This window comes from Pseudomonas kilonensis, assembly GCF_001269885.1.
GTDB lineage: Bacteria > Pseudomonadota > Gammaproteobacteria > Pseudomonadales > Pseudomonadaceae > Aquipseudomonas > Aquipseudomonas kilonensis.
Map to the genome: position 1 here is coordinate 1 of NZ_LHVH01000022.1, position 57,671 is coordinate 57,671.

The 57,671-nt window shown below is 61.4% G+C and carries 48 protein-coding genes and 3 tRNA genes (1 of these 51 running past the window's edge); 39 read left to right on the forward strand and 12 right to left on the reverse strand.

Features of this window, described 5'->3' with window-relative positions; all coding sequences use genetic code 11:
* Positions 1–1,211 precede the first annotated feature (1,211 nt).
* From AD662_RS30160 to nudC, 20 genes are all read left to right on the forward strand, one after another.
* Positions 1,212–1,814: a transposase gene (locus AD662_RS30160; RefSeq protein ID WP_014338096.1), complete on the forward strand. Its 603-nt coding sequence runs from the start codon at positions 1,212–1,214 to the stop codon at positions 1,812–1,814.
* A 26-nt stretch (positions 1,815–1,840) separates the two neighbouring features.
* Entirely contained in the window at positions 1,841–3,445 is a 1,605-nt protein-coding gene (locus AD662_RS14395; RefSeq protein WP_053188198.1) for a ShlB/FhaC/HecB family hemolysin secretion/activation protein, read from the forward strand.
* 17 nt (positions 3,446–3,462) lie between these two features.
* Positions 3,463–5,262 (forward strand): DUF2341 domain-containing protein, encoded by a 1,800-nt coding sequence (locus AD662_RS14400; protein ID WP_053188201.1) that lies wholly within the window; start codon positions 3,463–3,465, stop codon positions 5,260–5,262.
* A 10-nt stretch (positions 5,263–5,272) separates the two neighbouring features.
* A complete protein-coding gene (locus tag AD662_RS14405) occupies positions 5,273–5,698 on the forward strand; it encodes an ExbD/TolR family protein (protein WP_003201710.1) in 426 nt (141 codons plus the stop codon).
* A 2-nt stretch (positions 5,699–5,700) separates the two neighbouring features.
* On the forward strand, positions 5,701–6,408 hold the full coding sequence (locus AD662_RS14410) for an energy transducer TonB family protein (protein WP_053188203.1): 708 nt from the start codon (positions 5,701–5,703) through the stop codon (positions 6,406–6,408).
* A 39-nt stretch (positions 6,409–6,447) separates the two neighbouring features.
* Entirely contained in the window at positions 6,448–8,139 is a 1,692-nt protein-coding gene (locus tag AD662_RS14415) for a putative porin (RefSeq protein ID WP_053188206.1), read from the forward strand.
* 15 nt (positions 8,140–8,154) lie between these two features.
* Positions 8,155–8,802, forward strand: a complete 648-nt coding sequence (locus AD662_RS14420) for a hypothetical protein (RefSeq protein WP_018602031.1) — start codon at positions 8,155–8,157, stop codon at positions 8,800–8,802.
* Between the two features lie 23 nt (positions 8,803–8,825).
* Positions 8,826–9,302, forward strand: coding sequence for a YbjN domain-containing protein (locus AD662_RS14425; protein ID WP_018602030.1), 477 nt, complete (start codon positions 8,826–8,828; stop codon positions 9,300–9,302).
* Entirely contained in the window at positions 9,299–10,243 is a 945-nt protein-coding gene (locus AD662_RS14430; RefSeq protein WP_053188209.1) for a peptidylprolyl isomerase, read from the forward strand. Before AD662_RS14425 ends, AD662_RS14430 begins: the two co-directional genes overlap by 4 nt.
* 224 nt (positions 10,244–10,467) lie before the next feature.
* Positions 10,468–11,448: a LysR family transcriptional regulator gene (locus tag AD662_RS14435; RefSeq protein ID WP_018602026.1), complete on the forward strand. Its 981-nt coding sequence runs from the start codon at positions 10,468–10,470 to the stop codon at positions 11,446–11,448.
* Between the two features lie 179 nt (positions 11,449–11,627).
* The gene (locus tag AD662_RS14440; RefSeq protein ID WP_024619910.1) at positions 11,628–12,125 is read left to right on the forward strand and encodes a GNAT family N-acetyltransferase; all 498 of its coding nucleotides are present in this window, start codon (positions 11,628–11,630) and stop codon (positions 12,123–12,125) included.
* A 99-nt stretch (positions 12,126–12,224) separates the two neighbouring features.
* Entirely contained in the window at positions 12,225–12,719 is a 495-nt protein-coding gene (locus tag AD662_RS14445; protein WP_024619911.1) for a hypothetical protein, read from the forward strand.
* A gap of 89 nt (positions 12,720–12,808) precedes the next feature.
* Positions 12,809–13,480 (forward strand): DUF3313 domain-containing protein, encoded by a 672-nt coding sequence (locus AD662_RS14450; RefSeq protein ID WP_053188212.1) that lies wholly within the window; start codon positions 12,809–12,811, stop codon positions 13,478–13,480.
* A 269-nt stretch (positions 13,481–13,749) separates the two neighbouring features.
* On the forward strand, positions 13,750–14,250 hold the full coding sequence (gene tpx / locus AD662_RS14455) for a thiol peroxidase (protein ID WP_024618841.1): 501 nt from the start codon (positions 13,750–13,752) through the stop codon (positions 14,248–14,250).
* A gap of 190 nt (positions 14,251–14,440) precedes the next feature.
* A complete protein-coding gene (locus tag AD662_RS14460) occupies positions 14,441–15,757 on the forward strand; it encodes an MdtA/MuxA family multidrug efflux RND transporter periplasmic adaptor subunit (RefSeq protein ID WP_053188215.1) in 1,317 nt (438 codons plus the stop codon).
* Entirely contained in the window at positions 15,754–18,849 is a 3,096-nt protein-coding gene (locus AD662_RS14465) for an MdtB/MuxB family multidrug efflux RND transporter permease subunit (protein WP_053179656.1), read from the forward strand. The genes AD662_RS14460 and AD662_RS14465 overlap by 4 nt, the downstream gene beginning before the upstream one ends.
* Before the next feature lie 211 nt (positions 18,850–19,060).
* Entirely contained in the window at positions 19,061–22,165 is a 3,105-nt protein-coding gene (locus AD662_RS14470) for an efflux RND transporter permease subunit (RefSeq protein WP_053188218.1), read from the forward strand.
* A complete protein-coding gene (locus AD662_RS14475) occupies positions 22,162–23,643 on the forward strand; it encodes an efflux transporter outer membrane subunit (RefSeq protein WP_053188221.1) in 1,482 nt (493 codons plus the stop codon). The genes AD662_RS14470 and AD662_RS14475 overlap by 4 nt, the downstream gene beginning before the upstream one ends.
* A gap of 240 nt (positions 23,644–23,883) precedes the next feature.
* Positions 23,884–24,696, forward strand: coding sequence for a crotonase/enoyl-CoA hydratase family protein (locus AD662_RS14480; protein WP_018602007.1), 813 nt, complete (start codon positions 23,884–23,886; stop codon positions 24,694–24,696).
* 6 nt (positions 24,697–24,702) lie between these two features.
* A complete protein-coding gene (gene nudC, locus AD662_RS14485) occupies positions 24,703–25,533 on the forward strand; it encodes an NAD(+) diphosphatase (RefSeq protein ID WP_018602005.1) in 831 nt (276 codons plus the stop codon).
* On the opposite strand, the gene AD662_RS14490 is transcribed toward nudC, so the two are convergent.
* The gene (locus AD662_RS14490) at positions 25,501–26,280 is read right to left on the reverse strand and encodes a TSUP family transporter (protein WP_018602003.1); all 780 of its coding nucleotides are present in this window, start codon (positions 26,278–26,280) and stop codon (positions 25,501–25,503) included. The genes nudC and AD662_RS14490 overlap by 33 nt on opposite strands.
* 392 nt (positions 26,281–26,672) lie before the next feature.
* Here AD662_RS14490 and AD662_RS14495 point away from each other — a divergent pair.
* The 3 genes from AD662_RS14495 to AD662_RS14505 all read left to right on the forward strand — a co-directional run bounded on the left by AD662_RS14495 (position 26,673) and on the right by AD662_RS14505 (position 27,724).
* Positions 26,673–26,746: transfer RNA gene (locus tag AD662_RS14495), tRNA-Cys, on the forward strand.
* Between the two features lie 194 nt (positions 26,747–26,940).
* Positions 26,941–27,027, forward strand: a tRNA-Leu gene (locus tag AD662_RS14500).
* Positions 27,028–27,274: 247 nt separating this feature from the next.
* The gene (locus AD662_RS14505) at positions 27,275–27,724 is read left to right on the forward strand and encodes a hypothetical protein (protein ID WP_211264967.1); all 450 of its coding nucleotides are present in this window, start codon (positions 27,275–27,277) and stop codon (positions 27,722–27,724) included.
* Positions 27,725–27,825: 101 nt separating this feature from the next.
* Here AD662_RS14505 and AD662_RS14510 read toward each other — a convergent pair whose 3' ends face one another.
* On the reverse strand, positions 27,826–28,188 hold the full coding sequence (locus AD662_RS14510; protein ID WP_018601999.1) for an NUDIX hydrolase: 363 nt from the start codon (positions 28,186–28,188) through the stop codon (positions 27,826–27,828).
* A 285-nt stretch (positions 28,189–28,473) separates the two neighbouring features.
* Here AD662_RS14510 and AD662_RS14515 point away from each other — a divergent pair, with 285 nt between their 5' ends.
* Positions 28,474–28,659, forward strand: coding sequence for a hypothetical protein (locus tag AD662_RS14515; RefSeq protein ID WP_053188225.1), 186 nt, complete (start codon positions 28,474–28,476; stop codon positions 28,657–28,659).
* A gap of 197 nt (positions 28,660–28,856) precedes the next feature.
* Here AD662_RS14515 and AD662_RS14520 read toward each other — a convergent pair whose 3' ends face one another.
* Both AD662_RS14520 and AD662_RS14525 read right to left on the reverse strand, forming a co-directional pair.
* Positions 28,857–29,087 carry a hypothetical protein gene (locus AD662_RS14520; RefSeq protein ID WP_018601995.1) on the reverse strand — a complete coding sequence of 77 codons (231 nt, stop codon included), beginning with the start codon at positions 29,085–29,087 and terminating at the stop codon, positions 28,857–28,859.
* A gap of 152 nt (positions 29,088–29,239) precedes the next feature.
* Positions 29,240–29,494, reverse strand: coding sequence for a DUF6555 family protein (locus tag AD662_RS14525; RefSeq protein ID WP_018601993.1), 255 nt, complete (start codon positions 29,492–29,494; stop codon positions 29,240–29,242).
* A 220-nt stretch (positions 29,495–29,714) separates the two neighbouring features.
* Between AD662_RS14525 and AD662_RS14530 the strand changes: the two genes are divergently transcribed.
* Positions 29,715–30,614 carry a polysaccharide deacetylase family protein gene (locus AD662_RS14530; RefSeq protein WP_053179663.1) on the forward strand — a complete coding sequence of 300 codons (900 nt, stop codon included), beginning with the start codon at positions 29,715–29,717 and terminating at the stop codon, positions 30,612–30,614.
* 103 nt (positions 30,615–30,717) lie between these two features.
* Positions 30,718–30,909 carry a DUF2188 domain-containing protein gene (locus tag AD662_RS29800; protein ID WP_074849700.1) on the forward strand — a complete coding sequence of 64 codons (192 nt, stop codon included), beginning with the start codon at positions 30,718–30,720 and terminating at the stop codon, positions 30,907–30,909.
* A 151-nt stretch (positions 30,910–31,060) separates the two neighbouring features.
* On the opposite strand, the gene AD662_RS14535 is transcribed toward AD662_RS29800, so the two are convergent.
* The 3 genes from AD662_RS14535 to AD662_RS14545 all read right to left on the reverse strand — a co-directional run bounded on the left by AD662_RS14535 (position 31,061) and on the right by AD662_RS14545 (position 34,188).
* Positions 31,061–32,857 carry a DAHL domain-containing protein gene (locus AD662_RS14535; RefSeq protein ID WP_053188228.1) on the reverse strand — a complete coding sequence of 599 codons (1,797 nt, stop codon included), beginning with the start codon at positions 32,855–32,857 and terminating at the stop codon, positions 31,061–31,063.
* Between the two features lie 264 nt (positions 32,858–33,121).
* Positions 33,122–33,976 carry an SPFH domain-containing protein gene (locus AD662_RS14540; protein WP_018601987.1) on the reverse strand — a complete coding sequence of 285 codons (855 nt, stop codon included), beginning with the start codon at positions 33,974–33,976 and terminating at the stop codon, positions 33,122–33,124.
* A gap of 124 nt (positions 33,977–34,100) precedes the next feature.
* A tRNA-Ser gene (locus tag AD662_RS14545) sits at positions 34,101–34,188 on the reverse strand.
* Positions 34,189–34,312: 124 nt separating this feature from the next.
* Here AD662_RS14545 and AD662_RS14550 point away from each other — a divergent pair.
* On the forward strand, positions 34,313–34,984 hold the full coding sequence (locus AD662_RS14550) for a Bax inhibitor-1/YccA family protein (protein ID WP_053188233.1): 672 nt from the start codon (positions 34,313–34,315) through the stop codon (positions 34,982–34,984).
* Between the two features lie 492 nt (positions 34,985–35,476).
* On the opposite strand, the gene AD662_RS29315 is transcribed toward AD662_RS14550, so the two are convergent.
* The 3 genes from AD662_RS29315 to AD662_RS14565 form a co-directional block, all read right to left on the reverse strand.
* Entirely contained in the window at positions 35,477–35,677 is a 201-nt protein-coding gene (locus AD662_RS29315) for a nucleoid-structuring protein H-NS (protein WP_156334907.1), read from the reverse strand.
* A gap of 175 nt (positions 35,678–35,852) precedes the next feature.
* On the reverse strand, positions 35,853–36,131 hold the full coding sequence (locus AD662_RS14560; RefSeq protein WP_003201764.1) for a DUF1652 domain-containing protein: 279 nt from the start codon (positions 36,129–36,131) through the stop codon (positions 35,853–35,855).
* A 191-nt stretch (positions 36,132–36,322) separates the two neighbouring features.
* Complete coding sequence (locus AD662_RS14565) at positions 36,323–37,786, reverse strand: MFS transporter (protein WP_053188239.1); 1,464 nt, start codon at positions 37,784–37,786, stop codon at positions 36,323–36,325.
* Positions 37,787–37,918: 132 nt separating this feature from the next.
* Here AD662_RS14565 and AD662_RS14570 point away from each other — a divergent pair, with 132 nt between their 5' ends.
* From AD662_RS14570 to AD662_RS14600, 7 genes are all read left to right on the forward strand, one after another.
* Complete coding sequence (locus AD662_RS14570) at positions 37,919–38,824, forward strand: LysR family transcriptional regulator (RefSeq protein WP_053188242.1); 906 nt, start codon at positions 37,919–37,921, stop codon at positions 38,822–38,824.
* Positions 38,825–39,156: 332 nt separating this feature from the next.
* Positions 39,157–40,614 (forward strand): serralysin family metalloprotease, encoded by a 1,458-nt coding sequence (locus AD662_RS14575; protein WP_053188245.1) that lies wholly within the window; start codon positions 39,157–39,159, stop codon positions 40,612–40,614.
* A gap of 123 nt (positions 40,615–40,737) precedes the next feature.
* The gene (locus AD662_RS14580) at positions 40,738–41,175 is read left to right on the forward strand and encodes an AprI/Inh family metalloprotease inhibitor (protein WP_408003939.1); all 438 of its coding nucleotides are present in this window, start codon (positions 40,738–40,740) and stop codon (positions 41,173–41,175) included.
* 136 nt (positions 41,176–41,311) lie between these two features.
* Positions 41,312–43,111, forward strand: coding sequence for a type I secretion system permease/ATPase (locus AD662_RS14585; protein WP_053188248.1), 1,800 nt, complete (start codon positions 41,312–41,314; stop codon positions 43,109–43,111).
* Positions 43,108–44,442: an HlyD family type I secretion periplasmic adaptor subunit gene (locus AD662_RS14590; protein ID WP_033062424.1), complete on the forward strand. Its 1,335-nt coding sequence runs from the start codon at positions 43,108–43,110 to the stop codon at positions 44,440–44,442. Before AD662_RS14585 ends, AD662_RS14590 begins: the two co-directional genes overlap by 4 nt.
* Before the next feature lie 14 nt (positions 44,443–44,456).
* A complete protein-coding gene (locus tag AD662_RS14595) occupies positions 44,457–45,806 on the forward strand; it encodes a TolC family outer membrane protein (protein ID WP_053188632.1) in 1,350 nt (449 codons plus the stop codon).
* Between the two features lie 55 nt (positions 45,807–45,861).
* Positions 45,862–47,715 (forward strand): polyurethane esterase, encoded by a 1,854-nt coding sequence (locus AD662_RS14600; protein ID WP_053188251.1) that lies wholly within the window; start codon positions 45,862–45,864, stop codon positions 47,713–47,715.
* Between the two features lie 263 nt (positions 47,716–47,978).
* On the opposite strand, the gene AD662_RS14605 is transcribed toward AD662_RS14600, so the two are convergent.
* Positions 47,979–48,203, reverse strand: a complete 225-nt coding sequence (locus tag AD662_RS14605) for a YgdI/YgdR family lipoprotein (protein WP_014338391.1) — start codon at positions 48,201–48,203, stop codon at positions 47,979–47,981.
* 222 nt (positions 48,204–48,425) lie between these two features.
* Between AD662_RS14605 and AD662_RS14610 the strand changes: the two genes are divergently transcribed.
* The 4 genes from AD662_RS14610 (at position 48,426) to AD662_RS14625 (ending at position 55,346) form a co-directional block, all read left to right on the forward strand.
* Positions 48,426–50,204 carry a VRR-NUC domain-containing protein gene (locus AD662_RS14610; RefSeq protein ID WP_053188254.1) on the forward strand — a complete coding sequence of 593 codons (1,779 nt, stop codon included), beginning with the start codon at positions 48,426–48,428 and terminating at the stop codon, positions 50,202–50,204.
* Positions 50,201–52,543 carry an ATP-dependent DNA helicase gene (locus AD662_RS14615; RefSeq protein WP_053188255.1) on the forward strand — a complete coding sequence of 781 codons (2,343 nt, stop codon included), beginning with the start codon at positions 50,201–50,203 and terminating at the stop codon, positions 52,541–52,543. Before AD662_RS14610 ends, AD662_RS14615 begins: the two co-directional genes overlap by 4 nt.
* Positions 52,544–52,685: 142 nt before the next feature.
* Entirely contained in the window at positions 52,686–54,614 is a 1,929-nt protein-coding gene (locus AD662_RS14620; protein ID WP_053188258.1) for a hybrid sensor histidine kinase/response regulator, read from the forward strand.
* 195 nt (positions 54,615–54,809) lie between these two features.
* Entirely contained in the window at positions 54,810–55,346 is a 537-nt protein-coding gene (locus AD662_RS14625; protein ID WP_014338386.1) for a hypothetical protein, read from the forward strand.
* 12 nt (positions 55,347–55,358) lie between these two features.
* Here AD662_RS14625 and AD662_RS14630 read toward each other — a convergent pair whose 3' ends face one another.
* Positions 55,359–56,696, reverse strand: a complete 1,338-nt coding sequence (locus AD662_RS14630; RefSeq protein ID WP_053188262.1) for a cation:proton antiporter — start codon at positions 56,694–56,696, stop codon at positions 55,359–55,361.
* Between the two features lie 402 nt (positions 56,697–57,098).
* Here AD662_RS14630 and AD662_RS14635 point away from each other — a divergent pair, with 402 nt between their 5' ends.
* A protein-coding gene (locus AD662_RS14635; protein WP_053188265.1) for an iron-containing redox enzyme family protein crosses the window boundary here: on the forward strand, positions 57,099–57,671 show its beginning. Its footprint extends 813 nt past the window's final position; the window shows 573 of its 1,386 coding nt (coding positions 1–573); its start codon is at positions 57,099–57,101; its stop codon lies off the right edge, out of view.

Sequence of the window (57,671 nt, forward strand, 5' to 3'; positions counted from 1 at the left end):
AGTGAACACCCGAGAACTCTGTGGTAGCAAGGCTTGCCCGCGATGGCGGCAGCCCATCCAACATCGATGCAAACTGACCCACCGCTTTCGCGAGCAAGCCCGCTCCCACAGGGTATTGGTGGCGAACATGGAGTTGGTGAACACCCGAGAACTCTGTGGGAGCAAGGCTTGCCCGCGATGGCGGCAGCCCATCCGACATCGATGCAAACTGACCCACCGCCTTCGCGAGCAAGCTCGCTCCCACAGGGTATTGGTGGCGAACATGGAGTTGGTGAACACCCGAGAACTCTGTGGGAGCAAGGCTTGCCCGCGATGGCGGCAGCCCATCCGACATCGATGCAAGCTGACCCACCGTCTTCGCGAGCAAGCTCGCTCCCACAGGGTATTGGTGGCGAACATGGAGTTGGTGAACACCCGAGAACTCTGTGGGAGCAAGGCTTGCCCGCGATGGCGGCAGCCCATCCAACATCGATGCAAACTGACCCACCGCTTTCGCGAGCAAGCCCGCTCCCACAGGGTATTGGTGGCGAACATGGAGTTAGTGAACACCCGAGAACTCTGTGGTAGCAAGGCTTGCCCGCGATGGCGGCAGCCCATCCAACATCGATGCAAACTGACCCACCGCTTTCGCGAGCAAGCCCGCTCCCACAGGGTATTGGTGGCGAACATGGAGTTGGTGAACACCCGAGAACTCTGTGGGAGCAAGGCTTGCCCGCGATGGCGGCAGCCCATCCGACATCGATGCAAGCTGACCCACCGCTTTCGCGAGCAAGCTCGCTCCCACAGGGTATTGGTGGCGAACATGGAGTTGGTGAACACCCGAGAACTCTGTGGGAGCAAGGCTTGCCCGCGATGGCGGCAGCCCATCCAACATCGATGCAAACTGACCCACCGCTTTCGCGAGCAGGCTCGCTCCCACAGGGTATTGGTGGCGAACATGGAGTTGGTGAACACCCGAGAACTCTGTGGGAGCAAGGCTTGCCCGCGATGGCGGCAGCACATTCAACATCAATGGAAGCTGACACAGCGCCATCACGAGCAAGCCCGCTCCCACAAAACCTCACTCCCTCCATACCCTCCAAATGAAGCTTTCATGACAAAAGTTCGGTAGCACATCGCCATTCCCGTCATGCCTGTGTGACGTGTTCAAGGGGGCCTGCAAGGTCGTTTTGGAGCCGGGGCGCGAAGCCGGGAGTGAGGCGATGGGGACTATGGAACGTTATTCGAAAGTGGGCATGCAGGAGCTTGACCAGCGGCTGTCGAAGATCGTCGAGGCGGCGCGCAAGCAGCCGGTCTCGGTGTATCGCTACGGCGCGCCGTGGGTCTGGATCGTTTCCCAGGATGACTGGCAGGGCGCGCTCAAGGAAGTGTCCAGCTACATTCCGCAAGGCCATTCACTGGTCTTGCTGCGTCCGCAGATCGACGACCTGCTGGATGACCATCGCGATGTGCTGCAGGGCCTCAACGCCGGTGCCCAGATGCTGATCGCACCGCAAACCGCCATGCATATCCTCCTGCTGCAACTGCTCTATTCGGTGCCCAGCGAGCAGCAACTCTACGAACAACTCAACTACAACTTGCTGTTCCGCTGGTTCGTCGGCCTGGACCTGAATCAGAAGGTCTGGAGCTTCAACGTCCTGAGCAAAGACCTCGCCACACTGCTGGGCGACGCGCGGGCAGTGCGGCTCATCCAGAAAATCATCGGTGAAGTGTTCTGTGGCGCCTTGCTGCAAATGCCGGAGTTCTCCTTGAATTTCGCGCTGCTGCACACCTGGCTGGCCCGGCACGCCACGACATCGACCGCAAGCAATTGAGCCGTATTTTGAATTCAGGGGGTGGTGTGGAGCATTTCTTCAAATCGCGGCCGGCGCTGTGGGGCTGGTTGCTGCTGGCGGTCGGGGGACCGTCGGCATTTGCCGCTGAAGGAGGGCAGGAAGCCGCAGCGGCGCCAGCGCGCCTGGTGGACGTGAACGAGTATTTCGTGCGGGGCAACACCGTACTCGATGCCCGGGCCATCGAGGAAGCGGTGTACCCGTTCCTCGGCCCGCAAAAGGCCTTGAGCGACATCGAAGGCGCCCGGGAGGCCTTGCAGAAGGCCTATCAGGCGCGCGGTTATCAATCGGTGTTCGTTGAGTTGCCGGAGCAGAAAGTCGAAGAGGGCATCGTCTACCTGCAAGTCAGCGAGACCAAGATCGGCCGGGTGCGGGTGGTGGGGGCCAAGCATTATTCGCCCGTTGAAATCCGTGATGACGTGCCGGCGCTCAAGGAAGGCGAGGTGCCCGATTTCACCCAGGTCCAGACAGAGCTGGCGCTGCTGAACAAAACCCCGGGGCGCCAGGTCATGCCGCTGGTGCGCGAAGGCCAGCGCCCCGGGACGATGGACGTGGATTTGCAGGTCGAAGACCAGGACCCCTGGCAAGCCAGCCTGGGGTTGAACAACGACTACAGTGCCGACACCGAAAAGCTGCGCACGGTCGCGAGCCTGGGCTACAACAATCTTTGGCAACTGGGCCACAGCGTTTCGCTGACCTTCTTCACTGCGCCCCAGGACACCGAAAACGCCAAGGTCTGGTCGGGTTCCTACACCGCGCCGCTGAGCGAACGCTGGAGTGTGCAGTTCTCGGGCTACCAATCCGACAGCAACGTGGCGACGGTTGGCGGCAGCAACGTGTTGGGCAAAGGCCATTCCTACGGGGTGTCGGCGATCTACAGCCTGCCGTCCAGCGGGGCGTGGGCCAACAGCTTTTCGGTCGGGGTGGATTTCAAGGATTTCGAGGAGGAGCTCAACCTCGGTGGCGCCAGCGACAAGGCACCGCTCAAGTACGCGCCGTTCACTTTCGCCTACAACGGCTTTCGCTACACCGAAACCAGCCAGTTGGGCCTCGGCCTGAGCCTGGTAGCGGGTACCCGCAGCCTGCTGGGCTATGGCAGCTCCGACGAAGAGTTCGACTACAAGCGCTATCGTGCCAGCCCCAGTTTCGCGGTGCTCAAGGGCGACGGCAATTACACCTTCACCTTCGCCAATGATTGGCAGACCGCCTCCAAGGCCGCCTTCCAACTCGCCTCCGGGCCACTGGTTTCCAACGAACAATTCTCCGCCGGTGGCGCCACCTCGGTGCGTGGCTACCTGGCCGCCGAGCGCACCGGTGATGACGGCTACCTGCTGTCCCAGGAGCTACGCACCCCGTCCCTGGCCACGTTCCTCGGCAGCTATGTCCAGGAGTGGCGCTTCTATGCCTTCGCCGAAGGCGCGCAGTTGTACCTGCGCGACGAACTGCCCGATCAGGAAGCCGACTACAGCCTCGCCAGCGTAGGCCTCGGCACTCGCGCGAGCCTGAGCAAATGGCTGTCCGGCAGCCTCGACTGGGGCTATCCGCTGCTCGAAGGGCCGAACACCTCGAAACAGGAATCGCGCCTGCACTTCAACCTGCAAGCGACGTTTTGAACCCAGGAGTCATGTCCATGCAACGCTTATTGTTATCCCTGTTTATCTGCCTGGGGCTGGTGCTTCCGGCGACCGCCAACGCCTGGTGGCAGGACGACTGGCACTACCGCAAACAGATTTCGGTGGACACCACGCCCCAGGGCGCTGCCATCGCCCAGGCCTTGGGCCGTACCGCGCTGCTGGTGCGCCTGCACACCGGCAATTTCACCTTCGACGGCGTCAAGGACGATGGCTCGGACCTGCGTTTCGTCAGTGCCGACGACAAGACCGTGCTCAATCACCAGATCGAAAGCTTCGACCCGCTGATGGGCATGGCGCTGATCTGGGTCGATGTGCCGAGCGTGGAGGGCGGTCAGCGTCAGGACGTGTGGATGTATTACGGCAACCAGAAGGCGCCGGCCACGGGCAGCGGCCAGCTGACCTTCGACCCGGACTACACCGCGCTGTACCACTTTGACGGCGCCACTGGCGTACCGCTCCGGGATACCACGGCCTACGGCAACAATGCCCAGGGCGCGGCCGGTGTCAGCATCGACGGCGTGATCGGGCGGGCCTTGCAGTTCAACGGCCAGCCGCTGCTGTTGCCCGCCAGCCCTTCGTTGCAACACAGTGCCGGCGCGGCGTTCACCTTCAGTACCTGGCTGCGTCAGGACCAGGCCAGTGGCGAACAGATCATCCTGGCCCGTCGCGAAGCCGCCACCAGCCTGTTGATTGGCGTGAACCAGGGTGTGCCGTTCGTAGCGATCAATGATCAGCGTGCGGTCTCGACCCAGCCGCTGAACCCTGGCCAGTGGCAGCACCTGGCGTTGACCGCCTCGGGCGACCGGGTCGTGCTGTACGTCAATGGACGTGAAACCGCGAGCCTGGCGGTGGCGATGCCAGCGTTCAATTCGCCGATAGCCCTGGGGGCCGACGTTTCCGCAGGTGCCTTCGCGCCATTTGGCGGGGCCATGGACGAAGCGCGCCTGTCCAAGGTCGCCCGCCCGGCGCCGTTGCTGTTGGCCGACGCCAATGCCCAGGGCGCCGAGTCGAAACTGGTGGCCTACGGGGTCGATGAAGAGCAGTCCGGCTTCGGTTTCGGCAGCCTGGGCTTCCTGCTCAAGGCCGTGCCGATGGACGCTTGGGTGATCATCGGGGTACTGGTGCTGATGATGTTCCAGTCGTGGGTCATCATGATCCGCAAGAACCGCATGGTCAGCCGTCTCAGCGCGGCCAACGAAGCCTTCCGCGAACAGTTCGCCAGGATCGGCACGCGCCTGGAAATGTTCGCCGACGACCAGGACCTCGCCCAGCGCCTGCAACACTCGTCGCTGTGGCGCCTGTACCTGGTGGCCGTCAAGGAAATCCGCACCCGCCGCGAGCAGGGCGCCGACACTTCGTCGGTGTCGGCGGCCACCATCGAAGCGATCCGCTGTTCCATGGACGGCGTGCGCACCCGGGAAAACCAGCAGCTCAGCTCGAAGCTTTCGACCCTGTCCAACGCCATCGCCGGCGGCCCGTACATCGGCCTGCTCGGCACCGTGCTGGGGATCATGGTGGTGTTCCTCGGCACGGCCATGGCCGGTGACGTCAACATCAACGCCATTGCCCCGGGCATGGCCGCGGCCTTGCTCGCCACTGCCATGGGCCTGTTCGTCGCGATCCCTGCGCTGTTTGGCTACAACCGGCTGATCACCCGCAACAAGGAAGTCAGCGCCGACATGCGCGTCTTCGTCGATGAGTTCATCACACGCCTGGCGGAGATGCACGGCGAAGGTCAGTCCGGTGAAGCGGCGCATCGCCGTAATCATCACGTCCAATCGACCGTACCGGCCTGAGGGAGTCGCCATGGCTAGCGTAAACGCTTCACACGATGACGACGATGATGCCGCAGTCGACAGCATCAACATCACGCCGCTGGTGGATGTGCTCATGGTGGTGCTGGTGATGTTCATCCTCACGGCCACGGCCCAGGTGTCGGGTATCCAGATCAACCTGCCCAAGGCCAGTGCCTCGGTGTCGCTGTCCGAAGCCAAGACCAAGGCGATCTCGGTGAACGACGGCGGGCAGGTCTTCCTCGATGCCTATCCGGTGACCCTGGCCGAGTTGGAAGAGCGCCTGCGTATCGAAAAGGCCCAGAGCCCGGACTTCCCGGTGATCGTGCGCGGCGACGCGACGGTGCAGTACCAGAAAGTCATTGAAGTGCTGGATCTGTTGCGGCGCCTGGAACTGTCCCAGGTCGGTCTGGTGACCGGCAAACCGAGCCAGGGCTGACCATGACCGCCAGACTTCCCATCAACCCGCCCCCGGTGAAGAGCTCGCCGTTGCGCCTGCTCAAGTGGGCCGCCGGCCTATTGTTGGGCGCTGTGGCGGCCTGGCTGCTGTGGCAGTGGGCCAACGACATGAGTGGTGTGCGCCGCGAAGCACCCAAGGTGCCGACCATTATCCCGCTGCCACCGCCGCCGCCGCCACCGCCGCCGGAAAAACCCAAGGAGCCGGAACCCCAGGTCGAGGAGAAGGTGGTCGAGCCAGAACCGACCCCGGAGCCCGAAGAGGTCAAGCCCGAGGAAGAGGCGCCGCCGTCGCCGGTCGATGACCTGGCGAACCCGATGCAGATGGACGGCGACGCCCAGTCCGGCAACGACGCTTTCAACATCGGTGCCGGCAAGGGCGGCGGCATGGCCGGGGCAGGGGGCGGGCGCCTCGGCAATGGCACCTACAGCCAGTTCCTGGCGTTCACCTTCCAGCGTTTACTGCGGGAAAACCCCGACCTGCGCAGCCTGGCGTTCTCGCTGCAGGCCGATGTCTGGCTCAGTGCCGTGGGCGAAATCACCCGTGTCGAGCTGGTCAAGTCCAGCGGTAACCCGCAAGTGGACGAGCAAGTGATGTCCGCCCTGCGTGCCGCGCCCCATTTGAGTGAACGGCCACCGGCCTCCCTGACTTTACCCGTGCGCCTGTCCTTGCAGGGACGGCGGCCGGGTTAACCGACTATTTGAAAGTTTGCCAACAGGAGTTGTGTGCAGATGATTTCCAATGTGAATCGATTGTCGTGGGCGATCGGCCTGGTGGTCTTGAGCCTGGCTGGACACGCGGCGGCCGCCTCGGCGCCGTCGGAAAACGCCACGATCAATCTGATCCGCCTGCTGGTGCAGCAGGGCGTGTTGAAGCAAGACCAGGCCGATGGCTTGATCGCCCAGGCCGAACGGGAAGCCGTGCAGGCCCGCCAGGCGGCCACGGCGGTTGCCGCAGCGCCGGCCGGTGCGCCGGGGGACGTGCGGGTGCAATACGTGCCGAACATCGTGCGTGAGCAGATCCGCGACCAGGTCAAGGCAGAAGTCATGGCCACCGCCAAACAGGAAAACTGGGCCCAGCCCAATACCTTCCCGGACTGGGTCTCGCGCATCAGCTTTGACGGCGACATTCGCCTGCGGGATGAGTCGCGCTATTACTCGGGCACCAACAGCAACGAAATCGTCGACTTCGCCCGGCTCAATGACAAGGGGCCCTACGACGTCAACCCCAACAGCAGCTCCAGCCTGCCGCCGTTGCTCAACACCCGCGAAGACCGCGAGAACCTGTTCCGCCTGCGCGCCCGCCTGGGCATGAAGGCCGTGATTGCCCCGCAATGGACTGCCGGCATCCGCATCGGCACCGGCTCGGACAACAACCCGGTGTCCACCACCCAGACCCTCGGTGGTGGTTTTGGCAAGAAAGACATCTGGCTCGACCAGGGCTACCTGACCTGGAAACCCTCGGACGAATTGACCCTGACCGGCGGGCGTTTCGCCAACCCGTTTTTCTCCACCGACCTGTTGTATTCCGGTGACCTGAACTTCGACGGTGTGGCGGCGAACTTCAACCACAAGCTCAATCAGGATTGGGGTGTGTTCGGTACTGTTGGCGCGTTCCCGGTGGAGTACACCAACGACACCAGCACCAGCAATGGCAGCGACAAGGAGGAGAGCGACAACAAGTGGTTGTACGGTGCGCAACTGGGGGCCAACTGGGTCATCAACGACAGCAACCGGATCAAGGGGGCCATGGCCTATTACCGCTTCGACGACATCGAAGGCCAGCGCTCTTCGCCGTGCCAGCCTTGGGCCGGTGATCCAGGCTGCGACAGCGACGGCTCACGCGTGGCGTTCATGCAAAAGGGCAACACCGTGTTCCTGCTGCGCGACATCACGCCCAATCCCCTCAACCCGTCCACCACGCCACAACCGCAATACGTCGGCCTGGCCTCGGAATTCAACCTGCTGGACCTGAATCTGGCCTGGGACACCGACCTGCCCGAAGACCTGAAACTGCGCAGCCAGGCCCACTACGTCCACAACCTGGGCTACGACGAAGGCGAGATGCGCAAGCGCTCGGCAGGGCAGTTCGCCAATAACCTGGATGAAAACGGCGAGGTGGAAAGCGGCGCCAACGCCTGGATGCTCCAGTTCACCCTCGGCAACTCGCTGGAGCTCAAGCGCGGGGGCGATTGGAACTTGTTCGCCGGCTACAAGTACATCCAGCCGGACGCCTTGCCGGACGGCTTCAACGATTCGTCATTCCACTTGGGCGGTACCAATGCCAAGGGTTATTTCCTGGGCGGCAACTATGGCCTGGCGAGCAACGTCTTCGCCACCGGTCGCTGGTTGAGTTCCGAAGCGGTCTACGGCGCGCCGTACGACATCGATGTCTTGCAGCTTGAAATCAACACGCGCTTCTAAGCGCAGGGAGGCCTCATGAAAAGGCGAGCCAAATACCCATGCCCGGCCGCGTTATTGGTGCTGGGCCTGCTACTCAGTGGCGTGGCTCACGGCGAAGGCCTGGAAGAACGCCTGCGGGCGCAACTGCGCAGCACCACCGCCCAGTTGCAGGCCCTGCAAAGCGAGCAGGCCCAGGCCAGCGCCGCTCGTCAGGCTGCCGAGAGCCAGGCCAAAGAAGCCCAGGCGCAGATCAAGCAATTGACCGCACAACTGACCAAGGCCCAGGCCCAGGCCGAACAACTGGCCGGGCATCAGCAAAGCCTGCAAAGCCAGGCCCAGGCCCAGGTGGCGGCGAGCAACGAGCAGATCGGCAAGTTCAAGAAAGCCTATGAAGAACTGCTGGTCCTGGCCCGCGGCAAAGAGGCCGAGCGCGCTCGCCTGGAGGCGCAATTGACCGAGCGTGACACACAAGTGCAGCAATGTTCGGTCAAGAATCAGCAAATGTACGAAGTCGCCAAGACGCTGCTGCATGCCTACGAAACCATTGATGTGACCGACATCATGAAGATCCGCCAGCCGTTCGCGGCCAAGGCCCGGGTGCGTTTCGAAGAGCTGGCCCAGGGGTTTGGCGACGATCTCTACAAGAACCGTTTCGATGCACCCCAGGCCTCGATCACTCACTGAATTAGCGCAAGGAAGAACTGACCATGACCTCAATGATTGAATACGTCTGTGCAAAATCCCTGACCGAGTTGTTGCAGGCCGCTGGCTATCGGGTCAACGAGACGGAGCAGAACGGCATCGTGCAATTGCTCAGCGCCAGCCAGGGCATCGGCTATGCGGTGCGCTTCGGCAATCCTGCGCCAACACCGGGCGACTACCTGGACTTCACCTTCAGTTGTGCTTTGCGGGTACAGGGCGAGTTGCCGGCCGGGTTGGCGCAATTGTGGAACGCCTCGCGACGCTTTGCCCGGTTGTCGGTGCAAGGCGAGTTCCTGGTGATGGAAATGGACGTGGTGGTGGCAGGCGTGAGCACCGATCATTTGCGCAGCAACCTGGAGCTGTGGGATCGCTTGTTGCAGGAGTTCATTGTCTACCTGCGTGAATACAGCCAGAACGCGGCGCGGATGCAAACCCAGGCCGAGCCCGTCGAGGCCGAGCTGGAAGAGGCCAGTGCATCGTGAAAAAGCCGACCTTCGTCATCAGCGCCGCGGCGTTGGGCCTGCTCGCCGTGGCGCTGGTGCTTGGCCTGCGCCCGGGGAGCGGTCCGGTCGCCGCGGTGCAGACCGTCAACGTGGTTGCGGCCGATTCGTCGAGCCTGGCGCGGTTGGGCAACCAGCAAGTCAGCCCCGATGAACTCAAGGCGTTGCTTGCCGCACTGGCCCCCGAGGCTCGCCAGCAAATGCGTGGCAATCGAGCTGCGCTGGAAGGCTGGATCCGGGCCCGCCTGGCGGAAAAAGCCGTGTTGGAGCAGGCCGATGCCCAGGGTTGGCGGCAGCGGCCGGAGGTCGAGCGCCAGACGCGAGCGGCGGCTGAGCAGATTGTGTTTCGCGACTACTTGCAGTCGGTCAGCCAGGTGCCGGCCGGGTATCCCAGTGAAGAAGAGCTGAAGCAGGCTTACGACGCCGGGAAAGCCAACTGGACGGCGCCGGCATTGTACCGCGTCAGCCAGATTTTCCTGGCCGCCACCGAACCGCAAACGGTGGACGCGGTGCGCCGGCAAGCGTTGGAACTGAGTAAAAAGGCCCAGGCGTCGCCCGCCGAATTTGCCGCCCTGGCCAGCCGCTTTTCCCAGGACCGTGTCAGCGCCGAGCGCGGTGGCGACAGTGGTTTCCAGCCGTTGCAGCAACTGGTCCCGCCGGTGCGAGAGGCGGTGGCGCGCTTGAAGGTCGGGGCGGTGTCGGAGCCGGTGCAGAGCCCGGCGGGGTTCCATGTCATCAAGCTCACCGAACAACAGCCGGCCCGGGAAGCGACCCTGGATGACGTGCGCGAACGCCTGACCCAGGCCCTGCGCGCCCAGCGCCAGGAACAGATCGCCAAGGCCTACCTGGACGGCATGCTCGACACCGCCACGTTGAGCATCGATGGCGCGCAGTTGAGCAAGGTGCTGGAGGAGGGGCTCTAGCGAGGTCCACACCTTGTGGCGAGGGAGCTTGCTCCCGCTGGGCTCTGTAGGAGCTGGCGAAGCCTGCGATCTTTTGATCTTTCGCTCCGGACTGAATTGGCAATGAAAAGATCGCAGCCTCGCTCCGCTCGTCAGCTCCTACAGACCAGCGGGAGCAAGCTCCCTCGCCACAGGGTGCTGTGTTGTTTGCCCCATGTATTTGTACAACCGACAGGGAGTCACCCATGACCTTCACCGAGCCCGCAGGACGCCAGGCTGTCACCGCATACCGCACGCCGTTGCGTGTCCCCGATCCGTGGCTGACATTGGCCGGCGGTATTGAACCGCAGGTGACGCAGTGTTTCCTGGTCAGTGCCCGTTGCGGCTGCTTCATGCAAGCGGCCCGTAGCCTCAACGTCAAGGCAACCTGGCTGCGCAAGCAGTTGGCGCAGCTGGAGACGCGGTTGCAACGCTCGCTGTTCAGCTTCCAGGGCAGCGCCTTGACCCTCACTCGCGAAGGTCGGCAGTTGCAGGCGCGATTGATCACTCTGGCCCACGAAAGCGCGCCGCCGCTGAACGATCAACCCTTGATTCGCCTGGCCGTGGCCGAGTCGATTCTGCATGACATCCTGGGACGCGACCTGATCGCGTTGCTGCGGCGCAACGCCAGCGTGCGGCTGCAGATCATTACCCTGGACAGTGAACTGGCGCTGCAAGCCGTCAGCGCCGACCTGGTGCTGTGGTTGAGTGATGCCCACGCGTCAGTGCCAGGGCCGAGCTTTGCCACGTTGCCAGCGGATCGGCTGGCGCGGTTGGACTATGTGCCGCACATTGCCAAACGCTATTCACGACCGGTCACACGCCCGGACTGCCTGGACGACTTGAACGACTACATGCTGGTGCAATGGCAGGCGGACCGACACGTGGACGGTTTCGCGCCGTGGAACGCCCTGATAGAGCAACGCCGGGCCGGCGTGGTGCAGGTGCAATCCTATGAACTGATGCTGGAAATGATTCGCTGCAGCGCCTGCATCGGCCTGTTGCCGCAGTACATGAGCCGCTTTGACCGAGGCTTGGTGGCATTGCCGCAAGTATTCGGCCTGTCGATGCAGCGTTCCTTGTGGATGGCCGTCAATGCCCAGGCCGAAGGCTCACCAGAGGTGCAGATGCTTCGTGAGCTGATCCACCACACACTGGATGAGCGCCGGGATTGGTTCCAGGCATAACCCAAAATAGGAAGTAGGCCCTCTGTGGGAGCGAGCTTGCTCGCGATAGCGGTCGTCCACTCAACATCGATGCCGGTTGAAAGGGCCTCATCGCGAGCAAGCTCGCTCCCACAGGTTCCCCATAGCGCCTGGCGCGGCTTATAGTGATCGGCCTTGTCACGTCTCCAGGGAGGAGCCGCATGCCCGAATCATCGATCACCCTCGTTCGCTTCGCTGAAGCCCACATCGCCGGTGTCACCGCGCTCTACAACGACCCGGCGGTGACCCGCCAGGTGTTGCAAATGCCTTTCCAGTCCAGCGAAATCTGGCGCAAGCGCCTGGCGATGGATGACGAGCGTTCATTGAAGCTGGTGGCGCTGCACGAGGGTGAAGTCATCGGCAACCTGGGGCTGGAGCAGTTTTCGCGCGTGCGTCGTGCCCATTGCGGCAGTCTCGGCATGGGTGTGGCTGTCGCCTGGCAGGGTAAGGGTGTGGGTTCGATGCTGCTGGCCGCCGCGCTGGAGGTCGCGGACAACTGGATGAACCTGCGGCGGGTCGAGTTGACGGTGTACGCCGACAATGAAGCGGCCATCGGCCTATACCGCAAGTTTGGCTTCGAAACCGAAGGCCTGATGCGCGACTATGCCGTGCGCGACGGACGCTGGGTGGACACCCTGGCTATGGCGCGGTTGCGCTGAAGGACCCCGCGCGCAGGCAAAGAGGGCTTTTACGTACGCCAACGTCTTGAACCTGTCATCATCGCGCTTCGCAGTACTCCCTTAATCGAGGACCGGCCCATGGACGATGTACAGCAATTGGGCGAGATGCTTCGTCACTACGCCGACAGCGAAGCGCATAAAAAACAACTGCACCAGGCCCAGTCGGCGGTTTGGGCAGAGCAGATCAAGGCGTTGTACGGGCAAATCGAGCAATGGCTGGCGCCTGTCATGGCGCTCGGCCTGTTGGAACTGAGCCGTGAGACGTATGTGGCGCACGGGCCGAGCGCCCCTGTCGAGACGTCCGGTTTCAAGACTGAAAAACTGACCTTGACCATTACCGGGAAACCGGTGGAGTTCGTGCCGGAGGTGATGGGCGCGGGCGGGCTGATTTCTTTGTCGATCATGGGCCTTGCCGCGACCCGTCACGGCAGCATTTCCCTGGTTTGCCAACCGCCATCGACGCAATGGCAATGGCGCCGGACCAACGGGTTGAAGGACCCCGACACGTTTGCTTTCGATGCCAACTTTCTCGCACAACAGCTGCAGAGCCTGATACCGCGCGAGCGCGGCTGAATCAGGCATTCTCAGAGCAGGCAAAAACCTGTCCATTGGCTATACCTGTAGTTCCGGCCCCGCCTCGTGTGGCTTACAGGAGTGACAGCATGAAGTTTTCGTCGATGATCGGCACTGTTTGCATTGCCTCGCTCGCCTTGGCGGGGTGTTCCAGCAAAGTCATCCAGCCGGATGAGTACTCCGGGTTCCTGGGGGATTACAGCCGGCTCAAGGAAGAGAAATCGCCGTCGGGGGCCGAGGTCATGCGTTGGGTCGATCCGAAGATCGACCCGGGCAAGTACACCAGTCTTTATATCGAGCCGACGCAGCTTTATCCCAAGCCACAGCCGACCGTGAAGATCCCCCAGGGCACACTGTCGGGCATTACCGCTTATTACGATCAGGCCCTCAAGCGGGAAGCGGGAAAATCCTTGCCCCTGGCGACAGCTCCTGGGCCGGGTGTCTTGGTGATGCGGGCGGCCATCACGGCTGTCAGCAGCAAGACCGAAGGCTTGAAACCGTATGAGGTGATCCCGATTGCGCTGGTGGCGGCCGCTGTCAGCACCGCCAGCGGTATTCGCGACCAGGAAACCACCCTGGGCACCGAAGCGGTTTTTCTCGACGGTGGCAACAACGCGGTGGTCGCCCAGGTGGTGCGCAAAGGCACGGGCAAGCCGTTGTCCAACGAGTCCCAGGTCATGAAACCCGATGATGTCAAAGGGGTCATCGATGGCTGGGCGTCGGATTTGCATCAGTCGTTTCTGAAATTCAAGGCTAAATAGCCACGAATACCCCTATGGGAACTGCGTAGGAGCATGTAGGAACATGTAGGAACATGTAGGAGCTATGTAGGAGCTGTCGAGTGCAACGAGGCTGCGATCTTTCCAAATACACTTGAAATCTCAAGCGAAAGATCAAAAGATCGCAGGCTTCGCCAGCTCCTACACAGGATGGCGACACCATGTCTTTTTATGTCCAGCGGTAGGTCGCGCAAGCATTTCGTGGTTAACTCCGGCCTCACCATTTTCAAACTGTCAGAAGGAATCCGTTCATGGCTCAAGTCACCCTCAAAGGCAACCCGGTCCAAGTCAACGGCCAGTTGCCACAAGCCGGTTCCAAGGCGCCAGCCTTTTCCCTGGTTGCCGGCAATCTGTCGGACGTTTCCCTGAAGGACTTCGCCGGCAAGCGCAAAGTGCTGAACATTTTCCCAAGTGTCGACACGCCGACCTGCGCCACCTCCGTGCGCACGTTCAATGCCCAGGCCAACGAGCTGAACAACACCGTGGTGCTGTGCATCTCCGCCGACCTGCCGTTTGCCCAGGCGCGTTTCTGTGGCGCCGAAGGCCTGGAAAACGTCCAGAACCTGTCGACCCTGCGCGGTGCCGAATTCATCCAGGACTACGGCGTGGCAATTGCTGATGGCCCGCTGAAAGGCCTCACCGCCCGTGCCGTGGTGGTGCTGGACGAAAACGACACCGTGCTGCACAGCGAGCTGGTCAAGGAAATCGCTGAAGAGCCGAACTACGACGCGGCCCTGGCCGTTCTGAAATAAGTGGAATGAAATAAGGTATTTATTACAATTGTTAACGGCCTGGCTTGTCCAGGCCGTTTTCTTTTGTGCTTCAAGGCTTTAGCCGACTATGTGCCAGGTAAGCCCAACGTAAATTGCCGGTAAAGGCGCTTTGCTAAACACCCGCCAGTGCTTATCGTTCAGCCTCCCGTAAAAGAAGTCCACGCGCCCAATGGTTGATCACTCCATGCAATCCTCTGTTTCCCGCAATTCCCGTCGCTGGCTGTTTGGCCTGTTCATCGTATTGGTTGTCGCGGCGCTGGCCTGGAAGTTCTGGCCCAGTGGCTCGACCCAAAAGCCTGGGGAAGGGGATAAAACCGCGGCGGGGCACATGGGGCGTTCGGGTGGCATGCGGCCAGGGTTCGGTGGGGCGACGGGGCCGATCCCGGTTCGGGTGGCGCCGGTGGTGACCGGGGATTTTCCGCTGTACTTCAAGGCGCTCGGCACGGTCACGGCCCTCAATACCATCAACGTGCGTAGCCGCGTGGGTGGCGAGCTGGTCAAGATCGCTTTCGAAGAGGGGCAAATGGTCAAGGCCGGGGACTTGCTGGCCGAGATCGACCCACGCCCGTACCAGAACGCCTTGCTCCAGGCCGAAGGCACGCTGTTGCAGAACCAGGCCCAGTTGAAAAATGCCCAGGTAGACTTCGAGCGGTATCGCGGCCTGTACGCCGAAGACAGTATTGCCAAGCAGACCCTCGACACCGCCGCGGCGCTGGTAGGCCAATACCAGGGCACGGTCAAGACCAACCAGGCGGCAGTCAACGACGCCAAGCTCAACCTCGAATTCACCAGGATCCGCGCGCCCATCTCCGGGCGAGTCGGCCTGCGGCAGCTGGACACCGGCAACCTGGTGGCGGCCAACGACACCACGGCCCTGGCGGTCATCACCCAGACCCAACCCATCAGCGTCGTGTTCACCTTGCCGGAGAACAACCTCGATACGGTGCTCGCCCGTTACCGCAGCGGGGCGAAACTGCCGGTCGAAGCCTGGGACCGGGGCGACGTGAAGCGCCAGGCCAGCGGCGTGTTGCAAAGCCTGGACAACCAGATCGATATCACCACCGGCACCCTGAAGTTCAAGGCCCGCTACGAGAACCGTGACCAGTCGCTGTTCCCCAACCAGTTCGTCAATGTCCACCTGCTGGCCGACACCCTCAAGGGTGTGGTCCTGGCGCCGACGGCGGCCATCCAGTTCGGCACCAATGGCACCTTCGTCTACGCCTTGGAGGGCGACAAGAAGGTCACCATCAAGATGCTGAAGATCGGCGCCAGCGACGGCGCGAACACCGTGGTCACCGAAGGCCTGGCCGCCGGTGACCGGGTGGTGCTCGAAGGCACCGATCGCTTGAAGGAAGGCAGCGAAGTGGAAGTGGTCAGCGACAGCCAGGAAGTGCCCACCACGCCGACCGAGCACCTGCAGGGCAAGTCCGCAGCGGCGCCCACTGAGCCGGCCGCGGCCGACCAGGCGAAAAAGGGCGGCGCATGAATTTCTCGCGACTGTTCATCCTTCGCCCGGTCGCCACGACACTGAGCATGCTGGCGATCATTCTGGCCGGCCTGATCGCCTATCGGCTGCTGCCGGTGTCAGCACTGCCCCAAGTCGATTACCCGACCATCCGCGTGATGACCCTGTACCCGGGCGCCAGTCCCGATGTGATGACCAGTGCGGTGACCGCGCCCCTGGAGCGGCAGTTCGGACAGATGCCGGGCCTGACGCAAATGGCCTCCACCAGTTCCGGCGGTGCGTCGGTGATTACCCTGCGCTTCAACCTCGATATCAACATGGACGTCGCCGAGCAGCAGGTGCAGGCTGCGATCAACGCCGCCACCAACCTGCTGCCCAACGACCTGCCGGCGCCGCCGGTGTACAACAAGGTCAACCCGGCCGACACCCCGGTGCTGACCCTGGCCATTACCTCCAAGACCATGCTGCTGCCCAAGCTCAACGACTTGGTCGACACCCGCATGGCGCAGAAAATCGCCCAGATCAGCGGCGTCGGCATGGTCACCATCGCCGGCGGCCAGCGCCAGGCTGTGCGGATCAAGGTCAATCCCGAGGCCCTGGCGGCCAACGGCCTGAACCTGGCTGATGTGCGCACGCTGATCGGCGCTTCCAACGTCAACCAGCCCAAGGGCAACTTCGACGGCCCGACCCGGGTCTCGATGCTCGACGCCAACGACCAACTGACCTCGCCCAAGGACTACGGCGAGCTGATCCTGGCCTACGCCAATGGCGCGCCGTTGCGGCTCAAGGACGTGGCACAGATCGTCGACGGCGCCGAAAACGAACGGCTTGCCGCCTGGGCCAACGAAAACCAGGCCGTGCTGCTGAACATCCAGCGCCAGCCGGGGGCCAATGTCATCGAGGTGGTGGATCGGATCAAGGCCCTGCTGCCGAGCATCACCGACAACCTGCCGGCCGGCCTGGATGTCACCGTGCTGACCGACCGCACCCAGACCATCCGCGCGTCGGTCACCGATGTGCAGCATGAATTGCTGATCGCCATTGCGCTGGTGGTCATGGTGACGTTCCTGTTCCTGCGTCGCGTCAGTGCCACGATCATCCCGTCGGTGGCCGTGCCGTTGTCGCTGATCGGCACCTTCGGCGTGATGTACCTGGCCGGTTTTTCCATCAATAACCTGACCCTGATGGCCTTGACGATTGCCACCGGTTTCGTGGTGGACGATGCCATCGTCATGCTGGAGAACATCGCCCGTTACATCGAGGAGGGCGACAGCCCGTTGCAGGCCGCGCTCAAGGGTGCGAAGCAGATCGGCTTTACGCTGATCTCCCTGACGCTGTCGCTGATCGCCGTGCTGATTCCGCTGCTGTTCATGGCCGACGTCGTGGGGCGGTTGTTTCGCGAGTTCGCCATCACCCTGGCGGTGGCGATCCTGATTTCCCTGGTGGTGTCCCTGACCCTGACGCCGATGATGTGCGCCCGCTTGCTCAAGCGCGAGCCCAAGGAAGCAGAGCAAGGCCGTTTCTACCGCGCCAGCGGCGCCTGGATCGACTGGTTGATCGCCGCCTACGGACGCAAGTTGCAGTGGGTGCTCAAGCATCAGCCACTGACCCTGTTGGTGGCGGTGGCCAGCCTGGTGCTGACGGTGGTGCTGTACCTGGCCGTGCCCAAGGGGTTCTTTCCGGTGCAGGACACCGGCGTGATCCAGGGCATTTCCGAGGCGCCGCAATCGATCTCCTTTGCCGCCATGAGCGAGCGCCAGCAGCAACTGGCGAAAGTGATTCTCGCCGACCCGGCGGTGCAGAGCCTGTCGTCCTACATCGGCGTGGACGGCGACAACGCCACGCTCAACAGCGGGCGCCTGCTGATCAACCTCAAGCCCCACAGCGAGCGGGACGACAGCGCCACCCAGATCATTGCCCGCTTGCAGCCGCAGTTGGATCGGCTGGTGGGCATTCGCCTGTTCATGCAGCCGGTGCAGGACCTGACCATTGAAGACCGGGTCAGCCGCACCCAGTACCAGTTCAGCCTGTCATCGCCGGATGCCGAGTTGCTCAGCCTGTGGAGCGGGCGCCTGGTCGAGGCCCTGGCCCAACAGGCGGAGCTGACCGATGTGGCCAGCGACCTGCAGGACAAGGGCCTGCAGGTCTACCTGGTGATCGACCGCGACGCGGCCTCACGCCTGGGCGTCTCGGTGTCGAACATCACCGACGCGCTCTATGACGCCTTCGGCCAGCGGCAGATTTCCACCATTTACACCCAGGCCAGCCAGTACCGCGTGGTATTGCAGGCCCAGGCCGGGGAACGGATCGGGCCCCAGGCGCTGGACCAGATTCACGTCAAGACCACCGACGGTGGGCAGGTGCGGCTGTCGAGCCTGGCCCGGGTCGAAGAACGCCAGGCGCAACTGGCGATTGCCCACATTGGCCAGTTCCCGGCGGTGATGATGTCGTTCAACCTGGCGCCGGGCGTGGCCTTGGGGCATGCGGTGGACGTGATCGAAAAGGTCCAGCGGGACATCGGCATGCCGGTGGGCGTGCAGACCGAGTTCCAGGGCGCGGCCCAGGCTTTCCAGGCGTCGCTGTCGAGTACCTTGCTGCTGATCCTGGCAGCGGTGGTGACCATGTACATCGTGCTGGGCGTGCTGTACGAAAGCTACATCCACCCGATCACCATTCTTTCCACCTTGCCCTCGGCGGCCATCGGTGCCTTGCTGGCCTTGATCCTCAGTGGCAATGACCTGGGCATGATCGCGATCATCGGCATCATTCTGCTGATCGGCATCGTCAAGAAGAACGCGATCATGATGATCGACTTCGCCCTCGACGCCGAGCGCAACCAGGGCATGGACCCGCAGACAGCGATCTACCAGGCTGCATTGCTGCGCTTCCGCCCGATTCTGATGACCACCCTGGCGGCCTTGTTCGGCGCAATACCGCTGATGTTCGCCACCGGCTCCGGCGCTGAACTGCGCCAGCCCCTGGGCTTGGTGATGGTAGGTGGGTTGTTGGTGAGCCAGGTATTGACGTTGTTCACGACGCCGGTGATCTACCTGTATTTCGATCGACTGGGACGCCGGTTTGCCAGGCCTGATGGGAAAGAGGTGCGGGTGTGACGGCGATGCAGCGCTTTTCGTGGCGAGGGAGCTTGCTCCCGCTGGTCTGTGGGAGCAAAGCTTGCTCGCGAGACAGGCGCCTCGATTCTGCAAGACCGCATCGCGTCCATCGCGGGCAAGCCTTGCTCCCACATAGCGGGAGCAAGCTCCCTCGCCACAAAAGCCCAGCTATCTCTTGTGGTCAGTGGCTTGAAGTCTGTGGTGGCGGCCGATGAACCTCTCCGGCCCCTTCATCCGCCGCCCCGTAGCGACCATGCTCCTGAGCTTCGCCATCATGCTGCTCGGTGGCGTGAGCTTCGGCCTGCTGCCGGTTTCGCCCCTGCCGCAAATGGATTTCCCGGTGATCGTGGTCCAGGCCAACCTGCCAGGGGCGAGCCCCGAGGTGATGGCTTCGACGGTGGCTACGCCCCTGGAGCGTTCCTTCGGCGCCATCGCCGGGGTCAACACCATGAGCAGCCGTTCCAGCCAGGGTTCTACCCGCGTCATTCTGCAATTTGACCTGGACCGTGACATCAACGGTGCCGCCCGGGAAGTGCAGGCGGCCATCAATGCGTCGCGCAACCTGTTGCCCAGTGGCATGCGCAGCATGCCCACCTACAAGAAGGTCAACCCGTCCCAGGCGCCGATCATGGTGCTCTCGCTGACCTCGGATGTGTTGGAAAAAGGCCAGCTCTACGACCTGGCTTCGACCATCCTGTCCCAGAGCCTGTCCCAGGTGGCGGGTGTCGGCGAGGTGCAGATCGGCGGCAGCTCGTTGCCGGCGGTGCGCATCGAACTGGAGCCGCAGTTGCTCAATCAGTACGGCGTGGCCCTGGACGATGTACGCACCGCCATTGCCGATAGCAACGTGCGCCGGCCCAAGGGGTCGGTGGAGGACGATCGGCGCATGTGGCAGGTCCAGGCCAACGACCAGTTGGAAAAGGCCAAGGACTACGAAACGCTGATCATCCGTTACCAGGACGGCTCGGTATTGCGGCTCAAGGACGTGGCGAAAGTCACCGACAGCGTCGAGGATCGCTACAACAGCGGTTTCTTCAACAATGATGCCGCCGTGTTGCTGGTGATCAACCGCCAGGCCGGGGCCAACATCATCGAGACCGTCAACGAGATCAAGGCGCAACTGCCCGCGCTGCAGGCCGTGCTACCGGCCAGCGTCAAGCTGAACCTGGCGATGGACCGCTCGCCGGTGATCAAGGCCACCCTGCATGAAGCGGAAATGACCTTGCTGATCGCCGTGGCCCTGGTGGTGCTGGTGGTGTTCCTGTTCCTCGGCAATTTCCGCGCCTCGCTGATCCCGACCCTGGCGGTGCCGGTGTCGCTGGTGGGCACGTTTGCGGTGATGTACCTGTACGGTTTCTCCCTGAACAACCTGTCGCTGATGGCGTTGATCCTCGCGACGGGGCTGGTGGTGGACGATGCCATCGTGGTGCTGGAGAACATCTCCCGGCATATCGACGAAGGCGTCCCTCCTATGACAGCGGCGTATAGGGGGGCCGAAGAGGTGGGTTTCACTTTGCTGTCGATGAACGTCTCGCTGGTGGCGGTATTCCTGTCGATCCTGTTCATGGGCGGGATCATCGAGAGCCTGTTCCGCGAATTTTCCATCACCCTGGCGGCGTCCATCGTGGTCTCGCTGATGGTCTCGCTTACCCTCACACCGATGCTCTGCGCCCGTTGGCTCAAGCCTCACGTGCCGGGGCAGGAAAACCGCTTGCAGCGCTGGAGCCAGCGGCTCAATGACCGCATGGTCCGTGGTTACGCGATCAGCCTGGACTGGGTGCTGCGCCATCGACGCCTGACCTTGCTGAGCCTGCTGGTGACCATCGGCGTGAACGTCGCGTTGTATGTGGTGGTGCCGAAAACCTTCATGCCGCAGCAGGACACCGGCCAGTTGATCGGTTTCGTGCGTGGCGACGACGGGCTGTCGTTCAACGTGATGCAGCCGAAGATGGAAATTTTCCGCCGCGCCGTGCTCAAGGACGAGGCGGTGCAAAGCGTCGCCGGTTTCATCGGTGGCAACAACGGCACCAACAACGCCTTCATGCTGGTGCGCCTCAAGCCGATCAAGGAGCGTAATATTTCTGCACAAAAGGTCATCGAGCGCCTTCGTAAAGAAATGCCCAAGGTCCCCGGCGCTCAGTTGATGTTAATGGCCGACCAGGACCTGCAGTTCGGTGGCGGTCGCGAGCAGACCACCTCGCAGTATTCCTACATCCTGCAAAGCGCTGACCTGGCGTCGCTGCGCGCCTGGTACCCCAAGGTTGTGGCGGCCTTCCGGGCCTTGCCGGAACTCACCGCCATCGACGCCCGCGACGGGGGTGGGGCGCAGCAGGTGACGCTGGTGGTGGACCGCGACCAGGCCAAGCGCCTGGGCATCGACATGGACATGGTCACCGCGGTGCTCAACAACGCCTACAGCCAACGGCAGATATCCACCATCTACGACAGCCTCAACCAGTACCAGGTGGTGATGGAGGTCAATCCCAAGTATGCCCAGGACCCGAGTACCCTCGAGCAGGTCCAGGTCATCACCGCCGATGGCGCGCGCGTGCCGCTGTCGGCCATTGCCCACTACGAGAACAGCCTGGAGGACGACCGGGTCAGCCATGAAGGCCAGTTCGCGTCCGAGGGCATTTCCTTCGACATGGCCGAAGGTGTCACGGTGGAGCAGGGCACCGCGGCCATCGAGCGGGCACTTGCCAAGCTTGGGTTGCCCGAGGATGTCATCGCGAAAATGGCCGGCACCGCCGATGCGTTCGCCGCCACCCAGAAAAGCCAACCGTTCATGATCCTCGGGGCGTTGCTGGCGGTGTACCTGGTGTTGGGTGTGCTCTATGAAAGCTACATCCATCCGCTGACCATCCTGTCTACGTTGCCATCGGCCGGGGTTGGCGCGTTGCTGTCGATCTACGCGCTGGGTGGCGAGTTCAGCCTGATCTCGCTGTTGGGACTGTTCCTGTTGATCGGTGTGGTGAAGAAAAACGCCATCCTGATGATCGATCTGGCGCTGCAACTGGAGCGTGCCGGACAGACGCCACTGGAGTCGATCCGCAGCGCTTGCCTGCTGCGGTTGCGGCCAATCCTGATGACCACGCTGGCGGCGATCCTCGGCGCCTTGCCGCTGCTGCTCGGCGCCGCCGAAGGCTCGGAAATGCGCCAGCCGCTGGGCCTGACCATCATCGGTGGGTTGGTGTTCAGCCAGGTACTGACGCTCTACACCACCCCGGTGGTTTACCTTTATCTCGACAAGCTGCGCCATCGCTTCAATCGCTGGCGCGGTGTGCGCACTGATGCTGCCCTGGAAACTCCGCTATGACCGACCGTTCGCCTTTCAATCTTGCCGCAACGCTGGCGACCGCCCGTGGCTCGCGGGTGCTGAGCCTGGTGCTGTGCGTGGCGATGCTCAGTGCCTGCGCCGTCGGCCCGGATTATCAACGTCCCCAGGCTGCCGCCCCGGTGCAATACAAGGAGGCCCAGGGCTGGCGTCAGGCCAACCCCAGCGATGCGATGGCCAGGGGCGCCTGGTGGGAGCTGTACGGCGATGCGCAACTCAATGGCCTGGTGGACCAGCTCAATGCGTCCAACCAGACCGTGGCCCAGGCCGACGCCCAGTACCGGCAGGCCCGGGCGCTGGTGCGCAATGCCCGTGGCGCATTTTTCCCCACCGTGGACCTGACCGTTGGCAAGACCCGCTCCAGCCAGGGCACAGGCAGCAGCAGTTCGAGCCTGAGCAGTTCGTCCAGCGGCATTCGCGACACCTACAGCGCCCAGGCCGGCGTCAGCTGGGAGGCGGACGTGTGGGGCAAGTTGCGCCGCACCCTGGAAGCCGACGAGGCGAGCGCCCAAGCCAGTTTCGCCGACCTGGCGGCGATGCGCCTGAGCCAGCAATCGGAACTGGTGCAGAACTACTTGCAGTTGCGGGTGATCGATGAACAGAAGCGCCTGTTGCAGACCACCGTCGACAATTATCAGCGCTCCCTGAAAATGACTGAAAACCAGTACCGCGCCGGGGTGTCCGGCAGGGACGCGGTGGCCCAGGCGCAAAACCAGCTCAAGACTACCCAGGGCGACCTGATCGACCTGATCTGGCAGCGGGCCCAGTTTGAAAACGCCATCGCCGTGCTGATCGGCCTGCCGCCGGCCGAGTTCAACCTGGCCGAGGCCCAGGACATCCCGTCATTGCCGCAGATCCCGGTGGCATTGCCGTCGCAACTGCTCGAACGCCGGCCGGACATCGCCTCGGCAGAGCGTTCGGTAATGGCCGCCAACGCCAACATCGGCGTCGCCAAGGCCGCGTACTACCCGGACCTGACCCTGAGCCTCAGTGGCGGCTACAGCAGCAGTACCTACGACAACTGGGTGAGCGTGCCGAACCGCTTCTGGTCGGTAGGGCCGCAATTGGCGATGACGCTGTTCGACGGCGGCCAGCGTTCGGCAGAGGTCGACCGTACTGTCGCGGCCTACGACCAGACCGTCGCCACCTATCGCCAGACCGTGCTCGACGGCTTGCGCGAGGTGGAAAACTACATGATCCAGCTCAAGGTGCTGGAAGACGAAGCCCGTGTGCGCCAGGAAGCCCTGGACGCCGCCCGGGAATCCCTGCGTCTGACGCAGAACCAGTACAAGGCCGGCTTGATTGCCTACCTCGACGTGGTCACCGTCCAGGCCACCGCGCTGAGCAACGAACGCAGCGTGCTGAGCCTGCAGCAGAGCCGCCTGATCGCCAGCGTGCAGTTGATTGCCGCATTGGGGGGTGGTTGGGACGGGCAGCTGCAGGCGGACGAGAAGCCCTGATCACTGTGACGGGGTGAGTGGGAGCAAGGCTTGCCCGCGATGAAGGCAATGCGGTCTTTCAAGAATCGAGTTGCCTGTTTCGCGGACAAGCCTTGCTCCCACAGAGTTCCCCCTTTTCCATAAAGTTTTCCTTGGTCATGTCGGCAGTCAGTCCCGCTTTTGGCCGATGCACTGCCTACGTACCGTCGCGCTGGCTTGTTATAGTTCAAGCCTCTTTTCAGCCGGTAAAGGATCACTGCCATGTCGCAATACCAAGCGTTCAACGTCGAACTTGCAGACAACATTGCCCATGTGCAGATCAATCGCCCGGAAAAGATCAATTCGATGAACGCCGCGTTCTGGAGCGAGATCATCGAGATCTTCCAATGGATCGATGACACCGATGCCGCACGGGTGGTGGTGCTCAGCGGCGCCGGCAAGCATTTTTCCTCCGGCATCGACCTGATGATGCTGGCAGGCGTGGCCAACGAGCTGGGCAAGGACGCAGGGCGCAATGCACGCCTGCTGCGGCGCAAGATCCTGCAACTGCAAGCCTCGTTCAACGCCGTGGACAATTGCCGCAAACCCGTGCTCGCGGCGATCCAGGGCTACTGCCTGGGCGGGGCCATCGACCTTATTGCCGCCTGCGACATGCGTTACGCGGCCGAGGACGCGCAATTCTCCATCAAGGAGATCGATATCGGCATGGCCGCCGATGTTGGCACATTGCAACGCTTGCCCCGGATCATCGGGGACGGCATGCTGCGTGAACTCGCTTATACGGGGCGCACCTTCGGTGCCGACGAAGCGCGCAGCATCGGCCTGGTCAATCGTGTCTACAGCGACACCGCCAGCCTGCTCGACGGCGTGATGGGCATTGCCCGGGAAATCGCCGCCAAGTCGCCGATTGCCGTGACCGGTACCAAGGAAATGATCAGCTACATGCGCGACCACCGCATCGACGACGGCTTGGAATACGTCGCCACCTGGAACGCCGCCATGTTGCAATCGACCGACCTGCGCGTGGCCATGGCCGCCCATATGAGCAAACAGAAACCTGAATTTCAGGATTGATTGACCATGATTTCACGCTGGACCACCGCAGTACTCGATACCGCTCTTGCTGGCGGGTGGGCCGTCGCCCGCAGCCCTGAGGGCTTTCTGTTCGATGACAACGGCGCGCTGTTTCCCCGCGAATGGCTCAAGCGGCAGGATTTGTCGATTCTCGCCGAGCACGGCATCGGTCACCTGGATGGCGAGCCGGTCTACCTGTTGGAACTGCACAGCCCGCTGGACATTCCTGGCTGTAACTGGAAAGGCTTGCGGGCGTTCATGCTCGAGGATGACCACACACTCTACAAAGTGTTGGGTTATGCGGCACAGATCGGCACCTGGGCCCGCGAGCATCGTTTCTGTGGCAGTTGCGGCAAGCGCATGAGCCAGATTCCGTTGGAACGGGCCATGTATTGCGACGCCTGTGAGCTGCGGCACTATCCGCGGATTTCACCGAGCATGATCGTGTTGATTACCCGCGGCGATGAAGTCCTGCTGGCCCGTTCACCGCGCTTCGTCACGGGCGTCTACAGCACCCTGGCGGGGTTTGCCGAGCCTGGCGAGTCGGCCGAGGATTGCCTGGTTCGCGAGGTGCGCGAAGAAGTCAGTATCGAGGTGAAGAACATCCAGTACATGGGCAGCCAGTGCTGGCCGTTCCCCCATTCGATGATGCTCGGTTTCCACGCTGAATATGCAAGTGGCGACATCGTGCCCCAGGAAGATGAAATCGAGGACGCCCAATGGTTCAACGTCCACGACCTGCCACCGTTACCGGCCTCGCGCTCCATCGCCCGCTACCTGATCGACCTGTATGTGGCGCGGCGCTTAGGCCACGCTGAACCAGTGCTGCCAGGCTAGGCGCACGGTCAAGCCCAGCACCACGGTGATGAACACCGGTCGGATGAACTTCGCACCGCCGCTGATGGCGGTGCGAGCGCCGAAGAACGCGCCAATCATCACCGACAGGCCCATGCTCAGGCCGATGACCCAGTCCACTTGCCCGGAAAAGATGAACACCGACAGCGCCGCGATGTTGCTGACGAAGTTCATGCTGCGGGCCACGCCGCTGGCCTTGACCAGGTCGATGGGGTAGAGCAGCAGGCTGCTCACCGTCCAGAACGCCCCCGTACCCGGCCCGGCCACGCCGTCATAGAAACCCAGGCTGAAGCCTTGGGGCGACTGCCATGTCTTCTTGATCGGTGCGTTGCTGTCTAGCGGTGCCTTGGGCGTGCCGCCGAACAACAGGTACAGGCCGCAGGCGAAGACGATCACCGGCAGCATCTTGTTCAGCCATTCAGCGGGCAGGTAATGGGCGACGATGGCGCCGGTCAGGGCCCCGACCAGGGTGCCGACGAGGGCATGAGTCCACTGCCTTGGGTGGAACAGCTTGCGCTTGTAGAAGGTGAAGCTGGCCGTCGCCGAGCCGAAGGTCGAGCTGAGTTTGTTGGTCCCTAAGACCAGGTGCGGCGGCAAGCCTGCTGTCAGCAGCGCCGGCGTGGTCAGCAGCCCACCACCACCGGCGATAGCGTCGATGAAACCGGCAATGAAGGCGACAACAGCAAGGATAGCGAGGGTAGTGAGGTCAACACTGAGTTCAAAAGGCATGGAATAGGCTTATTCGGCAGGTTGCAGAAGAGCTGCGGGGGAGGCCGGTATGTTACCCATAATGGTGCACGGCTGCGACAGCCACTAAGATCGGCGACATTCCCCGTGGCGAGGGAGCTTGCTCCCGCGGGGTTGCTCAGCAGCCCCAAAAGCCTTCCACCCTCCACCTGACAGCCGAATGTGTTTGCCTGGCGGAAGCTGGCCGGTGGACGAATTTTTTTTGAAATCAAGGGGTTGCCAGCCTAGGCAAATGAGTACATAATTGCGCCCATCGAACGCACTGGGACGTAAAAAATCTCAATGTTTTCAAGGAGATAGCGACGCATAGGTGTCCTGTATCCTGATCAGGTTTGTACACGGTTGATGTGGTTGCATTGCATCAAGCGTTCTGAGGCCGAATAGCAAAATGGTTATGCAGTGGATTGCAAATCCACCTACGCCGGTTCGATTCCGACTTCGGCCTCCACTTTTAAAAAGCTCTGTAGATCTATGATTTACGGAGCTTTTTTATTTGCGAAGCATTGAAAGGTTTTGTCTTGAAAAGGGCATGAGCTACCTTGCTTCGCAGGGGAGGGATGTATATATTCCCCCCTCTTGCTGCACCAGCCAGGGCATCGGCCATCAGATTCTGCCGACGTTCCCATGGCTAACCGCGCTACCGCCCGAATGGCGAAACTGGTAGACGCATGGGACTTAAAATCCCCCGCTCGTAAGGGCGTGCCGGTTCGATTCCGGCTTCGGGCACCATCTAAAATCAAGGGTTTGCGAGCGAAAGCTAATGCAAACCCTTGTTCGTTTCCGCTTCTGAAAACTGTCATGGAGCGGAGCTCAAGCCTCTGGGCATTTTCACGCGCGAACCTCTACACTCGGCGCTGAGATTAGGGTGAAGTGGCCAGGCGGATATCTCCCGTCCAGGCCCTGTCGAGCACGCTAATCCTTAACCATGGAGAGGTATCGAGTGAAAACAATCGCAACGATGAGTCTGTTGGCCTTGATGAGCAGCAGTGCCGCATACGCTGGAGAGACAACGTCCGCCGATGGGAAAACCCTGGCCGTGAACTTTGGCGAGCCGACGGTCAAGCAAGTGCTGCATTATCGGAAAATGTACGACAAGAAGCCCTTTCCCGATGCGGAAATTTATTACTACAGCAACGGCTTGTACAAGATCATCTCTCAGGGAGAAAACCATTACGGTGTCTATGTCTTGCAGGGTCAACACACCGACGAGACCTACACCGTGAAGTTCATCTCCCTGCCTTCCCCGGACTGGGGAAATAAAACCGCGTATCACCAGCTCACCTTCATTCGAGGTGATGCACAGAACGTGTTTATCCAGAACGCGATTGTCGACACCGGCGAGGCCATTGCCCAGCAGAACGGGACCTACACCCAGGAAAAGAACACCGTGCTCAATCCCATCAGTACCGCTTGGAGCAAGAAGTGAGTTCATTGCGCCAAAACTGAGTTTTTATTGGCTTATAAAACAACAGGTTGCATGATATTTATCATGCAGCCTGTTCGGTTTAAGGCATCGGGGTCGACGCCTCACAATCGCCGGCGAAACGCCTCGAGAATATCCCGCGTGCCTTTTTTCATTTGCAACTGAGCAATGGCATCCAGCGGGTGCCAGAGGCAGTCGATGATTTCATTCTGTGGCCGGGCCGCCGTTGAATCGGTGACTGACGCTTCGAATACGTGATGCTCGGTTTGCCCGTCATTGATTCGCATCAGGTAGAGCAGGTTCTCGACGTCCAGGCCAGTTTCCTCTGCCAATTCCCGGATGGCTGCCCCGGCATGGGTTTCACCGCGTTCGACGGTACCGCCCGGCAGCGCCCAGCGGCTATTGGCTTTGCGAACCAGCAAGATGTGGCGATTGTCCTCGCAGATGACGGTCGCTCGAATTTTCATGGTCGTGCTCAATCAGTGACTGTCATTAAAGTGAAATATAACTGCAATATTTGCGCCTGGCATTAGCTGCTTCGTTCAAATGTCGAGTTTTTCAAGGTCTTATCCAATACGACCGCGACGGAGCGGGACAGACTGAGCCTATTCGTGCCTGCCATCGCTCCAATCCATCTCTCCGACCGCTAGCACTAGGTTTTCGACCGGTTATCGCCTCAAATGAATCAGCTTCAAAAAAATGAATCCATGTTGGGTGCATTGGCCGGCCCCAATAGGGGAAGGAAGCGAGAAATGACCACCGTTGAAGACTTCAAGATCAAATCCCATGAGCTCCTGGTGGAGCTGGATACGGCCACAGCGGAAATGATGAAGCTCATATGTGTTCATCAAATGAGCGGATCGACTTGGGATGAGGCGGTCCAGCGTCAACATGAAGCCTATGAGCAATGGGTCACTTATCTGAATGAGCGAGGGTAGGTGCCATGCGCGCGCCTCGGGCCGTGAGGGCGGCGGGGCCTCCACAAGCGGTCAATAGCAGGATTCTGGCATTCATGTGGTTCTCCCGTTGCGGCTTTTGCGCCAGTGCCTATCAATTTCGAGGCGCAAAAAATGTCCGCGTTCCATCAGTTTTCCAACCGGTAGAACTCAAAGGGAAACACCTCTGACGTGGGGCCTCAGCGAAACTTGGGTAGCGGCGGTTCAGCGGGCTTGAGTGACGTCAGTGCGCTCTGGATCGACGGGGCGTCCTTGTCGATGTCGTTGAGCCGATCCCGGATACGCACCGCGGTAGGGTGCCCGCCTTGGTGGTCGACCCAGTCGGCGATTTCCTTGCAGGCTGCCGCGAGCCTGGCCTGACGCGATTCCAGCAGGGTGAGCAGGGTGGTGATGGACTCTTTTTCGGACATGTCACACCTCCATTCAGGGGTTGATGAGGCAGCACAAAACCCGCCAGGGGCGGGCTGTGCCGTGGTTTAAGCGTAGTTGAGTTATTTCGGATCTGTCGAAGAATCCGGCGCCCGGTCAGACAACCGGCGCGCCGGAAACGGTACGCGTGATTTCAGCCGGACTCCTTGACCCAGGCTGGCGCGACGCTCGCCCGCCAGCGCACATCGGTAATGCCGTATTTTTCCGCAAGGGGCTTGGAAACCCGCTTGACTTTTTCCCTGCCGAATTTCGGTATGCGCCCGACCCCCGCGTCGCAGCTGGCCCAATGCCAAGCCTCGGAGTTATTCATCGCTTCTGCGCGAATAATGAATGACTTGGGTTCGCCATGAAGCATGTAGTCAATGATGTAAAGCGATGGCCCGCCCATAAATCCTCCCTAATTAGTCCTATACGGATGGATGCAAAGGCATGCGGAAAATTCCATCGAATTTCCAGACGGTCAAATTAATACCGCCCAGCGTAGAGCGCGGAGTACAGCAAATTTTGCAAACAAGGAACCAAACCCGGTTACCCTTCTCCAAGGTGAGCTTCAGCACCAAGGCCAGGGATCAAAGGCGAGGCAGTGCGGCATCAACAAAAGGCAAAACATGAAAAACATCGCCAGGGTGCTGTTCATCGCAGCCCTTGCTATTGGTTTGTCGGGCTGCATTGGCGCCCCCATCGAACTGACGCCGCAAACCGAACAACGCTTGCGCGAACAACCTCCGATCCGCTTCCTGCTGACGTTCGATGATGGGCCCAGCGCCTCCTCTATCTGGAACCCTAGCCTGGAGGTGCTGGACGCACTCGCAGACAACCCGGTACAGCCCGGCATCAAGGCGGTGTTTTTCCTGCAGACCCGTGCGCCGCGTGCCGGGGGCAGTGATATTGGCCGCTCGGTGATGCGCCGTCAGCAGCAGGAAGGCCATGTGCTGGGCTTTCATACGGCGACCTACTGGCACACCAATCACCGGTCCCTGAATCCTGACGAGCTGGAACAATCGCTCACTCACGGCAGTCGTGATATTGCCGCCCTGAGCGGTGCAGCACCCACCTTGGTCAGGCCACCCTTCTGGAGCTTCGACAGGCGCACCGCTGCTGCGTACCGACAACATGGCCTGCACATTTTGTTGACCGACCTGAGCGCAAATGACGGCAAAGTCTGGGGCATCACGATGAGTCCGCGGCGGCGGATCAACCTGACCCGGCAACTCTCCGAAGTGCGCGAGCGCATCGCCGCCGGGCAATTGCCAGTGGTGGATGGGGTCATTCCGGTGGTGGTGACGTTTCACGACATCAATCGTTATACCGCCCGGCATGCTCGCGAATACCTGCAAATCCTGCTCGACAGTGCCAAGGCGACTGGCGTGAGGACCGCCGCCAAGCCGTTCTATGATGACCACCAGGCGCTGGCGCGAGCGGCCTTGGCGCGGACGGTCGATCGCAGCACTGAACCCGTGCATTTGCCGGGGCTGTGGGACTGGTTGTGGGATTCGGATTCCCACTGAGGGCGCGACGCGTGCAGTGGGTGTCGCGACGTCCGGTTGGCCACCCTGGGCAATCAGCGTGTATGGTAAGCCGTGCACCCTTGGTTAAAGTCGGAGGTGACTGATGAGTACTGCGATGCTGACGAAAATGCACATCAATGGTTATGACGTGCTCAGCGTAAACAGCGGCCCATGGAGGGTCTGTACCCAGGCTGACCGGCTGGGCTCCTTTGCTTCCCGTGAGGAAGCGCTGGCCTACGCTGCCGCATTGCCGACCCGCAGAAGCCGTAGCGGCCGGCCTGCGAACACGAAATAGGTAGGGCCGGTACATCCAGCCTTTCGGTGACAGGTACACCATCTCGAGCAAGCTCGCTCCCACCGTTTTTCCGGGTGTTCAGCAATCGTGTGTTCACCAGAAATCCCCTGTGGGAGCGAGCTTGCTCGCGATGGTCTTGGGTCAGCTGTGATCAAGTGCGCGCCAACTCCAGCGGGACTTCCAGGGTAAACAGGGCGCCTTGCCCCGGTCCGTCGCTATGGACATGAAGGCGGCCGTTCATTTCAACCGCCGCCAGGGCGCAGCTGTGCAAGCCAAACCCATGGCCGTCCTTGCGGGTCGTGAAACCGTGATTGAAGATGCGGGCCAGGTTCTCCGGGGAAATACCTTCGCCTCGGTCCTTGACGCTGAGGCATAGCGTCGTTTCGTCGAGGATGCGGATCCCCAGGGTCATTTCCCGTGGGTGCTCACTGATGTGCGACATCGCGAACTTGGCGTTGCTGATCAGGTTGATCAGGATCAACAGCAACCTGTGCTTGTCCCCCATGATTGCAGGAACGTCCTGATATTCCTTGAGGACGGTGACGTGATGCCGACTGAGCGCGCCCGAGTTCATGCGTAGCGCATCTTCGAACAGATCGCTGACATTGAGCGGTTCGATCAGCCTGGCGGCTCCCGCATAGGTTTGTTGGGTGGTGACGATTTCCTTGATGTGATCGATGCTCTTGGTCAACTGCGCCAATTCATCGATAAGCAGTTTCTGTTCGGCGGCGATGGAGTCGACCAGCTCGTTGAAATAACGCGGCAGCAACCGGCCTTTTTCATCAAGGGTAATGAACTGGCCAAGATCCTCGGCATGCTCATTCATCATTTTGACCGCTTTGGTGAGCCCGAGTGTCTTGCTGGTCCTCAACTTGCGGGTCACAAGCTCGGCGGAAATATTCACGCTGTTGAGCACATTCCCGACGTTGTGCAACACATTCGTGGCGATTTCGGCCATGCCCGCCATTCGGGCCGCATCCACCAGTTCGCGTTCGGCCTCCATCAACTCACGGGTGCGTTCCTGCACGCGCTCTTCGAGGCGTTCATTGGACGTTTGCAGCGCCTGGTTGATCTGATTGATCGTGGCGTAACTGCGAACCAGCCGCACCGCCAGGTAGATCATCAACAGCGCCATCAAGCTGGCACACACGGCCAGGTAGATATGGTATTGACGGTCGGTTGCGGCGGTCCTGCGTTGTGTCTCGTTCAACAGCTCATTGATGCTGTCCAGCTCCTGGGCAACCGGAATGACGCTGATGCGATCAAGCAGGTCATTGACGACAGGTTGTTCCTGGGCAACGGTCTTGACGTGCTGGATCAGGGTCATGAAGGGGCCCTGATAGGTCGCGGGCAATTGGTCGATGTAGGGTTCCAGCTCAGTTAATTTGCCTTGCGCTTCCCGGGCTTTGTCCGAGCTGGCATCAAGTGCGAACTCCAGTGTCGTCAGGGTCAATTCAAGCACATTGGACGCCGCGGTCAGGCGCTCCATGGGACTTTCGATGCTCATCTCCTTGAGCAGTGTCTGAAGCTGGTCTTCGACCTGCGGCAGCGCGTCCAGGGACGTGCGCAGATTGGCGTTGTGCTGTTCGAATTGCTCTACCAGCGAGGTCTTGTTCTTGACGGCGTCCACATAGCCCTTGCGCCTGGAGGCCCACAGCGCCGCCAAGGGGCCGGAGCTATTGAGTCGCTCCAACTGCTGCCAGCGGCTGTCCGCCTCCGCTGGCGGTGCCAGTGACAGGTTGTGGTTGACGCCGATCTTCTTCCTGAGGATCTTGCCGTTCCAGTTAGCGTCGGCCTGCTTGAGTTGGCGGATGAAGTCGCGGGATTCGAAGTAGGTCGATGAGTCGTACGTGTATGACTTGATTAAAAAGAATATCAGTGCGGAAAAGACAACAAGCGCGACGGCCAACAGGGCGGGCCATTTATATTTTTTGATAATCGTGGTCACGCTATTCTCCTGTTCAGGGCGCTTATCGAAGGAGTCGGTGAGTTCCCGAGGGGGGAGAGATGCTCGAGGAGAGAGCCGAAAGGGAGGAAAGGTAAACGTCGTACGGATGGTCGTGTCGGTTTGCTTTTGCCTGGGTACACGTTGAGCTCCCTGCTAACGATGAACGTCGGGTTCATGGTTGAGTGTAGCGCTAACGAGAGGGGCCTTGCTGCGGGAGCGCTCCGGGACGGAGCAGGCGCGGCCGGGCAGGCCGCGCCTGTAGTGTTACTTGATGTCGATGAAGGGCAGGGCGCCGTTCGGCAGCACGGTGGTTGGCAAGACACCATTCCAGCGCTCGGCCTTGGTCAGTTCCACCAGGTTCTGGTTGCTGGCCAGGGCCTGGGCCCGTGCCTTGATGGCTTCGGCTTCGGCTTTGCCGCGCAACTCGGTCGCCAGCGCGTCTGCCTTGGCCTGCGCCACTTGCGAATCGGCTTCCGCCTGGGCCTGGGTTACTCGAATCTGCGCTTGCACCTGTTCGGTGGCGAGCTGTTGTTCGCGGGTCTTGACCTGGACTTCCGCGGCCATGCGCGCTTCGATGGCCTTCTCGTAGGCGTCACTGAAGTCGATGTTCTCGACCTGGACGCTGTCGATGATCACCGGGCCGGTAATGGTGGCCTTGATGGCCGTGGAAATATCGTTGACCAGTTGGACGCGGTTCTGCACGGCAGCCACGGCGTTGAACTTGCCAAAGACGTTTTCCACCTGGGTAGGCACCTGGCGGCTGATCATCCGGTCGCGGATGCCTTCAAGATCCTTGAACTGGGTATAGACCTTCGCGACATCGGAAGGCGCGATGTGCCAGGACACGGACACCTTGAGCTCGGCGGACTGTTGGTCCTTGCTGTAGGCCTGGAGGTCTTCATAAGCCGTCACTTGGCTCTGGACGCTGATCAGGCGTACCGACTCGATGAACGGCATCTTGAAGGACAGCCCTGGTTCAACCACCCCGACCAGCGCCCCGTTGCGCAGCAGCACGCCACGCTCGGTTTCGTCGACCGTGTACCAACTGCCAAAGAATACGCATAACAAGAGGATGCCCGCGATTGCAGCAACGATGGAACCGATGGTTTTACTGGTCACTTTTCTTTCCTTGAGTGGCTGGGGAGGGTTTGCCATAGCTGTGTCCAATGTTGAAGCTGCAATCGGCATTCTGAATGCCAGACACGAAAAAGCCCTGAATAATCAGGGCTTTAACGTTAAAAAATGGCGGAGGCGATGGGATTCGAACTCATGGACCTGTTACAGTCGACGGTTTTCAAGACCGTTGCCTTAAACCACTCGGCCACACCTCCGTATTGCGTTGCGGGCGCCATAATACCCGAATGAAACACACTGTCAAACTCTCTACGTAGCTTGTTACAGAGCGTCTGTTATGATCCTTGCCACTGAATGTTTCAAAACCGGAGGAGTGTCGCCATGCGCGATCAGGATTACGCAGTGAACAACAGCGTGCAGGCTGAGCAGCTAGAGGTTAGCCGCGTCCTGCGCAACACTTATGGCCTGCTGGCACTCACACTCGCTTTCAGCGGTGTGATGGCCTACGTCGCACAACAGATGCGGGTGGGTTACCCGAACATCTTCGTCGTGCTGATCGGTTTCTACGGCCTTTTCTTCCTCACCAACAAACTCCGTGATTCGGCCTGGGGCCTGGTGTCGGCTTTCGCCCTGACTGGTTTCATGGGCTTTTTGCTCGGCCCGATCCTCAATCGCTACCTGCAAATGCAGGGCGGCGCCGAAGTGGTCAGTTCGGCCTTCGCAATGACCGCGCTGGTATTTGGTGGCCTGTCGGCCTACGTGCTGATTTCCCGCAAGGACATGAGCTTCCTGGGTGGCTTCATCACCGCAGGTTTCTTCGTCTTGCTGGGGGCGACGCTGGCCAGCTTCTTCTTCCAGATCAGCGGCCTGCAACTGGCGATCAGCGCCGGCTTCGTGCTGTTCTCGTCGGTCTGCATCCTGTACCAGACCAGCGCCATCATCCACGGCGGCGAGCGTAACTACATCATGGCCACTGTCAGCCTGTATGTATCGATCTACAACTTGTTCGTCAGCCTGCTGCAGCTGTTCGGCCTGATGGGTCGTGACGACTGATTGCATTGGTGATGAGTGAGTAGTCCGCTTTGGCGTGAGGCTGTTCACATAGAAGCAACGGCGTTTTTCAGAGATGAAAAGCGCCGTTTTTTTTGGTTTTTTTGAAAGCCTTGGGATTTACTTGCTTTGATGTGTATATCCGTTTCTGCGGTAACGGCCACTTAGGGTTCCGCCCTGACGGCGGGTCACTTTTGGAAGAGCCGGGAGCCGGACCAGCCAAAAGTAACCAAAAGCGCTTTGCCCCACCACTTGGTGCCTCGCCTAGGCTCGGCATCCATGCCGAGGTGCCCACTGCGCAATGCCTGCGTTCGGCCAGCGTGGTTTAACGGGGCGTCGAGATCAAGATCAAGATCCAAAGCAAGAGCAAGAGCAAGAGCAAGAGCGGGATACATGCCAGCATCTATGTGGCTGATTCACCGCCATCGCGAGCAAGCTCCCACACAGGAGAAGTTCCCACAGGAGAAACGCGATCATCCTAAGCCAGGTCGGCTACTAGGCCGCCTCGCGGTGGACGTTGATCTCGGGCGCCCCGTTAACCACAATGGCCGAACGCAGGCATTGTGGAGTGGGTATCCCGGCATGGATGCCGGGATAGCCGCGCTGGGCCATGGATGGCCCTTCGCGGCGGGCCCACGGAGCAATGCCGGAGTGAGGGCACACCGAGCCTAAGCGAGGCGCCGAGTGGTGGGGCATGCGTTTTTGCTTACTTTTGGCGCTCTTCCAAAAGTGAGCCGCTGTAAGAGCGGAACCCTAAGTCGCCGTTACCGCAACAACGGATATGTACACATCAATCCAATAAAAAAAAACGGCGCCTGCCCATACAAATGGGAGGCGCCGCTTTATCTAGCAGTAAAAAGAACCAACCCTGTCAGGAAGCAAACCGCCGCAACCCCACCGGTGGCACAAAAGCTTCCAGCTCGGCCTCTACCGCCTCGATTATTCGTTCCACATCCGGAGCATTCATCACGGTCGCGCAGGGGATGCCCGCAATGGCGATCATGGTCTCGCCGCTGGCACGGTCAAACAGCCGGGCAACCATGCTGCCAGGCGCATCCATGCTCGCTTCGAATCCCATTGGATGGAAGTGCCAGCGCATCAACTGGCAAGCGTTGGGGAACGTAACCTTACTGAAAGATCCTTTATTCATGTTGCCCGCCTTCTTCAATCGAGCGCTTCCTTTTGCCCATGTCAGGAAGGAAGAGCCATCATGGCTCTACCAGTGAGAACTAAAAATAGCACCTGAAAATGAAGCACATGTGGATTTTTTCAGTCCGTTTTGCGATTGGTTCACTTTTTTTGATCTGGATCACGACTTAAGCGGTAATGCCCAGAATGCCATCACGCTTGGCTGGGGTTGTCCCGAGGCTTGGGCAAGGGCTCTGGCCCGCGGCTTTTCCAGGCGATGAGCAGGGCCAGGGTCACCATCGCCAGGGCGACGGCGAAGGTCGTGTGCAGGCCGTTCGTCACCGCCTCGGGGCTGGCGCGGGTGATGTCATTCGTCGCCGCCGCGGCTGCAAACACCGCGCCGAGCACGGAGGCTCCGGTGAAAAAACCCAGGTTACGCGACAGGTTGAGCAGCCCGGCGATGACGCCACGCCTCTGGACAGCCACATCGGCCATGACAGCCGTGTTGTTGGCCGTCTGGAAGAACGCGTAGCCGAGGGTCGTCACCACGATAGCTGCGAGGTAGCCGACGGTGCCAAGGGCTGGGGGAACCAGTGACAGCATCAGGCAGCCGATGACCATGGTCGCCAGGCCGGCGAGCCGCATGGGCTGCACGCCGAAGCGATCCGTCAGGCGTCCGGCAGGCACTCCGGCCAACGCCGCGACAGATGGGCCAGCGGCCAGCACCAGCCCCACGAAGGCCGCCGGCAGTCCGAGGGTGATGGACAAGTAAAAAGGCCCGACCAGCAGCGTCGCCATCATGACCGTCGCGACCAGGGCGTTCGTCGCCAGGCCTGATACCCATGATTTGTCGCGAAACACTGTCAAGGGAATCAACGGCGATACGGCCCGGGACTGGGCCCGAATGAACAGTCCGCCGCCCACGAGCGCGATCAGCAGCAGTGCACTATTCAATCCGCCAAAGCTCCCGCGCCCGGAGGTCATGGCCAAGGCATAGGCGGCGAGCGTCATTGCCAACAGCAATGTACCGGTTACATCGAAGCGGGTGCCTTCGGGCTTCGGCGGGACTTCACGCACCGGTAGCGAATACCACGCCAGCCCTAGCGTCAGCAGGCCGAGGGGGATGTTGACCAGGAACAAGGCCGGCCAACCGAACCCGCTGATCAACAGGCCGCCAAAGGACGGTCCAAGGGCCGTGCCCACCGCCGACAGCGTTGCCAGCAGCCCCATGGCGCTGCCGGTTTTTTCCTGGGCGACCGTTTCGCCGACCAGTGCCAGGGTCAACGTCATCATGATGGCCGCCCCCAGGCCTTGCAGCGCCCGCCCGGCGACCAGCAGCCAAAGCGAGGGCGCCAGGCCGCATACCGCCGATGCCAAGGTGAACAGGGCGATACCGGTCAATAGCAACTTGCGCCGGCCCATCAGGTCTCCCAAACGGCCGACACTGACAATCAGTGTGGTGATTGCCAGCAGATAGGCCAGCACCACCCATTGGACCTGCTGGAAAGAGGCGCCGAGCGCCTCGGCCAGCGTCGGCAGTGCCACCGCGGCCACACTGGCGCCAAGGGAGGCGAGCAGCGTCGAGAGCGCAAGGCTGGCCAAGGCCCAGCGAGGTGAAAGGAGCCGGTGTGCGGGCGCGGTTGCCGACCGGTTTTGTTGCGTGTTGACGGGTCTCATCGTGTCACCTGTATCCATGGCGCTCGAAACGGAGCTGTCAGAACGTTACGCCCGGGCATAACATGGCGGAAGACGCAGCAGTTGCAGGTTATAGCTGCAACAAACGCCATCTGTTCAATTCGAGATACCGCCATGTCTTCGCCTGACCTCAATCTGCTCGTCACCCTTGATGTGCTGCTCTCGGAAGGCAGCGTGGCTCGGGCCGCCCGGCGCTTGCAGCTCAGCCCGTCGGCCATGAGCCGGGCACTGGCGCGGTTGCGTGAAACCACCGGTGACCCGCTGTTGGTTCGGGCCGGGCGAGGGCTGGTGGCGACGCCCCGTGCGCTGGAGTTGCGCGAACAGGTCAGCCACCTGGTGCAGCAGGCCCAGGCGGTGCTGCGGCCAGTGACGACCCCGGATCTTGGCCGCTTGAGCCGAACTTTCACGTTGCGCACCCGCGAAGGGTTCGTGGAGAACTTTGCCATCGACCTGATCACCCGCATCCACGAGCAAGCGCCCGGCGTGCGCCTGCGTTTCGTGGAAAAGACCGACCGCGACAGCACGGTGCTTCGCGAAGGCACCGTGGACCTGGAGACCGCCGTTGTGGACAAGGACACCAGCCCGGAACTGCGAACCCAGGCGTTGTTCAGCGACCGTTTGATCGGCGTAGTGCGCGCGGGACACCCGCTGAGCCAGGCAACAGTGAGCGCCGCCGGTTATGCCGCAGGTGGGCATGTCGGTGTGTCGATGCGCGGCCTGGATCATGGCCTCATCGACCAGGCCCTGGCGGCTCTGAATCTGTCCCGGGAAATCGTCACCAGCGTGCCAGGCTTTTCCTCGGCGCTGGGCTTGGCCCGCGCCAGCGACCTGATTGCCAGCGTGCCCGAACGCTACACCGCGAGCCTGCGGGTCGGCCTGCACAGTTTTGCGCTGCCGTTTCCAGTACCTGGGTTCACGATCGCCATGCTCTGGCATCCGCGGATGGACGCCGACCCTGTGCATCGCTGGCTTCGAGGCTGTCTGCGGGAAGTGTGTGCACGTAAAACAGTAGAGGTTTAGTAGATATTGATTAATAGCATTTCGCTGGCACTTAGTTGGAGAAAGTGCGACGCGTTGCACAAATTGCTAGTTATCGATATTTAATATTTAAATAGAATTTTGTCTGACAATCCTTAACTCAGGCAGTTGAATGCGCGCACTAACGAGGCAGAAACCTATTGTTTGTTGGTGTTATGGAGAAACCGTGAAATTGAACGAAAAAAATTGCTAGACGTTTGATTTCCAATTGTGTCAGGTTTCTTGCGTCCTCATTGGGCGAGTGATAGGACGATCTCGCCAGAGATTGTCTGTCTGACTAACTCTATTCCATTTGCAAACAAGGAAGTGTGTTTATGTCGAAAGTCAAAAGCAGCGCTATCGATTCTGCCGAACAACTCCTCTGGGCGCCGCAATCATTGGCGGCTCCCAGTAATGCGTTCAACCAGATCAATAGTTTCAGCCACCAATACGACCGGGGCGGCAACCTGACCGTCAACGGCAAACCGTCGTACTCCGTCGACGAGGCGGCCACTCAGTTGCTGCGCGACGGCGCGGCTTACCAGGACCGGGACGGCAGCGGCAAGATCGAGCTGACCTATACCTTCCTGACGTCCGCCTCTTCCAGCACCATGAACAAGCATGGGATCAGCGGCTTCAGCCAGTTCAGTGCGCAGCAGAAAGGCCAGGCAGCCCTGGCCATGCAATCCTGGGCGGACGTGGCCAATGTCACCTTCACCGAAAAAGCCAGCGGCGGCGACGGTCACATGACCTTCGGCAACTACAGCGGCGGCCAGGATGGCGCGGCGGCGTTCGCTTATCTGCCGGGGACGGGTGCCGGCTATGACGGGACCTCCTGGTACCTGATCAACAGCAGCTACACCCAGAACAAGACCCCGGACCTGAACAACTACGGCCGCCAGACCCTGACCCACGAAATCGGTCACACCCTCGGCCTGGCCCACCCGGGTGACTACAACGCTGGCGAAGGCAGCCCGACCTACGATGACGCCACGTATGGCCAGGACACCCGTGGCTACAGCCTCATGAGCTACTGGAGCGAAAGCAATACCGACCAGAACTTCAGCAAGGGCGGCGTCGAAGCCTACGCCTCCGGTCCGCTGATGGATGACATCGCGGCCATCCAGAAGCTCTACGGTGCCAACACCACGACCCGTACCGGCGATTCGACCTACGGTTTCAACTCCAACACCGGTCGTGATTTTCTCAGTGCGTCTTCGTCGTCGGACAAAGTGGTGTTTTCGGTATGGGACGCGGGCGGGCGCGATACCCTGGATTTCTCCGGTTTTACCCAGAGCCAGAAAATCAACCTCAATGACGCCTCGTTCTCCGATGTTGGCGGCATGGTGGGCAACGTGTCCATCGCCCAGGGTGCCGTCATCGAAAACGCCATCGGCGGTTCGGGCAGCGACTTGCTGATTGGCAACACGGTGGCCAACGAACTCAAGGGCGGCGCGGGCAACGACATCCTTTGGGGCGCTGGTGGCGCAGACAAGCTCTGGGGTGGCTCGGGTTCGGACACCTTTGTTTTTGCCGCCAGTTCCGATTCGCGGCCGGGGGCGACGGACCAGATTCTCGATTTCGTCAGCGGCCTGGACAAGATCGACCTGACCGGTATCACCAAGGGCGCGGGCCTGCACTTCGTGAGTGCGTTCACCGGTGCGGCGGGCGATGCGGTGTTGTCGACATCGGGTGGCAACAGCCTGCTGTCGGTGGACTTCTCCGGGCACGGCGTGGCTGACTTCCTGGTCAGCACCGTTGGCCAGGCAGCGGTCTCGGATATCGTGGCCTGATGCTAAACCCTGTAGGAGCTGTCGAGCGGAGCGAGGCTGCGATCTTTCCCCAGGCACCTGAGTCTCAAGCGAAAAGATCGCAGCCTCGCGTTGCTCGACAGCTCCTACAGGACCCCGGCCAGGATGGAAAAAATGCGTAGGAAATTCATGCCCCGTAGCGCTCAGGCAACCGCCGGGTTGCTCGCTACACTGATGATGTTTTGTGGAGAAGTCGCCATGGCGCGCAGCCTGTTGTTAGCAGAACCCTCGCAGTTGGCCGGTCAGTGGCTGGCCGTTTTGTCGAGCCCGCAGGACACCGCGCAAAGCCAGGCGATGCAGGACAAACCGTCCAACACTTGCCTTGTCGAGCTCAAGGCGGACCAGACCCTCGGTGGGCAGACCGAATGCCTGGGTCGCTGGCTGGGGGATGAACCGGTCCATTGGTTTACCGAACCCGATGGTCTTTCCCTCATTGGCAGGCAGAACTCTAGAGTGCATCTGGGGATGCGCCAAGAACATCATTATCAAGTCACTTTGAAGTCCGGCCTAATACTCAGGCTTGAGCGCCCGATCGAGCATTAACAAATTATTACATTTGTTCCGGAACAAGGCGCGTATGTTCAATCAGGCGTGCGCATCGGCCGGGGCCGATTTAATAATTAAAGATTGGTAGTGCATAACAGCCGTATATCCGGCGAAGCCAACAGCAGGAAGAGTCATGACTAAGAGCCGGGGCGCTGTCGCCGTGCCGCTGTTTAAAGCGCTGGGCGCTTATAAAAACATTCTGATCAGTGTCGGTTGTTTTACTGCGTTGATTAACGTCTTGATGCTTGCGCCTTCGATATACATGCTCCAAGTGTATGACCGCGGGTTGTCATCCCAAAACGAAACCACGCTGGCGATGTTGTCATTGATGGTCGTCGGTTTCTTCGTATTCATCGGGCTGCTGGAAATGGTCCGCAGCTTCGTGGTCATCCGCATCGGCAGCCAGTTGGAGAGACGCTTCAATCTCCAGGTGTACCAGGCCGCGTTCGAGCGCAACCTGCGCCAGGGAGAAGGCAACGCCGGGCAATCCCTGGGCGACCTCACGCATATTCGCCAATTCCTCACCGGGCCGGCGCTGTTCGCTTTCTTCGACGCGCCGTGGTTTCCCATCTATCTGCTGGTGATCTACCTGTTCAACGTGTGGCTCGGCGTGTTTGCCTCCGTCGGCACGCTGCTGCTGATCGGCCTGGCCTGCCTGAACGAGGCCATGACCAAAAAAGCCTTGGGGCAGGCCAGCGTCTACTCGCAACAGTCCAGCCAACTGGCTACCAGCCATTTGCACAACGCCGAGACGATCCAGGCCATGGGCATGCTCGGCGCGCTGCGCAGCCGCTGGTTTGCCGTGCACTCGCGGTTTCTCGGCTTGCAGAACCAGGCCAGCGACACCGGCGCGGTCATCAGCTCCCTGAGCAAGACCCTGCGCCTGTGCCTGCAATCGCTGGTGCTGGGCTTGGGCGCACTGCTGGTGATCAAGGGCGACATGACCGCCGGGATGATGATTGCCGGCTCGATCCTGATGGGACGGGTATTGAGCCCCATCGACCAGTTGATCGCCGTGTGGAAGCAATGGAGCGGCGCCAAGCTGGCTTACCGGCGTCTCGACGCGCTGTTGCAGGCGTTTGCGCCCCAGGATGACGGCATGACGCTGCCAGCGCCCAAGGGCCAGGTGAGCTTCGAACAAGTGAGCGCGGGACCACCAGGGCAACGCAGCGCGACGCTGCAGCAGGTCAGCTTCAGCTTGGCTGCCGGGGAAGTGCTCGGTGTGCTGGGGGCTTCCGGTTCCGGCAAGTCGACCCTGGCCCGAGTCCTGGTGGGGGTGTGGCCGACCCTCGCGGGTACGGTGCGCCTCGACGGGGCCGACATTCATCGCTGGAATCGCGAGCAACTTGGCCCGCACGTTGGTTATCTGCCCCAGGACATCGAGCTGTTCAGCGGCAGCATTGCCGAGAACATCGCCCGGTTTCGCCAAGCCGATCCGCAAAAAGTCGTCGCCGCCGCGCAGCAGGCCGGGGTCCATGAGCTGATCCTGCGCCTGCCCCAAGGCTATGACACGGTGCTGGGGGAGGACGGCGGTGGTTTGTCCGGCGGGCAGAAACAACGGGTTGCGCTGGCCCGGGCGATGTACGACCGGCCGAGCCTGGTGGTGCTCGACGAACCCAACTCCAACCTCGACACGGTTGGCGAAGCGGCGCTCGCCAGTGCCATCGCGCAGATGAAGGCCCAGGGCAGCAGTGTCGTGCTGGTCACCCATCGCTCCTCGGCACTGGCCCAGGCCGACAAGTTACTGGTGCTCGACGAAGGCCGGCTACAAGCCTTCGGCCCAAGCCAGCAAGTGCTGCGGGCGCTGTCCGGCCAGTCGGGCTCACAGGACAACGCGCCGCGCAGCTCACCGCCGAACAGTCCCCAGGCGGCCCCCAACGGACTGAGCATGAGTCGCCAGTACCAGGTCGCCAGCAAACCCGCCGGTGCATGAGCAAGGAGCGCGACATGAATCTCGAACATTCTCAGGACGTTGAGCAGCCGGAGCGCGATGCCCGTTTCTTCACCCGCATGGGCTGGGCATTGGCGCTCATTGGCGCGGGCAGTTTTTTCACCTGGGCCAGCCTCGCGCCGCTGGACCAAGGCATCCCCGTGCAAGGCACCGTGGTGGTTTCAGGCAAGCGCAAGGCGGTGCAATCGATGAGCGCCGGCGTGGTCAGCCGGATCCTGGTGCGCGAAGGCGAAGCGGTGAAGCAGGGCCAGCCGCTGTTTCGCCTGGACCAGACCCAGGCCGCCGCCGATGTGCAATCGCTGCAGGCGCAGTACCGAATGACCTGGGCGAGCCTGGCGCGCTGGCAAAGCGAGCGGGACAACCTGTTGCAGGTGAGTTTTCCGGCTGAGCTGAGTCGCGATCCCGATCCACGCCTGGCCCTGGTGCTTGAAGGCCAGCGGCAACTGTTCAGCAGCCGCCGCGAAGCCTTCGCCCGGGAGCAGGCGGCGTTGCGCGCCAGCATCGAGGGCGCCGCGGCGCAATTGGCGGGCATGCGCCGGGCCCGCAGCGACCTGACCGCCCAGGCCGAATCCCTGCGCCTGCAACTGGGCAACCTGCAACCCTTGGCCGACAACGGCTACATCCCGCGCAACCGCCTGCTGGACTATCAACGCCAACTGTCGCAAGTACAGCAGGAACTGGCGCAGAACAGCGGCGAAAGCGGGCGGGTGGAGCAGGGGATCGTCGAGTCGCGGCTGAAGCTGCAGCAGCATCACGAGGAATACCAGAAAGAAGTGCGTAGCCAGTTGGCCGACGCCCAGCTCAAGAGTGAAACCCTGCAACAGCAACTGAAATCCGCCGGCTTCGAGCTGCAACACAGCGAAATCCTCGCCACCGCCGACGGCATCGCCGTCAACCTGGGGGTGCACACCGAGGGCGCGGTGGTGCGCCAGGGCGACACCTTGCTGGAAATCGTCCCCCAGGGCACGCGGTTGGAAGTGGAAGGGCATTTGCCGGTGCACCTGATCGACAAGGTCGGCCCGCATTTGCCGGTGGACATCCTGTTTACCGCCTTCAACCAGAACCGCACGCCGAGGGTGCCGGGGGAAGTCAGCTTGATTTCTGCCGACCAGATGCTCGATGAGAAGACCGGCGCGCCGTATTACGTCCTGCGCAGCAGCGTCAGCGACGTGGCGATGGACAAGCTCAACGGCCTGGTGATCAAGCCCGGCATGCCGGCCGAGATGTTCGTGCGCACGGGCGAGCGCTCATTGCTCAACTACCTGTTCAAACCGCTGCTCGACCGAGCCGGCTCTGCGTTGACCGAAGAATAAGGATGTCCGACGCGATGAAGCGTTTCTATTGGCTGGCCGTGCTGGCCGTTTCCGTGTGCAACAACGCCTGGGCCATGGGGCCCTTCGAGTTCTACGAGCAGGCCCTGCGCAATGACCCGGTCTACCTGGGCGCGATCAAGGCGCGCGATGCGGGCCTGGAGAACCGCGCCATTGGCCGCGCCGGGCTGTTGCCGCACCTGGGCTACAGCTACAACAAGGGCCGCAACCAATCCAAGGTCACGTACCTCAATGACCGTGGCGCCAGCCAGCATGACGATCGCAACTACAGCAGCTACGGCTCCAGCCTGACGCTGCAACAACCGCTGCTGGACTACGAGGCTTACGCCGCCTATCGAAAGGGCGTCGCCCAGGCGTTGTTCGCTGACGAAAGTTTTCGTGGCAAGAGCCAGGAGTTGTTGGTGCGGGTGCTGAGTCATTACACCCAGGCGTTGTTCGCCCAGGACCAGATCGACATTGCCCAGGCCAAGAAAAAGGCGTTCGAGCAGCAGTTCCAGCAGAACGAGCATCTGTTTCGCCAGGGCGAAGGGACGCGCACCGATATCCTCGAGGCGCAGGCGCGCTATGAACTGGCAATCGCCGAAGAGATCGAGGCGCGCGATGAGCAGGACGCCGCCTTGCGTGAGCTGGGCTCGCTGATTGGCGTTCCGGCCCTGGATATCGGCGACCTGGCGCCGCTGCACGACACCTTCCAAACCTTTGCCTTGCAGCCGGCCAGTTTCGACACCTGGCACGAGCTGGCGGTGAGCAATAACCCCAACCTGGCGTCCCAGCGCCAAGCCGTGGACGTGGCGCGTTTCGAGGTGGAGCGCAACCGCGCCGGGCACCTGCCCAAGGTCAGTGCCTACGCAACGATGCGCCAGAACGAATCGGAAAGTGGCAACACCTATAACCAACGCTACGACACCAACACCATCGGCCTGGAAGTCAGTGTGCCGCTGTACGCCGGTGGTGGGGTCTCGGCGTCGACCCGCCAGGCCAACCGCCATATGGAACAGGCCGAATACGAGCTGGATGCCAAGACCCGCGAGACGCTGATCGAACTGCGCCGCCAGTTCAGCGCTTGCGTGTCGGGGGTGAACAAACTGCGGGCTTATCAGAAGGCCCTGAGCTCCGCCGAAGCGCTGGTGGTCTCGACCCGGCAAAGCATCCTTGGCGGCGAGCGGGTCAACCTCGATGCGCTCAATGCCGAGCAACAGCTCTACACCACCCGCCGCGACCTGGCCCAGGCCCGTTACGACTACCTCATGGCCTGGACCAAGCTGCATTACTACGCCGGCACCCTCGGCCCGCAGGACCTGGCGAAGGTGGATGAGGCGTTTGTGTCCCGGGCAGGTATTCAATGACCGCGCGGATGCCGTTGTGGCGAGGGGATTCCAACAACAAAAGAGGGCAACAACCATGGGTATCTACGACTACAAGAACCTCGGCACCGTCGAATCCAAGGCTCTGGTCAGCGACGCAATGGCGATCATGCAGTATTCCTACCACAACCTCGACAACGGTTTTGCCGCCGGGTACCAGCACAACGGCTTCGGTGCCGGGCTGCCGGCGACCCTGGTCACCGCGGTGCTGGGGAGCACCGATTCCCAAGGGGTGATTCCCGGCGTGCCGTGGAACCCCGACTCGGAAAAACTGGCCCTGGAGGCGGTGCAGAAGGCTGGCTGGACACCCATCAGCGCCACGCAACTGGGCTACGCCGGCAAGGTGGATGATCGCGGGACATTTTTTGGTGAAAAAGCCGGCTACACCACCGCGCAGGTCGAGATCCTCGGCAAGTACGACGCCGTGGGGCACTTGCAGGAAATCGGTGTGTCGTTTCGCGGCACCAGCGGGCCTCGGGAAAACCTGATTGGCGATTCCATCGGTGACGTGATCAACGACCTGATGGCCGCGCTGGGGCCCAAGGGCTACGCGAAAAACTACGCCGGCGAAGCCTTTGGCAACCTGCTGGGGGACGTCGCGAAGTTTGCCCAGGCCCATGGCCTGACGGGCAGCGACGTGCTGGTCAGCGGCCACAGCCTGGGCGGGTTGGCGGTCAACAGCCTGGCGGACTTGAGCGCCAGCCAATGGTCGGGGTTCTACGCCGATGCCAACTACATCGCCTACGCCTCGCCAACCCAGAGCAGTACCGACAAGGTCTTGAACATCGGTTACGAGAACGATCCGGTGTTCCGCGCCCTGGACGGCTCGACGTTCAACCTCGCGTCGCTGGGCGTGCACGATGGGCAACAGGAATCGGCCACCAACAACATCGTCAGCTTCAATGACCACTACGCTTCGACGGCATGGAACGTGTTGCCGTTTTCCATCCTCAACATCCCCACCTGGATTTCCCACCTGCCTACCGGCTATGGCGATGGCATGGGCCGGATCATGGGGTCGGCGTTCTACGACCTCACCGAAAAAGACTCCACCATCATCGTCGCCAACCTGTCTGACCCTGCGCGCGCCAATACCTGGGTGCAGGACCTCAATCGCAATGCCGAAACCCACACCGGCAGCACGTTCATCATCGGCAGCGACAGCAATGACCTGATCCAGGGCGGCCAGGGCAACGACTACCTGGAGGGCCGCGCGGGCAATGACACCTTTCGCGATGGCGGTGGCTACAACGTGATATTGGGTGGGCAGGGCAACAACAGCCTGCAACTGCAGCAGTCGGTGAAGGATTTCAGTTTCGCCCACGACGGGGCCGGAACGCTGTATATGCGCGACGCCCATGGCGTGATCAGCATCACCCGCGACATTGGCACCTTGGTCAGTAAGGAGCCTGGGTTGTTCTGGGGGCTGCTCAAGGATGAGGTGAGCCACAGTGTCACCGCCAATGGCCTGGTGGCCGGCGCCAACCTGACGGCGTATGCCTCCTCGATCAAGGGCAGCGCGGCCAACGACACCCTGGTGGCGGGGGCGAAGGGGGACTGGCTGTTCGGCCAGGACGGCAACGATGTGTTGGTGGGCGGCGCGGGTAACGACACCTTTGTCGGTGGGGCGGGCAATGACCAGATGCAAGCGGGGGGCGGCAGTGACACCTTCCTCTTCAACGGCACCTTCGGCCAGGACCGGATCAGCGGCTACGACGCGGGGGACAAGCTGGTGTTCCTCGGCGTGCCGGGCGCCGGGGCAGGTGATGACTACAGCCAGTACCTGTCACAAGTGGGCAATGACACGCTGCTCAAGGTCGGCGACAGTTCCGTGACGCTGGTGGGCGTTGGACTCGCTCAGGTGGGCGGCGAGGGGATTGTGTTCGCCTGATATCGCTATCGCGAGCAGGCTCGCTCCCACAGTGGAACTCGGGTGTATGCAGTATTTGTATTCACCATCGAATCTCTGTGGGAGCGGGCTTGCTCGCGAAAGCGGTGGGTCAGCTTGCATTGATGTTGAATGTACAGGCCCCTTCGCGAGCAAGCCCGCTCCCACAGTAGTTCAAAGGTGTATGCAGGATTTGTGTTCACCACCAAACCTTTGTGGGAGCGAGCCTGCTCGCGATGGCGGTGCTGCAGGCGAATCACTGGTAGTCAGTCTTCCTTGCGAATGGTTGCCACATCATCGGCGCGGACCCGGACTTTCCTCCCGGAAATATCCTCGAACTCGTAGAAACCATCGACGGTGCGAGTATTGGGGGTGTCCTTGGTCAAATACTGGGTACCGTTCTGCAAGGTCACTACAGTGGGCGACGCGCAGCCAGCCAGCGCCAGAAATGCCACGGCGACCATGGGCAGGCCCAGAAACCTGATGTTCATAACCATAACCTCTCAATCAAAAGGACACGGAGCAACTGATTCGACCGCGCCATCACATTAGCTAACCGCCATTGGTCTCGCTTGCCGTAGGAAAGTTCATCGCTAGCTGAAGGATTTCACCTTAAATATAGGAGACCGTTCATCTTTTGCTGTTGCCTGGCTGGTTTACAGCTGTTATCTGTATGCATAACCAGTATCCCGATTCCCTTGGCGTTTCTTTCCGTGGCAGCCCGTTCTCTCGACGATCCGTTTTACTACCTGAACAACTTCCAGCAGGTGCTCGCTTGGTTGACGCAGCGGTATGCCGATGTGCTCAGCACTGAAGAGCAGCGCTTCATCGAGCACTTCGCCGCGCTGCCGCGTGGCGCCCAGGGCTTGCTGGTGCGGATGGTGATGCGCAAGGGGCTACGGTTTCGTCATAGCAAGCTGCATTACCCGGAAATTGGCGACATCGGCGCCGCCGTCGCGCCACTGCTGGCGCTGGGGTGGGTCGAGGAGCAGGCCCCCATCGGGCTCGTCGAGCTGTTCGAGGTGCTGCTCAAGCCGGAAATCCTCCTGTGCCTGGGCCATCTGATCGAACACCCCAAGGCGAAAAAGACCGAATGGCTCCAGGCCTTGGACGAACGCCTCAACCAGCCCCAGCCGTTCGATGTCTGGTGCCCGCAGCTTGCCGACCGGCTGTACAGCCTGACGATCATGAATCTGTGCGACCGGCTGCGGTTGATGTTCTTCGGCAACCTTTACCAGGATTGGTCGGAGTTTGTCCTGGCGGACCTGGGCATCTTCACCTACGAAACCGTCGAGTTCAGCGCCGAGTCACGGGGCTTGCGCAGCCGCGAAGACGTCGATGCCTGCGTGTTCCTGCACGACTGCCAGCAACGCTTCGAAGCCGGCGAGCCCCTGGAAGAGATCGTCGCCCAGGTCAACGAGCTGTCCCTGGACAGTCCGTGGCTGGAGCGGCGCCGGGCCAAGTTGTTGTTCCTGATCGGCCAGCACGGCGAACGCATCGGCGACTTGGCCTTGGCCTTGGGCATCTATCGCGATTGCACCTACCCGGGCGCGCGGTTGCGGATGGTCCGGGTACTGGAGCGCATCGGCGAATACACCCTGGCCCTCGAACTGGGCGAGGCGGCGGCGCAGGCACCGCAAAGTGCCGCCGAAACCCAGGCCTTGCTGCGGATCGTGCCCCGTCTGCGGCGCAAGTTGGGCGGCCCGCCAGTGCCACGGGCCATGGCCCGGGAAGTGGAACGCCTGGAGCTGCACCTGCCGCGCGTCGATCCGGCCTTATCGGTGGAGTACCACGTCCAGGCCCACCTGCACGACGAAACCGCGCCAGTGCATTACGTCGAGAACAGCCTGATCAATTCGCTGTTCGGCCTGCTGTGCTGGCCGGCGATTTTCGCGCCGTTGCCGGGCGCGTTTTTCCACCCGTTCCAGCGCGGGCCGGTGGACCTGCTCAACGAGGATTTCCACGCCCGTCGCGCCGAGCTGTTCGCCGCTTGCCTGGCAGAGTTGGACGATGGCCGCTATCGGCAGACCATCGGCCGTCGCTACGCCGAAAAATGGGGTGTGCAGTCGCCTTTCGTATTCTGGGGCGCGCTGTCCGAGCCCTTGCTGGAACAAGCCCTCGATTGCCTGCCGGCCGCGCATCTCAAGCACTGGTTTGACCGTCTGCTGCTGGACATCAAGGCCAATCGCGCCGGCATGCCGGACCTGATCCAGTTCTGGCCGCAGCACAAGACCTACCGCATGATCGAAGTCAAAGGCCCCGGTGATCGCCTGCAAGACAACCAACTGCGCTGGCTGGAGTTCTGCCATGAACACCAGATGCCCGTTGCCGTTTGTTATGTGCAATGGGCAGAGTCAGCCATCGCGAGCGAGCTCGCTCCCACAGTGGGCGAGCCACTACAGAACACCTGTGTAAGTGAGCTTGCTCCCACAGGGGATGAGTCACCACAGATCACCTGTGGGAGCGAGCTTGCTCGCGATGGGGGCGCATGACCCCGGCACCCAGCTACAGCATCGCCGTACGGGCGTTGTGTGAGTTCACCGCCAAGGTGGGTGATCTTGACCTGCGCTTCACGCCGTCGCCCACGGCCCTGGAAGGCATTGCTGGCCATCGTACCGTCGCCTCGCGGCGCAGAGAGGGTTATCAGGCCGAGGTGGCCCTCGAAGGTCATTACCAGGCCCTGACAGTGAAAGGCCGGGCCGATGGTTACGACCCGGCCCGCCAGTGCCTTGACGAAGTGAAAACCTACCGCGGCGACCTGAGCAAACAACCGGCCAACCATCGCCAGCTGCATTGGGCCCAGGCGAAAATCTATGGCTGGCTGATGTGCCAGAAACTGCAGTTGCCGCACATCGACGTGGCCCTGGTGTATTTCGACATCGTCAGCGAAAAGGAAACCCGCATCACCCAACGTTTCGAAGCGGCGCAGTTGCAAGCCTTCTTCGAAGCGCAATGCGCGTTGTTCCTGGCCTGGGCCGAACAGGAAATGGCCCATCGACAGGCGCGCAACCTCGGCGCGCAATCGCTGGTATTTCCCCATGCGGGTTTCAGGCCGGGGCAACGGCACTTGGCCGAATCAGTGTTCAAGGCCGTCAGCACTGGCCGCTGCCTGATGGCCCAGGCGCCCACGGGCATCGGCAAGACCGTTGGTACGCTGTTCCCGCTGCTCAAGGCCCTGGCACCGCAGCAACTGGACAAGGTGTACTTCCTCACGGCCAAAACCCCGGGGCGCAAGCTGGCCCTGGATGCGGCGCGCGTGATCACCCGCAGCGCACCGTCGATGCCATTGCGGGTGCTGGAAATGATCGCCCGGGACAAGGCCTGCGAACACCCGGACAAAGCCTGCCATGGCGAATCCTGCCCGCTGGCCCGTGGTTTCTACGACCGTTTGCCGGACGCCCGGGCGGCGGCGAGCCAGGTCACCTTGCTCGACCAGGCGGCGTTGCGCGAGATTGCGCTGGCCCACGAGGTCTGCCCGTATTACCTCAGCCAGGAAATGGCCCGCTGGGCCGACGTGGTGGTGGCCGACTACAACTATTACTTCGACTTCAGCGCGTTGCTCTTCGGCCTGGCCCAGGCCAACGGCTGGACTGTCGCGACCTTGGTGGATGAAGCCCATAACCTGGTGGAGCGCGGGCGGCAGATGTATAGCGCGACCCTCGACCAGGCCACGTTGAGCAGCGTACGCAAAACCGCCCCCGAACCACTGAAGAAATCCCTGGATAGGGTCAATCGCCAGTGGAACGCCTTGCACACGTCCCAGGTGGCGGCCTATCAGGCCTATGAAAAACTGCCGGAAAAACTGCTCCAGGCCCTGGCCACCTGTACCACGGCTATCGGCGATTACCTCAACGATCACCCCCAAGGCCTGGACAGTGGATTGCAGGCGTTTTACTTCGACGCGTTGCAGTTTGGCCGGGTGGCGGAAACCTTCGACGAGCACTTTCTGTTCGACATCCACAAGCGCGAGCTTGGCCGCCAGCGCAGCCTGTCTACGCTGTGCCTGCGCAACGTGGTGCCGGCCGCGTTCCTGCGGCCCAGGCTGACCGCCGCGCGCAGCACCGTGCTGTTCTCGGCGACCCTGAGCCCTCGGCATTACTACGCAGACTTGTTGGGGACGCCGGGCGACACGGTGTGGATCGACGTGGAATCGCCGTTCAAGGCCGAACAACTGGACGTGCAGGTGGTCAGCCGCATTTCCACCCGTTTTGCCCATCGCCAGGCGTCCCTGGAGCCGATTGCCGCGTTGATGGCTCGCCAGTTCCGCGAGCGCCCAGGCAATTACCTGGCTTTTTTCAGCAGCTTCGATTACTTGCAGCAAGTGGCTGGGCTGTTTGCCGAGCGGTACCCGCAAATTGCGCTCTGGACGCAATCGCGCGGCATGGGCGAAGCCCCCCGGCAGGCGTTTCTCGAGCGGTTCATGGAGCACAGCCAAGGCATTGGCTTTGCGGTGCTGGGCGGTGCGTTCGGCGAGGGCATCGATTTGCCGGGTTCACGCCTGATCGGCGCGTTCATCGCTACCCTGGGGCTGGCGCAGTTCAACCCGGTCAATGAGCAGATGAAACAACGCATGGCCGCGATTTTCGGTGATGGCTACGACTACACGTACCTGTATCCCGGCCTGCAAAAAGTCGTGCAGGCGGCCGGTCGCGTGATCCGCACCCAGCAGGATCGCGGGGTGGTGATGCTGATCGACGACCGATTTGGCGAGGCGAGGGTGCAGCACTTGTTGCCGCGCTGGTGGTCTGTCACTCAGGAAACACACAAATTTCCCTGTGGGAGCGGGCTTGCTCGCGAATGCGTCGGTGCATCCGGCATCAATGTGGACTGACCCACCGCTTTCGCGAGCAAGCCCGCTCCCACAAACGAAGTAGGCTGGACATCGGCTTACACCTTGCCAGCGCTCAATAATTTTTCCTGGCACCAGACTTGTTCCATACTCCGAAAAAAGTCCATACGGATGCCCCGGCCAGATGCTTGAGAACGCCCCCAAGATCCCACTCATGAACGAGGAACAGCGCTTTCGCCTGCTCATCGACGCGGTGGTCGACTACGCCATCTACATGACCGACCCATCGGGCATCATCACCAGTTGGAACTCCGGCGCCAGGCGTTTCAAGGGCTACGAGGAAGCCGAGATCCTCGGCCAGCATTTCTCCCGTTTCTACACCGATCAGGATCGCGCCGCGGGCCTGCCGCAACGGGCGCTGGACACGGCCGTGCATGAGGGGCGCTTTGAAGGCGAGGGTTGGCGGGTGCGCAAGGACGGCACGCTGTTCTGGTCCCATGTGGTGATCGATCCGATCATCGACAGCCAGAGCGGCACCTTGCTTGGTTTCGCCAAGATCACCCGCGACCTGACCGATCGCAAAATGGCCGAGGAAACCCTCAAGCAAAGCGAGCAGCAGTTCCGCCTGTTGGTGCAAAGCGTCACCGATTACGCCATCTACATGCTTGACCCGCAAGGCCAGGTCACCAACTGGAACCTGGGGGCGCAGCGGATCAAGGGTTATCTTCCGGCGGAAGCCATCGGCCAGCATTTCTCGATGTTCTACACCCCTGAAGATCGCGATACCGGCGAACCACAACGCGCGTTGAGCATCGCCGCCAGCGAAGGGCGTTTCGAGAAGAAGGGCTGGCGCATGCGCAAGGATGGCACGCGCTTCATGGCCCACGTCGTCATTGACGCGATCCGCAGCGACACTGGCATGCTGTTGGGCTTTGCCAAGATCACCCGCGACATTACCGATGTCACCCAGGCCCAGCAGGCCCTCGAGCAGGCCCGTGAGGCACTGTTCCAATCTCAGAAACTGCAAGCCATTGGCCAGCTCACCGGCGGCATCGCCCATGATTTCAATAACCTGTTGACGGTCATCCTTGGCAATCTGGAGATCGTGCGCAAGCGCATGCCCAACGAGCCGAAACTCACTCAGTTGCTGGACAACGCGACCCAGGGCGCGCTGCGCGGTGTTTCGCTGACCCAACGCATGCTGGCGTTTGCCCGTCGGCAGAAGCTGACCTACGAATCGGTCGAGCTGTCGGCCCTGGTGAAGGGTATCAGCGGCCTGCTGCAAAGCTCCCTGGGCCCGTCGATACACGTCCAGACCCGTTTCGCCGAGGCACTGTCGCCGGTGCTGGCCGATGTCAACCAGCTGGAACTGGCGATTCTCAACCTGGCGACCAATGCCCGGGACGCCATGCCCCATGGCGGCCAGCTCATGATTACCGCCGATGAGCGGCAAGGGTCTGATGCGGCCCCGGACAAGCCGATGGCCCCCGGGCGCTACATTTGCCTGGCGATTACCGATGAAGGCGAGGGCATGGATGAAGCCACGCTGGCCTCGGCCGTGGACCCGTTCTTCACCACCAAGGGGGTCGGCAAGGGCACGGGCCTTGGGTTGTCCATGGTGCATGGACTGGCGGAGCAGCTGGGTGGCCGCTTGATGCTCAGCAGCCAGAAAGGTGTCGGTACCACCGCGCAGTTGTGGCTACCCGTGGCCGACAACCCGGCACCGGGCAAAGCGTCGATCCAGGAAACAACGCCGCCAGTTGACGAGTTGAAAGTGCTGGTGGTCGACGATGACAGCCTGGTGCTCACCAGCACGCGCCTGCTCATCGAAGACCTCGGGCACCGGGTCCTTAGCGCGCCATCGGGCGCCCAGGCACTGGAGCTGTATGAGATCAACCCGGACATTGACCTGGTAATCACCGACATGGCCATGCCGCAGATGGACGGTGCGCAGTTGGCGAAACTGTTGCGCGACCGCCAACCGACCCTGCCTATCATCCTGGCCACCGGTTATGCCGAACGCCTGGAAGGTTTCGCCACGCAATTGCCTCGGTTGATCAAGCCGTTCAAGCAGATAGACCTGGTGCAGATCATTGGGCAGACGATGAAATAGTCAGGAATGCAATGTTTTCCCCCGTGGCGAGGGAGCTTGCTCCCGCTCGACCGGGTTGGCGCACCAGTGCGAAGCGCTCGCGACATGGGCGCGTTTCCTCGAAGGTCTGATGCGCCTGCGATCCATTGGCTTGAACTTGCCGCGCGCCGGGTTCTTCTAATGAGTCCGAATCATCACCAAGGCACCGCCTGCGCAATGCCCAGAATACTCACCGGGCCAACCCCGGAAGAAGAACTGACGGAACACAACGCCAAACTGTTCGGCTCGCCCAAGGAACGACTGGATTTCTATCGCCGGGAAATCCAGTACGAAACCAGCATCCTGGCCAACCGAACCGATGCTTACCTCGCCGCCCAATCCTTCCTGGTGATTGCTTTTGCTTCGTGCATGGCCAACCTGAACCCGGAGTGGGGCAAGTTGTTCACGTTGATCGTGCCGCCATTCCTGGCCTTGCTGGGCTTCTTGAGCTCGCTCAATGCCTGGCCGGGCATTCGAGCGGCCTACGAGATCATCGATCACTGGCATTTCAAACAGAGCGAGTTATTGCGCGCCGAACCCTTGATGGGCCTGGCCTACGACGAGTCACCGCTGTTCAGCGAACGGGAGTCGACGCACAAGGGCTACCGTAAATCGTTGCTGTTCTCGGTGCGTACGCCATGGATCTTCGCCACCTTCTGGGTGTTGCTGGGGGTGTATTCGGTCTATATCCAGATGGGCGATCCTGGTGGTTGAGACGCACTTGCCTCAGCCCGATTGCTTATGGCGCTCATACCATGTCAGGGTGGGTTGGGTCGTGACACCATGGACCAAAATACTCAAGGCCACCACTGACAGGGTGAGGTTGATGCACAGTTGCGCCACCTCCGGCTGCAGGTCATGGTTCAAGGCGAAAAACAGATAAAACAGACTGCCGATCCCGCGGATGCCAAACCAGCCGATCAGTAGCCGTTGCGGTCCGTCGAGCAGCCGCCCCCAGGGTAACGCCAGCACACTCAACGGGCGGATGACGGCAAACAGCAGTGCACCGATCGCCAAGGCCCGCCAGTCCCAATGGTTGGCCAACACCACGCCGAGCAGGGTCACCAGGAACACTTCCATCGACCGCTCCACCAGGCTGCCGAACGCGAGCATGTCGCTCATCATGACTCCAGCGGCCAATTGACCATCATCCAGCGACTCGGTATCGCCCAGGACAGCCTGCTGGGGCTCGACGGTTTCGTGGCCCACCACCGGTTGCACCAGGTGTTCTGCCGGCAGCGCCGCTTCGTCGGTGGACTTGACCTCAGCCTGGCGCAGCCCCAGGCCGGCGGCGAACACTGAGAGAAAACCGTAGCCCTGGATCCATTCGGCCACGACGTAAGCCAGGGCAATCAGCGCCAGGGCCAGGTAGTCATTGGGCGACAGCGTGCTGTCGGCATTCCTGATGCGCATCGACAAGGTCAGCTTGCCAATCCCGCGGCCCATCCAGTAGCCAACCAGCAAACCGGCCGGCACCGCCCAGAGGACGTTACGCAGCAGCCATTCGCCGAGAAAACCGCTGCCGTCGTCGCGCAGCATCAACAGGCCGAGGATCACAAAGGGAAACGCGGTGCCGTCGTTCAGTCCCGCTTCGCCCGACAGGCCGAAACGCACCCGGTCGTCATCCCGCGCATCGTTGACCTGCACCAACGCCGCCAATACCGGATCGGTGGGGGCCAATATCGCGCCGATCAGCATCGACACGCCCCAACTGAGGCCGAACAGATAATGCAATGCCAGGCACAGGCCGGCGATGCTCAGGATCATCACCGGTCCGGCCAGCCCAAAGGCCACGCGCCAGGTACGGTTCTTGAGGGGCAAACGCAACTTGAGGCCGCTGACGAACAACGAAAACACCACCGCGACCTCCGTGAGGTGTTCCATCCAGACCGACGAGTCGCTGATGTCCAGCTTCAGCACGTCCAACCCCATCGGCCCGATGGCAACGCCCAGCACCAGGCACATCGCCGAGGTGGTGACCGGCATCCAGCGCAGATAGGAGGAGGTCAGGGCCAGGGTCAGCAACACCGCACCGAGCACCGCTACCCATACCGTGAAAGTCATCGTTGCTCCTTGGATAGCAAGGGAGCCAGTTACAACACCCTGTAGGACCGCCAAGCACAATTCTGTGGCGAGGGGATTTAGCGAAACGTCGCACCGCCCTGCTGTGGGAGCAAAGCTTGCTCGCGATGCAGGAGCCTCGGTTCCAGAGAGACCGCGTTGTTTTTATCGCGGGCAAGCCTTGCTCCCACAGATAAATCCCCTCGCCACAAGGGTGTTCACTTGCTGGTATTGGCGCACTTGTCACTCATTCGAGGGCTGGAACGAAACGAGGGTTCCCCTCGTGAACGGACAACCCGTTTATCCGCCTGCCTTTCAACCCAACGGAATTTTTCGCCGTTGCCGGCGCTCTGCAACAGAAGAGACGTTCTGATTCAGCGTCCGCCGAGAACCCAAGAGGCCCTTATGACTGCGCTGACACCCCTTCAATCCCGGCCGGCCACCGTCCAGGCTGTCACCCATAACGGACACGTGCGCCAATGCTATGAGCGACTGTTCCAGGGCCCCGACGACGCCGACAAGCAAGCCGTCGCCCAAGCGTTCCTCCAGCAATGCATCGCAAAGGCTGCGACGCTCCCCCAGGAGGTGCCCGATGACCCCATGGCGCTGCAGGCCTGGGTCGAGCAGCACAGCGCCGGTGTGGCCCGGCAATACGCTGACTACCTGGAGCGGCGCAAAAATGGCGGTGCGCGGGAATTCTTCAGCGGCAGGGCCCACGCCCTGTACTTCCTGCAGGCGGTGGCGCCGACCAAACGGGTCGACGGCGCCTGGCTGTATGGCGTGGTCAAGCACTGGCACGACCACCGTTTCGAAGGGTTGCTGTGCACCTACCTGGAAGAACTGGGGGACGGTCATCCCGGGCAAAACCATGTGGTGCTCTATCGCAAATTGCTCGCCGAACACGACCTGTCGGATGCCCCGGACATCGACGATGACCTTTATCTGCAAGGTGCCGTGCAACTGGCCTTGGGTTATGCC

What these genes read in the sequence shown, in the direction of transcription:
- AD662_RS30160 (WP_014338096.1), top strand. Translation starts at nt 1,212, where the DNA reads ATGGAACGTTATTCGAAAGTGGGCATGCAGGAGCTTGACCAGCGGCTG.
- AD662_RS14400 (WP_053188201.1), top strand. Translation starts at nt 3,463, where the DNA reads ATGCAACGCTTATTGTTATCCCTGTTTATCTGCCTGGGGCTGGTGCTT.
- AD662_RS14405 (WP_003201710.1), top strand. Translation starts at nt 5,273, where the DNA reads ATGGCTAGCGTAAACGCTTCACACGATGACGACGATGATGCCGCAGTC.
- AD662_RS14410 (WP_053188203.1), top strand. Translation starts at nt 5,701, where the DNA reads ATGACCGCCAGACTTCCCATCAACCCGCCCCCGGTGAAGAGCTCGCCG.
- AD662_RS14415 (WP_053188206.1), top strand. Translation starts at nt 6,448, where the DNA reads ATGATTTCCAATGTGAATCGATTGTCGTGGGCGATCGGCCTGGTGGTC.
- AD662_RS14420 (WP_018602031.1), top strand. Translation starts at nt 8,155, where the DNA reads ATGAAAAGGCGAGCCAAATACCCATGCCCGGCCGCGTTATTGGTGCTG.
- AD662_RS14425 (WP_018602030.1), top strand. Translation starts at nt 8,826, where the DNA reads ATGACCTCAATGATTGAATACGTCTGTGCAAAATCCCTGACCGAGTTG.
- AD662_RS14435 (WP_018602026.1), top strand. Translation starts at nt 10,468, where the DNA reads ATGACCTTCACCGAGCCCGCAGGACGCCAGGCTGTCACCGCATACCGC.
- AD662_RS14440 (WP_024619910.1), top strand. Translation starts at nt 11,628, where the DNA reads ATGCCCGAATCATCGATCACCCTCGTTCGCTTCGCTGAAGCCCACATC.
- AD662_RS14445 (WP_024619911.1), top strand. Translation starts at nt 12,225, where the DNA reads ATGGACGATGTACAGCAATTGGGCGAGATGCTTCGTCACTACGCCGAC.
- AD662_RS14450 (WP_053188212.1), top strand. Translation starts at nt 12,809, where the DNA reads ATGAAGTTTTCGTCGATGATCGGCACTGTTTGCATTGCCTCGCTCGCC.
- tpx (WP_024618841.1), top strand. Translation starts at nt 13,750, where the DNA reads ATGGCTCAAGTCACCCTCAAAGGCAACCCGGTCCAAGTCAACGGCCAG.
- AD662_RS14460 (WP_053188215.1), top strand. Translation starts at nt 14,441, where the DNA reads ATGGTTGATCACTCCATGCAATCCTCTGTTTCCCGCAATTCCCGTCGC.
- AD662_RS14465 (WP_053179656.1), top strand. Translation starts at nt 15,754, where the DNA reads ATGAATTTCTCGCGACTGTTCATCCTTCGCCCGGTCGCCACGACACTG.
- AD662_RS14470 (WP_053188218.1), top strand. Translation starts at nt 19,061, where the DNA reads ATGAACCTCTCCGGCCCCTTCATCCGCCGCCCCGTAGCGACCATGCTC.
- AD662_RS14475 (WP_053188221.1), top strand. Translation starts at nt 22,162, where the DNA reads ATGACCGACCGTTCGCCTTTCAATCTTGCCGCAACGCTGGCGACCGCC.
- AD662_RS14480 (WP_018602007.1), top strand. Translation starts at nt 23,884, where the DNA reads ATGTCGCAATACCAAGCGTTCAACGTCGAACTTGCAGACAACATTGCC.
- nudC (WP_018602005.1), top strand. Translation starts at nt 24,703, where the DNA reads ATGATTTCACGCTGGACCACCGCAGTACTCGATACCGCTCTTGCTGGC.
- AD662_RS14490 (WP_018602003.1), bottom strand. Translation starts at nt 26,280, where the DNA reads ATGCCTTTTGAACTCAGTGTTGACCTCACTACCCTCGCTATCCTTGCT.
- AD662_RS14505 (WP_211264967.1), top strand. Translation starts at nt 27,275, where the DNA reads ATGAGCAGCAGTGCCGCATACGCTGGAGAGACAACGTCCGCCGATGGG.
- AD662_RS14510 (WP_018601999.1), bottom strand. Translation starts at nt 28,188, where the DNA reads ATGAAAATTCGAGCGACCGTCATCTGCGAGGACAATCGCCACATCTTG.
- AD662_RS14515 (WP_053188225.1), top strand. Translation starts at nt 28,474, where the DNA reads ATGACCACCGTTGAAGACTTCAAGATCAAATCCCATGAGCTCCTGGTG.
- AD662_RS14520 (WP_018601995.1), bottom strand. Translation starts at nt 29,087, where the DNA reads ATGTCCGAAAAAGAGTCCATCACCACCCTGCTCACCCTGCTGGAATCG.
- AD662_RS14525 (WP_018601993.1), bottom strand. Translation starts at nt 29,494, where the DNA reads ATGGGCGGGCCATCGCTTTACATCATTGACTACATGCTTCATGGCGAA.
- AD662_RS14530 (WP_053179663.1), top strand. Translation starts at nt 29,715, where the DNA reads ATGAAAAACATCGCCAGGGTGCTGTTCATCGCAGCCCTTGCTATTGGT.
- AD662_RS29800 (WP_074849700.1), top strand. Translation starts at nt 30,718, where the DNA reads ATGAGTACTGCGATGCTGACGAAAATGCACATCAATGGTTATGACGTG.
- AD662_RS14550 (WP_053188233.1), top strand. Translation starts at nt 34,313, where the DNA reads ATGCGCGATCAGGATTACGCAGTGAACAACAGCGTGCAGGCTGAGCAG.
- AD662_RS29315 (WP_156334907.1), bottom strand. Translation starts at nt 35,677, where the DNA reads ATGCCCCACCACTCGGCGCCTCGCTTAGGCTCGGTGTGCCCTCACTCC.
- AD662_RS14560 (WP_003201764.1), bottom strand. Translation starts at nt 36,131, where the DNA reads ATGAATAAAGGATCTTTCAGTAAGGTTACGTTCCCCAACGCTTGCCAG.
- AD662_RS14565 (WP_053188239.1), bottom strand. Translation starts at nt 37,786, where the DNA reads ATGAGACCCGTCAACACGCAACAAAACCGGTCGGCAACCGCGCCCGCA.
- AD662_RS14570 (WP_053188242.1), top strand. Translation starts at nt 37,919, where the DNA reads ATGTCTTCGCCTGACCTCAATCTGCTCGTCACCCTTGATGTGCTGCTC.
- AD662_RS14575 (WP_053188245.1), top strand. Translation starts at nt 39,157, where the DNA reads ATGTCGAAAGTCAAAAGCAGCGCTATCGATTCTGCCGAACAACTCCTC.
- AD662_RS14580 (WP_408003939.1), top strand. Translation starts at nt 40,738, where the DNA reads ATGGAAAAAATGCGTAGGAAATTCATGCCCCGTAGCGCTCAGGCAACC.
- AD662_RS14585 (WP_053188248.1), top strand. Translation starts at nt 41,312, where the DNA reads ATGACTAAGAGCCGGGGCGCTGTCGCCGTGCCGCTGTTTAAAGCGCTG.
- AD662_RS14590 (WP_033062424.1), top strand. Translation starts at nt 43,108, where the DNA reads ATGAGCAAGGAGCGCGACATGAATCTCGAACATTCTCAGGACGTTGAG.
- AD662_RS14595 (WP_053188632.1), top strand. Translation starts at nt 44,457, where the DNA reads ATGAAGCGTTTCTATTGGCTGGCCGTGCTGGCCGTTTCCGTGTGCAAC.
- AD662_RS14600 (WP_053188251.1), top strand. Translation starts at nt 45,862, where the DNA reads ATGGGTATCTACGACTACAAGAACCTCGGCACCGTCGAATCCAAGGCT.
- AD662_RS14605 (WP_014338391.1), bottom strand. Translation starts at nt 48,203, where the DNA reads ATGAACATCAGGTTTCTGGGCCTGCCCATGGTCGCCGTGGCATTTCTG.
- AD662_RS14615 (WP_053188255.1), top strand. Translation starts at nt 50,201, where the DNA reads ATGACCCCGGCACCCAGCTACAGCATCGCCGTACGGGCGTTGTGTGAG.
- AD662_RS14620 (WP_053188258.1), top strand. Translation starts at nt 52,686, where the DNA reads ATGCTTGAGAACGCCCCCAAGATCCCACTCATGAACGAGGAACAGCGC.
- AD662_RS14625 (WP_014338386.1), top strand. Translation starts at nt 54,810, where the DNA reads ATGCCCAGAATACTCACCGGGCCAACCCCGGAAGAAGAACTGACGGAA.
- AD662_RS14630 (WP_053188262.1), bottom strand. Translation starts at nt 56,696, where the DNA reads ATGACTTTCACGGTATGGGTAGCGGTGCTCGGTGCGGTGTTGCTGACC.